Origin of the sequence: Bacillus cereus group sp. BfR-BA-01309 (assembly GCF_022664315.1) — a bacterium.
Taxonomy (GTDB): Bacteria; Bacillota; Bacilli; order Bacillales; family Bacillaceae_G; genus Bacillus_A; species Bacillus_A mobilis.
Map to the genome: position 1 here is coordinate 230687 of NZ_JAKUHE010000007.1, position 57671 is coordinate 288357.

Genomic DNA, 57671 nt, shown 5'->3' on the forward strand with positions numbered 1-57671 from the left:
TTTCAAGACACTTTTTCTATTTTAGATGATATTAAAGTGCCAGCAAAAGAAAGATTAAAAATATTTTTACTTGATTATGTAATAGTAATTCGGCAATACCCCGAGTTAGTTAGGAAAATTATTGCAATGGGAACTACGGTATTTACATCTCAATACGAATATGGAGATTTTTTGAAGAGGCTCGGTTTTGGTAAAGTGAAGAATATTTTGAGTGAAATAACAAATGAAAGGGATCAGGAAATTTTAATGATGATGACGGTGCAAATATTCGGATCCATTTTTCTTCCAGCATTAATGATGCCAATTCTTGAATCAGGGGCAGATATAAGAATACAGCCTGTAGAAAAGCAAATTGATTTCCTATTTGAACGCTATTTTTATAAAAATTGAGATAGTGGGTGATAGTGATGATTAGTTTCTTTAGAAAGCACTGGTGTGATGTAGGGTTAGTTATGGCTATTGTTGCCTTAGGTTATTTAGTCGCGAATTTTGGAAAAATGAGTGAAATAAAGGTACTGTTAGCGTTAAGCTTTGTAGCCATTTTAGTGCATCAATTTGAAGAGTATCGTTGGCCAGGTTATTTCGCTGGTCTGTTTAATGTAGTTATATTTAAAAGTGATATACCAGATCGCTACCCATTAAATACGCAATCTGCTATGGTAATAAATATTTTGATTGCGTATGTTTTTTATTTACTTCCGTTTTTCTTTCCAAATATCATATGGCTTGGGTTGGCACCTATTTTAATGGGATTTTTTCAATTCATATGGCATGGTATTTTTGCGAATATAAAAGCTAAAACAATATATAACCCAGGATTAGGTGCGGTTGTATTGCTACATGTTCCGATTGGTTATGCATATATGAGATATGTTCTTTTACACAATTTAGCAACAAATTTGGATTGGATATTAGGGACAATATATTTTCTAGTAGCTACCTATTTTTTAATTATAAAAGGAAATATGTTACTGAAAAGTAAGGAGACAATTCATTACTTTTCTAAAAAGCAATTAGGTCCGTACAATGATTCATTAAAGTGATTCAGAAGGAATTTTGGATGCTGAAGAGAGTACAAGTGAATTAAAAAAGAAAGGTGCATTGGCACCTTTCTTTTTTGAAGGCTATTTTTGTATTTCAGGGTATCACTACATCACCATCAAGTTAAGAAATTCATTGTTACTCGAAACGAGAAAATGACCTGAATTCGCATAAATAATGGTAGTAGTTATATGGTTTTTTTTTGCGACACCTCAAAGTGTTAGCTTAATAAGAATAATCCTTAGCCTCCTTTAGATAAAAAAGGGGCTTTTTTACATATGAAATCACATGGGTCTTTAAAGATAGCTTTGAGCGTAGAGAGAAACTGTAGTAAAGGCTAGTATTGAAAAATATAAAATACGGAAGTAGCGTAGAGGATTTATGCATAAAGTAATATTGATGGTGAAATTAACAAAATTTTCATTTGAGTCAGATAAAAACATGGTGTTTTTAACTTATAATAATGTTACTACAATGGAATTACGGCAACAAATTAGTTATTTAAAAAATCAATTTTAGATAGGAAGAGGATAATGAAGACCAGAGATAGTTATAAAATTATTGTAATTGGTGCTGGGACTGCAGGAATATCTTCTACTGCACATTTGTTACGAAATGTACCCCTATTGAAAGAAAGTATAGCAATTATTGATCCATCAAAAAAACATTATTTCCAACCACTATGGAGTTTAGTGGGGGGAGGAATTGTTTCAAAGGAAAGTACGATGCGTGATCAAAAATTGCTTATTCCAAAAGGGGCAACGTGGATCCCTAAAAGTGTTGTTAAGTTGTTTCCAGATGAAAATAAGCTACTTTTAGATGATGGACTGCTGCTTAAGTATGAAATTCTTATTGTAGCAGCCGGTATACAAATAAATTGGGACGGCATTAAAGGCTTGAAGGAGTCTATTGGGACTAATGGGGTTTGTAGCAATTACTCTTATAAATATGTTGATTCTACTTGGAGGGAAATTGAAAAATTTAAAGGAGGAAATGCGGTTTTTACCCACCCAAATACTCCTATTAAATGCGGCGGTGCTCCACAAAAGATTATGTATTTAGCAGAAGAGTATTTTTCTAATAGCGGTGTAAGAAACAAAAGTGAAGTAATGTTTTATACTGCGAACACTAACATATTTCAGGTTCCACGTTATGCTAATACATTAGAACAAGTACTAGAAAGAAAGCAAATAATAACAAATTATAATAAAAACTTAGTAGAAATTATCGCTGAGAAGAAAGAGGCAATTTTTGAAGATACGCAAACACTGAAAAGAGAAACAGTACCGTATAGTATGATCCATGTTGTTCCACCTATGGGGCCACCTAATTTTCTTAAAGAGAGCGAGATAAGTGATCATCAGGGTTGGGTAGATATAAGCCCTTATACTTTGCAGCATGTACAGTATAAGAATATTTTCGGACTTGGAGATTGTACCAATTTACCCACTTCTAAAACTGGAGCGGCAATTCGAAAACAAATACCGGTCTTAAAACAAAATGTTATGGACGTGCTTAACGGAAGAGACTTGCATGCTAAATATGATGGATATACATCCTGTCCAATTGTTACAGGTTATAAAAGTCTTATACTTGCTGAATTTAACTATGAACATGAGCCTCAAGAAACGTTTCCGTTTAATCAAGCGAAAGAACGGTATAGTATGTTTTTACTTAAAAGATATATGTTGCCCTATATGTATTGGAACTTCATGTTGAAAGGGATCCTATAAGAGAAGAGAGAAAGTGGCTAAAAAAATTGAAAAGTAATTTGAAATAACTATTTGGAGGGAATAGCTATGCTTTTAAAATATTTTTATGATGAAAAATTAGCACATGCTTCTTATTTAGTTGGTTGTCAGAAGGAAGGCGTAGCAATTGTAATTGATCCAGGTCGCTATATAGAACAATATATCGAATTTGCTAAGAAAGAGGGGATGGATGTAATTGCTGCGGCTGAAACTCATATTCATGCAGATTTTCTTTCTGGATCTAGAGAACTCTCTAATCTTTATCATGCAAAGTTATATGTATCTGATGAAGGAGATTGTGATTGGAAATATCAATATCTTAACGAAGGTCGATACAAATTGGTTAGAGAGGGAACAGAGTTTAAAATAGGTCATATAAAATTTAATGTAATTCACACTCCAGGGCATACGCCTGAAAGTATTTCTTTTTTAGTAACTGATACAAGTCAAAATAATTATACGAATGATAAGCCGATGGGAATATTCACAGGCGATTTTATATTTGTAGGAGATATAGGAAGACCGGATTTATTAGAAACTGCTGTAGGTATGAAAGATACTGCAAAAATAGGAGCGAAACAATTATTTGATTCTATACAAAAAATAAAAATACTTCCTGATTATTTGCAAATATGGCCATCACATGGTGCAGGAAGCGCATGTGGAAAAGCATTAGGAGCAATTCCAACTTCTACCTTAGGTTATGAAAAGATGTTTAATTGGGCATTTCAGTGTAATGAAGAAGGTGATTTTGTATCGACTTTATTGACTGGACAGCCAGAGCCTCCAAAGTATTTTTCATTAATGAAGAATTTAAATAAGTATGGTCCTCCAATTCGAAAGAAGAGGGAAGTTTTTGCTATTAAAACAGTAGAAGAACTTCAAGAAGTTATGAGGAGCGTTCAGCAAATAGTTGATATAAGGGATGTAGAGAGTTTTGCTTCTGGTCACATTGAGAAATCAATTAACATACCTTATAACAATTCTTTTACAACTTGGTGTGGATGGTTACTAGATTATAAAACAGAAACTTTAATCATACTAGATGAGGAAAAGGTTAGAGTGGAGGAGGTTATTAGAGACTTTGAATCTATTGGACTAGATAATATTATTGCTTTTACACCTTTAAAGGTAATACAAAGACTTGATAGATTAGAAAGTTACAAAGAAGACACATCGATTGAATTATATCCGCATATAAAAGGTGGAAGTGTTAAGGTAATCGACGTGCGTAGTAAAAAAGAGTGGGAGGAAGGACATCTTCATGATGCAATAAATATTCCTTTAGGAAATCTATTTAATCAGCTAGATTGTATACCAATAGATTGCCCAATCGCTTTACAATGTCGAACCGGATTACGTTCCGCTATAGCAGCTAGTATTTTACAAAAAGCTGATATAAAAGAAGTAATTAATTTAAAGGGAGGATTTCTTGCATGGAAAAAAGAGGGGCTCCCTTATAAAGCATGCAATCTCAATATGTAGAAAAATATTATTACGAAATTAGTAAAGAAGGTCGCCATTCACGGTGACCTTCTTTACTATGTGTTATACCCGAATAATTTTAAATCTTCACCTGAGTCTGAAATTATCTTTTCGAACTGCAATCCTACTTTTTCTAAAAGCTTTCCTGAATTGATGTTATCAATAGTAGTAATTGCTACAATTCGTTTCATACCTAGGTTCTGTACACCGTAGTCTATTACAGCAGAAGCGGATTCAAAGCCATACCCCTTTGAACGAAATCTCTCTAAAAAGGCAAAGCCGATATCAACATCTTCTAATGAATCTCTTTTAATAAGACCGCACATACCAAGTGGAGTGAGATCTTCTTTTCGCTCTACTAAATAAAGACCAAAGCCCATTTTATTATACATATCAACTGGTCCGTTTAAGATGTATTTTTTTGCATCGTCTAAGTTTTTAATCCTTTTATCACCAATAAACTGGATCCATGCAGGATCGTTTACTAATTCTAGAATAAATGGAGCGTCTTTTATATCGAACCAGCGAAGAATGAGTCGTTCAGTTTCAAGAACTATCAATCCATTGCACCACCTTTAATAGTTATAACAATTAGTATGGGTTGCGAAATACAAAAGTGCAACATATTTTAATTATGCTTTACTTGTTCACATAAAGTTCGTTTGTTTTGTATAAAGGGATATTTTATAATTAGGGTTGATTGTAAAGAGTGAGATACTTATACAATGACTCCTAGGTAACTAGGAGTTTTTACTATATAACTATCATTATTACTAAATATGACACACTACACATTCTACTCAAGGAGGTACATAATGAAAAAATTATATAATGCATCGTTTACGTATTTGATTATCGGCTTATTATCAGGGATTTTCGCTAGGGAGTATGGAAAGTATAAGGGGATTGTAGGATCTACTTTGTTAAATCTTTTGCATACACATACACTTGTACTCGGCTTTTTCTTCTTTTTAATTGCTTTAGGATTAGCAAAAGTATTCGCATTTCATGAAGCGAAAAGTTTTAATAAGTGGTTTGTTTTACATAATATTGCATTGACTTTAATGTTAGGTTCGCTAGCGGCGAGAGGGCTTCTTCAGCTAAATGGAGCGGACTTTAAAGGGTTAACTTATATAGTAGGGTTTTCCCATTCGTTAATGGCAGTTACTTTAGTTTGGTTTATGTTGTTAATAAAGAAGTCATTTAAAATGTAGTTTTATCCCGCATTAACGGGCAGTAAGACCCTCACCTCAAAATTGAACGAAAGCAAAGAAGTTAGGTAGAGGATCAACTGCCCGTAAAAGCCCGATTGGTTCAACTAATAATCAGTGGGGGATGAATCCCCCCACTGATTAAAGTTTCACTTTATAGAAAAGAACTTGCAGCAATTGTTGCAAGTTCTTTTTGTTTATTCGACAGTAGGAATCGAATTTTATATGTATAAAACTTGAATTATTTAATTTTTCGGATTATTATGTATAAAATAAGTTAACATATTTTGTAATTCAAATTTATAGGAAGTAGGCGAGTATACGATGGAAATAACGATAGAGCGTTTAGTAAATGAATTAAAGGGTGTACTTCCCGAAGATCGAGTAGTCGTAAATACGACGGTAAGAGAGTTACATAGTAAAGATGAATCTTATCATGCTAGTAGTTTACCTGATGTAGTAGTTTTTCCGAAAACGACTGAAGAGGTTAGTAGATTAATGAAAGTAGCGAGTGAGCATAAAAAACCTGTCGTTCCTTTCGGGGTAGGTTCTAGTTTAGAAGGACATGTCATTCCATATGAAAAAGGAATTACAATGGACTTTTCGCTCATGAATAAAATACTCGAAATAAGAGAGAAAGATTTTCTTGTAAGAGTACAACCGGGAGTGACTCGCTCTCAGCTTAATAAAGAATTGAAAAAGTATGGATTGTTTTTTAGTGTAGACCCGGGAGCAGATGCAACGTTAGGTGGAATGGCTGCCACAAATGCGAGCGGAACGACAGCAGTTAAATACGGGGTAATGCGTGATCAAGTTCGTGATTTAGAAGTCGTTCTTGCTGATGGGGAAGTAATACATACTGGAAATTTAGCAGCGAAGTCATCATCAGGTTACCATTTAAATGGTGTTTTCGTAGGATCAGAAGGGACACTCGGATGCTTTACAGAGCTAACTTTAAAAGTATACGGCATACCAGAACATGTTATGGCTGCAAGAGCATCGTTTCTAACTATAAATGATGCAGTAGAAGCTGTGATTAATATACTACAAGCGGGTATTCCAATTGCGAGAATTGAACTTGTAGATGAATTATCTATGAAACAAGTAAATCATTATAATGAAACAAGTTACAGAGAAGAGCCTACACTGTTTTTAGAGTTTCACGGTAATGAAGCTGGGCTAAAGCAAGATATTGAATTCACGAAGGAAATTGTGTTTGATCATAAATGTAAAGAAGTTGCTTTTGAAACGGAAACTGCGGCGAGAAATAAATTATGGGATGCACGGCATAATCTAGCATACTCTTACGTTCATAGCTATCCTGGTAAAAAGCTTATGAGTACAGACGTATGTGTACCAATTTCAGAATTAGCTGGCGCAATCCAACATGCGAAAGAGACGTTGGATAAAGTAGGTCTTGTTGGTGGTATTCTTGGTCATGTAGGAGACGGGAATTTCCACGTGCTCTTAATGGTTGATCCGAACGATAAAGAAGAAGTGGAAAAGGCGGACGAAATAAATGAAAGTATCGTTTTATATGCTCTTAAACGAGGTGGGACGTGTACGGGAGAACATGGCGTTGGAATCGGAAAACGGAAGTATCAAGAAGAAGAACATGGGGCGGCATTATTCGTAATGGAAAAAATAAAGAAAGCTCTTGATCCGCAAAATATTTTGAATCCGAATAAAGTTTTTCAATTGAAGGATAGGGGATGATGGGGTGAAAGTACTAGAAGCGATAAGTAAGATAGCTGGAAAGTATTTTGCATTTTGGGTTATTTGTATTGCAGCTATTGCCTATTTCATTCCTGGACCATTTCTAGGGTTAACTAGTTACATAACGATTTTACTTGGAGTTGTTATGTTTGGGATGGGGTTAACATTAAAGGCTGTTGATTTTAAAATCATTGCTACAAAACCATTGCCAGTTATTATCGGTGTATGTGCTCAGTTTATTATTATGCCACTTGTCGCATACGTACTAGCCTACGTTATGAATCTGCCAGCTGAATTAGCAGCTGGATTAGTGTTACTCGGTTCAGTACCGGGTGGCACTGCATCAAATGTTATGGTTTATTTAGCAAAAGGGAACTTAGCGTTGTCTATTGCAATGACGTCATTATCAACGTTACTAGCACCTATTGCTACACCTCTTATTTTATTATTACTTGCAGGACAATGGATGCCAGTAAATGCTATGTCTATGTTTCTTTCTATCGTACAAGTCATTATCCTACCTATAATTTTAGGATTAGTAGTAAAGAAGTTTTTTCCTACAACTGTTACGAAAGGAATGACCGTTGTCCCTTTAATATCAGTTGTAGCAATTATCATTATAGTTTCAGCGGTGGTTTCAGCGAATGTAGGTAGCATTACTTCTTCAGGCCTGCTTATCTTTATTGCAGTTATGCTCCATAATGCATTTGGTTTTTTACTCGGATATATAACAGCGTTCGTACTTGGACTAGACGAAGGGACAAGAAGAGCTATTTCAATAGAAGTAGGAATGCAAAATTCAGGATTAGGTGTCGCGCTGGCAACAGCACATTTTGGACCAGCAGCTGCACTTCCAAGTGTATTAGCGGCAGTATGGCATAATATTGCAGGGCCGATTTTAGCAACCATCTGGTCAAAAAATGCAAAGAATACTTTCAGTGATGAAACTTTATCGGTAAATATAGAAAAATAGGGATGATGAATAATACAAAAACGTATTGTACATTTTGAAGGGGTAGTTGTTTTTGTAGCTACGATTTATGCGTATTCGATATATGAATTTAGTTGGATTATATTTTTGGTGTTCCTTTTGGTACCAGATTTATCCATGTTAGCGTATGGGATAAATAATCATGTAGGTGCTAAAGTTTATAATATATGTCACACATATATTATATCTATATTAATAGCTGTCATGGGTGTCTATTTTAAGGTAGATACCGTTATAATGACTGGCTTAATATGGACAGCGCATATTGGAATGGATCGAATGTTTGGATATGGATTGAAATATGAGGCGGATTTTAAAGATACTCATATTCAAAGGTTATAAATTGTTTTGGGAGAGGGATACATTGAAACAGAGAATTACTATCGAAGAATATAACATCAAATGGGAAAATGAATTTAATACATTACAATTGCTCATTAATAATGTTATAAAAGAATTTGTTTTGTCCATTGAGCATGTGGGGAGTACATCTGTTAAAGGGCTTGCCTCAAAACCAATATTAGATATCGATATTGTAATAGAAGATTATAAAATCTTTCCTGAAGTAGTAAAAATGCTTGAAACGTTAGGGTACTATCATCAAACGAAGTGGAGCTTCAAAGGGAGAGAGGCGTTTGGTAGAAAGGATGCTTTCGTTCCGTGGAGTGAAGAAAATACAGTTTGGATGGAACATCATTTATATGTGTGTGATAAGAATAGTGAAGAGTTAAGAAGACATATAGCGTTTCGGGATTATCTTCGTGAACATGAAGACGTTGCTGTTGAATATGGACGTTTAAAGGAAGCGTTAGCAAGAGAATCGAAACATCGATCCAGTTATAGTATAGTGAAGGTAAGACGGCATTTATTACAAATATATTAGGGGAAATAAACTAAGGTCGCATTGAGTATATGCGGCCTATTCTTTTTAAATTGAAAGCTGCCATTATAAAACAAATATAAACTGGCCCTGTTGAATGCTACGAGACTTAAATATAATTAGAAATAAAAGATTGGAAAAGAGGGAGCTTATGTACGTACCAAAATATTTCTCAATACAAGATGAAGAGATGAAGTATGAAATAATTGAACAAAATAGCTTTGCGACATTATTTTCTCAACATAACGGGGAACCAAATGCAACGCATTTACCGTTGTTATTAAATAGGGAAACTCTAACTTTACATGGCCATTTCGCACGTCCGAATGAACAGTGGAAAGATATTGAGAATCAACACGTACTTGCTATATTCCAAGGACCCCACAGTTATATATCGCCGTCGTGGTATGAAACAAACAATGCAGTACCAACATGGAATTACGTTGCAGTGCATGTATATGGTGAATTAGAAATTGTTGAAGATGAACAGGAATTAAGAGATTCTCTTCAAGAGTTAGTACATAAATATGAAAATCCACAGAGTACGTATTCACTTAATGATGTAGACCCGAATTATATGGCAGGATTAAGTAAAGGGATAGTTGGTTTTAAAATTAAGATTAGTAAAATAGAAGGAAAAGCGAAGTTAAGTCAAAATCATTCTGTGGAAAGAAGAAAATTAGTTGTAGAGAAACTTGAGAAAGTTGGTAGTGAGGGGAGTAGGGGGATTGCTAGAATGATGATATGGAATTCGTTGTAATAGAAAAGATAAGTTATATATTATTGATTTTGGTAATGGAAATGAAATAAGAGAGCTAAGAAAAAGAAGCGAAAGTTTCAACGAATAAAAATGAAGTCATACAATAATGCATGACTTCATTTTTTGTGTGAAAAAATGTATAGATCAACCGCCTCCATCACCTACAGAAAGGCTTTGTATCTTAGTATTAGAATGATCTAACTTTGTTGGACTTGTTATACCAGTACTAAATGCTAGAATTGTAACGATTCCCATAAAACTTAAGAGTAACTTTTTCATTTTAATCCTCCTTTAGCATTTGCTTGTTTTTTTGCTTGTAATGCCATATAAAAATATTTACTTGCTTCAGAATGTTCGTTTTCATCATAGAATTTAATTGCCAATGTTTCATATTGTTCCTGAACATCTTCATATAATTCTTCTCGCTCGAAATATTTAATTCCTGCTAATGCTATTTTTTCAAATGTTTTAGCAGATGAACTGTTATTTAATTCTTGTAAAATCATAAAGCGATGCTGAAACTCCTCTTGTTTTAGTTCGTTACTAATATTTAATCCCCTTTTTATTAGCTCGTCTGCAACGCTAATTTCCTTTAATTTATAGTATTCTAAAGCGCTAGCAAAGATAGCTTTATAATGATTTGGGGATTTCTCGACAACTTCGGAGAGATAACGAATAGCTAATGCATTAAGGTTTTGATTTGAATACATCCATCCTAAGTTATGTCGAACCATTAAAATGAATTTTTCTACTCCTGTTTTTTGGAATTTATTCATTGCTGCTGTAAAGTGTTCTTCAGCAAGTTCCCATTCTTTTAAATTTATACATGCTAAACCTAAAATATTATCACAAAAAGCTACATTCACTTCATATCCTAGATGATTAGAAAACATATCTTTAGCTTTTGTTACTTCTTTGATGGCTTGAAGTGCTTGTTGATTATCATAGTAGGAATATCCTAGTTTATAGTAGAATTCTGCTTTCTCAATTTCATCTGGAATGTATTGAAGCAAAGCTTCAGCTGTATCATAATGTTCTCTCGCAAGTATATAGTTTCCAATTGCATCTGAGTGAATAGCTTTAAAGAAATGATAGTAATATGATAAGAAATTATTTGTTGGAATTTCAAACGACTCAATTTTATTAAAGCTGTCTTTAGAGACGCCTAAGTTATCAATTAAATAATTGTATCGGAAATTTAGTAGAGAATAATAGAGTAATAAGTTTTGATCAGGTATACCTTTTGGATATTCGTTTTTAAAAATGTTGATTTTATTATCTATTTGTTCTTTAAAACAGTTTGCACTATCAATGCGTCTTAAACGGATTTCTATGTACCATTCGTTTAATAGTTGTGTGATTTGTTCACTTTTAGTGGGTGTAAACATGAAGATTCCTCCTTTTTAGAATATTCTTATAAATAATAATAACAAAAATAATAATACTAAAAAGAAAAACTTATATTTCTCAACATTTTTCACGAAGATAATCAATTAATAGGATTGGAATAGTGATATATGTACGATTTATGCTTATGTTAAAAAATGTGCCTTCAAAAATTGAAAGCACATTAAAAGATATTAAACAATCAAGTCCCACAAAAAGTACGATAAGGACGATTCGTCGGTACAGGTGGAACGCAGTATTCTTCATGATCTGTAGTATAAGCATAAGGATTGGATAGCGCTTCAAGAAGTTTCTCCATTACGCTATAGTCGCCATTTGTGACAGCTGCTTCTAGTGCTTCTTCTACACGGTGGTTCCTTGGGATGATGGATGGGTTATTATTTTTCATCATTTCGTAGGCGTTTTCTCTCGATTCTTCTTGTCTTTCTAATCGAGATTGCCACAGTTTGTACCATTCTTTAAATTCAGGACTCTCAAATAGAGCTGTATTTTCGATCGGATCAAGAGTTAATGAACGGAATGTATTTGTGTAATCTGCTTTATGTTTCTCCATCATTTTTAAAAGTTGCTCAATAAGGGAGTGATCGTGTTCCTCGTTGCTAAATAGTCCTAATTTCTTTTTCATTCCAAGGAACCACTGGTTTTCATACTGTACGCTAAATTTAGAAATTTCGTCTTGAGCAATTTTTAATGCTTCTTCTTCATCTTCGTGCAGAATCGGTATTAAAGATTCTGCTAATCGTGCCAGATCCCATGCGGCCATATATGGCTGATTTCCATATGCGTAGCGACCTTGTGTATCGATAGAGCTAAATACAGTTCCTTGGTCGTAATTGTCCATAAAAGCACAAGGGCCGTAATCAATCGTTTCCCCACTGATTGTTATATTGTCAGTGTTCATGACGCCGTGAATAAATCCAACAAGTTGCCATTTAGCGATGAGACTTGCTTGTTTCTTTATAACTTCTTGTAGTAATGCAGTATATCGGTTTTCATGAGCCTCAATTTCTGGATAATGCCTGTTTATTGTATAGTCAGCTAGTGATTGAAGATCCTCGATAGAACCACGAGCTGCAGCATATTGAAATGTGCCGACACGTATATGACTGCTAGCGACTCTAGTTAAAATTGCTCCAGGTAACTTTGTTTCACGATATGTTGGCTCGCCAGTTGTGACAACTGCTAAACTGCGAGTAGTCGGAATATCGAGTGCATACATTGCTTCACTAATAATATACTCACGTAGCATCGGACCGAGTGCAGCACGACCATCACCGCGGCGTGAATACGGAGTAGGGCCAGAACCTTTTAGCTGAATATCAAAACGTTTACCTGAAGGAGTAATTTGTTCGCCAATTAAAAGAGCACGACCGTCGCCTAACATATTAAAATGTCCGAATTGATGACCGGCATACGCTTGTGCTAATGGGTGAGCTCCTTCTGGGAGTGCATTACCAGCGAAAACTGCAATCTCAACTTCTTTTTTCAATTCTTCAGGATTAAAGCCAAGAGATATTGCTAGTGAATGGTTTAGTTTAACTAGCTCCGGTGAACTTACGGGAGTAGGGGGGATTTCTGTATAAAATGATTGCGGCAGAGTCGTATAACTATTATCTAAATTCCAACCAGCTTCATTATTTTTAGTCATTTTATCTCCTCCTTGTTTATTTTTTTATTATGTATTTGTACGTATGTATTCTTTGTAAAGTTAGCTAAAAGTATAATATGATATTTCCCCTTGCAATCTATTGTAAGGACTTCATTGCACTATGTCTATTTAACAGCAAATATAAAAACTCCATTTTAAAAAAATGGAGTTTTTATATTTATTTTATTTTTACGATTATTTTTCCTTTTGCTCTTCCAGCCTCTGAATATTCCATTGCTTTTTGAGCATCTTCAAAAGGGAAAACTCGATCGATTATCGGTTTGATTTCACCAGCTTCAATATAGTTTGCGATAGTACGTAATTGATCTCCGCTTGGTTTCATAAATAAAAATGAATATTGCGCATTATGCTTTTTTTCAAGTGCAGTAAGTTTTCTACTTGCTAATGAAAATAAGAGCGTTTTGAAAAATCCGGAACCAAATTCTTTACCGAAACGAGCATTTGGCATTCCTGAAACGGAAACGATGTTGCCGCCGTTTTTTATAATATTGAATGATTTTTCAAGTGTTGTCCCGCCGATTGTATCAAATACTGCATCATAATCTTTTAGCATTTCTTCAAATTTTTCTGTTTTGTAATTAATAATTTCATCTGCGCCAAGAGACTTTACTAAATCAGAACCAGCTTCACTAGCAGTTGTTGTAACGGTAGCTCCCATTATTTTTGCTAACTGAATTGCAAAAGTACCAACACCACCGGAACCAGCGTGGATTAATATCTTTTGTCCTTTTTGTAAGTGCATGATGTCATGTAATGCTTGATAGGATGTTAAGCCAACAAGAGGGATTGATGCTGCTTCTTCAAAACTTAAATTTTTAGGTTTTAAGGCTACGTCATCCTCATGAATGGCTATATATTCCGCGAAAGTACCGATCTTATTTTTTCTTGGGCGTGCATATATTTCATCACCGACTTTAAAGTGAGTTACTTTTGATCCAACCTTTACGATGACACCGGAAAAGTCATTCCCAAGGATTAGGGGCATTTCATATTTAAGTAACATCTTTACCTTTCCATCGCGTATTTTAAAGTCAATTGGGTTAATACTAGCTGCATGAATTTCTGCGAGCACTTCATACTCATTTATTTCAGGAGTAGGTACCTCTGCCATACGCATTGGAACTTTCCCGTATTTATCAATTATCATTGCTTTCATTTCTTATACCTCCAAACTTCAATAAAAGTTGTGCAATAGCTTTTCAATATCTAATACAAGATTTTTTAATACACCTAATTTTGTACGTATATCAATATAATAAAAGTTTTTTGTACCTTCTTTTCGCATTAAAATAATACCGGCTTCTCGTAAAATTCTAAGATGATGTGATACCGCTGGTCGAGAAAGGTGTGTTTTTTTCGTAATTTCGCCTACACGTAATCCGGTTTGACATTCCGTTTCCATGAGAACGAACAAAATAGTTTGACGTGTTTCATCGCCAATTGCCAATAATACTTTTTGAGAATCAATAAAATCTTTTTTTATAACATTTAATTGTTCTTGTTTATTCATTTCAATTACTTTACCTCCTGGTAATTAGTCGAAAGGTTTAAGATGATGAACCATTATGTCAATAAGGTAATGCTACATGATTGTTGAATGAGCTGCAATATTGGGAAAGAAAATCGAGACGAATGAAATTTTATGTGTTGAAAATGGTAGAGGATAGAAAAGGATTTAATAATACGTTGTTTACAGATGAGTAAGGTTAAGCCATTGACGAAAAAATTAAGCGGTTGTAACCCTTTATAATTTATAGGGTTACAACCGCTTATCATGTTTTTATTATGTTGGTGTTTACTAAAGTGAGTTGTTTCGTTTTACTCTTTCATATATGCATAATTCAAATAGATTATAGATGTATGAAAAAGTAAAAGTAATTTGGGGCGTAATCTATCTATATGATAATTTAAAATGAAATATAAGTCTATATCTTTGTTGTTTTTTTGATTATATTTATGTCACTGAGCTCAGAACAATGATGTGGAGGGTAAATATATGAAATCGAATGATGTACCAGTTTTAATTGTTGGAGGAGGATTAACAGGATTAGCATCTGCGCTATTCCTTGCAAAACATAGCGTTGATTATTTACTGATTGAAAGGCACCCGTCTACTGCAATTCATCCAAAAGCAGGTGGAATCACTTTTCGTACGATGGAGTTATTTCGAGAATTAGGTTTAGAACAAAGAATTAGATCGGCGGGGAAAGCGTTAGAAAATTGTCGGGGAAGAATAGCAGTTCAAACAATAGCTGAGGCGAATAAGGAAGAATTGGCACAAATGAGGGCGACTCAGTATGGAAACGATGAAAAGTTACTTCAAAAAATAGAAGAGATTAGTCCATCAAAACAAACGGCGTGTTATCAAATTACTTTAGAAGAGATGATGTTACAAAAAGCGAGATCATTAGGCGGAGAATTATCTTTTTATCATGAATTAGTTTCTTATGAACAAAATGAGCATGGAGTAATAGCGACGATTCGGAATCGTGAAAAGGAAGAAGAAAGTATTATTCATTGTGACTATGTAATTGCAACAGATGGGGTAAAAAGTAAAATACGTGAGCATCTAGGGATAAGTACTGAGGGACGAGGTACAATCGGCGGCTATTATATGAATATTTATTTTGAAGCGGATTTAAGTGAGTTTATACAGGGAGATGCATTTGGTTTTACTATGGTACTTCATCCGGAAGTTCTTGGTGCGCTTATTCCAGTTGATAACGAAAGAAGATGGATTTACCATGTATCCTACGATCCATTAAAAGGAGAGCGACCAGATGACTTCACTATAGAACGTTGTAAACAAATCATTCAAACAGCAATTGGAAGTACAAAAATCGAGTCAGAAATAGTAAGTGTTTTACCGTGGGAAGCGACCGAAAGTACAGCCGTGAAATTTCAAGATAATCGAATCTTTTTAGTTGGTGATTCAGCACATATTATGCCACCAACTGGAGGATTTGGTTCAAATACAGGCATACAAGATGCGCATAACTTAGCTTGGAAATTAGCGGCTGTTATAAAAGGGAAAGCAAATCCAAAATTGTTAGAAACATATCATCAAGAGAGATATCCTGTTGCAAAATTAACGACGGAGTATGCGAGTAGTTTATTGTTCCGTGCTGCGAATAGAGAGGAAGGCAGTTTGAATAATATGGATGGGTTAGCTGTAACTGTTGGGTATCAGTATTGTTCTGAAGCGATAGTAGATGACTCAGCTACTCCACATAGAATGGATATCGTAGAGTTGAATGGAAGACCTGGAACGCGAGCACCACACTTTTGTGGAACGTATGATGGAAAAGAAATTTCTATACTTGATTTATTAGGAAATGATTTTGTGTTACTTATTGGAGCAGAAAATCGCGCTTGGGCCGATTGTGCACAAGATGTTTCAGCTGAATTAGGAATAAATATAAAAGTGTATCGAGTAGGTTTAACCGGAGACTTTATTGCTCAAGAAAATGTTTTTCGTGAATTATATGGTTTAGAGAATGAAGGAGCTGTAGTGATTAGACCAGATGGCTTTATTGGATGGCGTTCGGAAACAGCAGTGGTAAATCCAGATGTAATGCTGGGGGAGGTAATGAGTAATTTATTATGTGATTTTTAGGTAACTATGGAAGCATTGTCTTATATACTTCATTTTACTGAAAAAATAATATTCACAAATATTAATAGGTTTGGTATGATTAATTTCGACAAGTTAATCGAGGCCGGAGATATTTGAGATAAGCCATAAATTTATTTAGGGATACAGAAGTGTCCTCTAAATAAATTATGGCTTTTTTTTATTGATGAACTGTAATCAATAAGGAGTTACATGTGAATAGGAGGGATATGGAAAATAAATAGTATAGTAATAACATAGGGGAATTGTATTTGTAAGATTGGAATTTTAATATAAGCTTATAAAAATAATGAAAGTATATCTTCTATTTCGTGTAAATCTCATTAACTTGTTGAAATTTGCAACGTAGGAAGGGTTAGAAGGATGAGAAAAATTATTAGCGTGTTAGTTATTTTCTTTATGATGGGAAGTATCTATGCTGGGGGAGCTGTTCATGCAAAAGCAGAAGGGAAGCATGGATGGAATACGAATAAGTTTTTAAACATTGCACATCGCGGAGCAAGTGGACATGCACCTGAGCATACTTTTGCTTCTTATGATCTTGTGAAAAAAATGAAAGCGGATTATTTGGAGTTAGATATTCAGTTAACTAAGGACGGCCAATTAATTGCAATGCATGATACAGCAGTTGATCGCACTACAAATAGTACAGGTGAAGTACGAGATAAAACATTAAGTGAAATAAAGAGCTTAGATGCAGGATCTTGGTTCAATAAAGCTTATCCAGAAAAGGCTAAGCAAGAGTATGTTGGGCAAAAAGTTCCGACTCTTGAAGAAATCTTCCAAAAGTACGGAAGAAGCATGAAGTATTACATTGAAACAAAATCACCAGATGTGTATCCAGGAATGGAAGAAAAATTGTTAGCGTTGTTAAATAAATATAATTTAGTAGGTCAAAACACGTCTTCTAGTCGTGTTATGATTCAATCATTTAGTAAAGATAGTTTAACAAAGATTCATAGTATGAATAAAAATATTCCGTTAGTTCAATTGCTTTGGTATTATCCAAATGAAAACAATGAGATTGTTGAATGGTCTGGAATTACACATGAACCGAAAAGTGTAACGAATGATGATTTTCAAGAAATTAAAAAGTATGCAGTTGGTATTGGGCCAAACTTACGTAATGATAACGGAGAACTAATTATTGATGAGTCATATATGAAAATGGCTAGGAAAAATGGACTGTTAATTCACCCGTATACAATTAATGAGAAACCAGATATGAGATTGTTAATTAAATGGGGTGCTACAGGAATGTTTACAAATTATCCTGATCGATTACATAGTGTGTTAAAGGAAAAATAAAGTGAAACTTTAATCAGTGTGGGTCTTACTGCCCATTAAAGCGGGATAAATAGGAGAAAAGGTATACCATTGTTTTAGGTATACCTTTTCTATTATGCTAGATTATAGTAGTAGGATACATATTCCTCTAAACCTTGAACTTCTTTTTCAGGTGGTTCAATACCGCCTTTTTTACCGTAGCAAACATTTCTCAAGTATTCTCCAAAAATCATGGAGCGACTCTTTTCATTTTCCATCCAGTTATATCTATTAATTATAAACTCACCATCGAAACTTGTATCAAATGTAAATGGAATACAAGTAACAGTATTAGGTAGATGTTTTTTTAATACTCTATATTGTCGACCAGCTCCTAAACTTTTACATACAAAGAGTAACCGATTAATTTTTGTGAAATCAAAAATCCTTTTCGCTTCAATTACATTAGCAATAGAATGGAGGGAGCTTGTCTCGAATAGGATAGCGTCTTTTGGTACGCCATGTTCAATTAATTTATTTACAATTACTTCTGCTTCTGATAAATCCCCGTAATTCCAGCTCGGATGTTTCATGCCATGCAAACTAGTACCACCTGTAACGATAATTTGGTTTCCTAAACCTTGTTGATAAGCTTTTAGAGGAGCTTGCCAATTGCCAGGATGAGAACCACCGAAAACGAAAATGGCATCACATTTTTGTGGTGTAATTTCTTTTAGAAAAGTGATTTCTGTAATTTGATTGATTTGTTTTTTCGTAAGAGTAGGGACATCAGGATATTTAGGGATTACCATTTGAAAACCTCCTATATAGTAAAATGACAAATTCATTATATAGCGATTTTGTTAAGTGAAAAAAGGGAAGCTTCTAATTAGAAAGTTCCCCTTTTAAGATAACTCTCCAATAAACCAAATTTCTTTTTCATCGATTGTATCCTCATCATAAATGATCTCTTGGAAGTGCAAGGTTTGGAAGGGGGGGCAAATTGACATTCCCCATGTCTTCCAAAAATCAGACTCATTTGAAAGTGGGATCCATTTTTGAAATTCACTATTTCTATTAAAGAAATTATGAAAGTACCCCGCATTTTTAAATATAATAATCTGCGAATCCCACAAACTTTCTATAGAAATTAAAACAACAACTCGATATGTATGTGTATCGCTCGGTTTTTTTTTTATTAAATGCTGTGCTTGATTTAATAAGGTTTGTATACACAATCGTTTTACTTTTCTAGGTGTTTTACACGAATCGATAAAAGCTTGGGAAACTGGTAAAGGCATATACCAATATTCATCGTTATAGAAAGCAGAAGGGAACGTTTTTGTATGTTCTTCAATTCGCTGTATCATCGTGTTTGTTTTACGATTCATCCCACGTATTTTCTTTTCACGCATTGTTAAACCATCTCCATAAATTTTTGTAATGCAGCGGAGCGAAATATATCGTTCCTAGTAATAAAAGAAGTAGGAATTTTTTTGAATTTATTTGGTAAAGGATTGAATGATAAGTTATGTTCATGCCCCTTTAAAATTGATTTCATCATAATCGCTACGCCCATATTTGATTTTACACAGGCGAGTATTGCTTCAATTGTTCCAAATTCTAAAACTCGTTTAGGTGAGATGCCTTCTTCTTGAAGCAAGTCTTCTAATAAATTTCTATAATAGCAACCTTGACTAAAAGCGAGTAAATTCATATCTCCTATGTCTTTAATAGAGGATAAAGGTTTTTTACTAATGAGGACTAATTCTTCTTCACGAAATATATTTGTATGAAGTTCAGTATGTTGAGTAAATCCTGCTATAAATGCTCCGTCTAGTTTTCGTTCTAGCACTAGCCTAATTAGTTGTTCGGACGTATTTGTTTCTAAAATCAATTCGACTTCTGGGTATTTTTCATAATAGGCCGTTAATATAGATGGCAGCCTTACCGCGGTTGTAGATTCTGTACACCCAATTTTCAAAGTACCTTTAGGATCAGTTCCATTACTTTGAACCGCTTTTATAGATTGATCCATTAAGTGGATAATTTGTTTGGCATATGTTAATAAAATCTCACCGTTAGAAGTTAAAGTTACACCTTTTCCGTTACGATAAAATAAAGGTACACCTAATTCATTTTCTAGTTGTTTCATACGCATTGTTACGCCTGATTGTACATAGTTCAAATTTTTCGCTGCATGAGAAATATTACTTTTCTTTGCAACTTCGTAAAATACAGTTAAATCTTTTATGTCCACGCATCATCCCTCCGAAAAGGTATCATTTTTTTTGATGGATTATATGATGAATCTTTATTTTATATGATATCAAAACTTTCATACAATGGAAGAGGGGAGGGGTTATTTTGTTAATCGAAGAGAGGATGAATAGTGCTTATAAGTGGATGATGTTAATTGTTGCGACGATTGCTCAAACAACCGCGACGCTTATAACATATGGTGTCGGAGCTTTCGCTTTATTTTGGAAAGAAGAATATGCGCTTACGAATACGGAGAGTGGATTGTTAGTAAGTGTTGTAAATATTGGACCGTTATTTTGCATGCTTTTTGTCGGTCGGTTACTGGATCAATATAATGAAAAATTATTAATTTCTATCAGTTCATTTTTGCTAGGGAGTTCGTTTTTACTAACTAATATAGTAAACGGGTTTAATGGTCTGCTATTTGTACTTTTATTAGTAGGAGTGTTTTATAGTGTGTCCCAGCCGGGAGGAAGTAAAGTGATTTTAAAATGGTTCCCAAAAGAAAATCGTGGATTAGCAATGGGAATAAGGCAAGCGGGTATACCGATTGGTGGCGCATTAGCGGGAGTGCTAATCCCGTTTCTAACAATACAATATAATGTGACTTACGCGATAAATAGTATGGCATGCATTTGTATAATTGGAGGAATAATATTTTTTATGTTTTATAAAGAGCCACATGTTCAAGAGGATGCAAGGAAAGAATATATTAAAGTTTCTTTTTGGACGGAGCTAAGAGTAGTGATATGTAAAAAAGAGTTGTATCCAATATATATAACAGGTATTTGCATGATTTCATTGCAAATGGTATTAGTTGGGCACTTCATGAAATTTTTAGTAAGGGAAGAATCCATTACATCTATTGTAGCCGGAACAGTATTTTCAGTGATGTTCTTTTCTGGAATGATTGGCCGTGTTGTATTAGCAGCTAGTAGTGATTTGTTTTATAAGGGGGATCGGCATAAGCCTTTATTTATAGCTGTCTGTGCTTCTATTGGTTTGATTCTATTGTTAGTAATGAGCATACATACAGTAACGAGCGGAGTATTGTATGGTGTAAGCGCATTGTTAGGCTTCTTTTCAATTGGTTGGTTTAGTCTTTTTATCGTCGAAGTTGCTGAATTGGCAAGTGAAGAATCTGTTGGAATAACAGTTAGTTGGGCACTTACATTCAATCAAATAGCGATTATTGTTGCACCTGCTTTATTTGGTTATATTGTCGATGAGAAAGGGTATACGTATGCGTGGTTGTGTATAGTAATATTATTAAGTATCTCGGCAGTGAGTTTATATCGTAAAAACAAAAAAATAAAAGAAAGTTAGCAATGTAAATTTTATATGAAGAAAATCTAAAGAAATGCCGAATGAGCGACATTTCTTTTTTTATATGTTGTATAATCAAAATATAAATGAGATTCGTTTTCATTGACGTTCGTTACCTCTTTTGAAATTGCCTGTCACTTTAGCCATAATGAGTTGTCTTTCTGTATCGTTATGTGTAAGATTTATTTTGTTTAAAAATTTTTCAGCAGCATTTCCCTTTAATATCATAATTTGTTTCCCATAATATTCAATTAAAACTATGTTATTTTTTGTTACCCTGTAATGAAACATCATATCATCTAAACGATTGCGTTTATCAGTATTTTTCATGTTTATAACTCCTTTTTGATAATGTGTAACAAATGTTACATAAGATATTGAAATTATAGTAGGGTGTATCCGATTGTAAGGTGGAAATTTTGCAAGAAAGAAATACAATAGAGAGTAGTCAAAAACTGAATATGAGAAAAAGGAATCTAGTTTAATAAGGTGAATAATAGATAGATAATAATATAAAGTATCTGAAAATTAATAGATATAGAATAGAATGGATGCGCGTTAAGTGAAACTAGATAAAAGAGGGTTCCTATTATGCTAAAGAAATGGTTAATTGTTTTCTTTATTTTTGCTATTTTTTGTGGGAGTGTCGTTGCACTAATACATGCAAATAAAGGTAAGAAATATGATATAAAAGCATTTTCTAATGTAAATAGTAAGCAAAAGGGCAATATGCAGGAAGTTGATGCAAATGAGAAAAAGCGTTATGAAGTTGCAGCTGGAAAGCTAGATCAATATTTAAAAGATAAAGGATTTAATGGGAGTGTTCTTGTAGCTAGTAAAGATCATGTGATTTTACGAAAAGGTTATGGGTATGCGAATGTGGAAGATAAAGTAGTAACAACGCCAAGAACGAAATATCGCATTGGTTCTATTACGAAAACAGTCGTTGCAATATCTATTATGCAGCTAAAAGAAAAAGGGAAGTTAAATATTGAAGACAATGTAAATAAGTATATTCCATCGTTTCCGGCAGATAAAAACATTACGTTGCGAAATTTGTTAACACATACGTCAGGGTTACCAGATCAGGGACAAGGTAGGGTTGATGCGGCGTCACGACTAAAGTTAGTAACGTGGATTGGGGCGCAAAAATTACAATTCCCTGCAGGGACAGGATGGCGATATACAGATTATAATTATATGGTACTTGCGTATATTGTAGAAAAAATAGCAAATAAACCACTTGCTGAATATGTGAAAGAAAATATTTTTACCCCTGTTGAAATGCATGAATCCGGAATGGGTGCAACTCTCCCAGAAGATATTTTTTTAGCAGAAGGTTATACGAGAAAAGATAATGAGTTAATAGCTGCACCCCGCTTAAAAATGAGCTGGTTGTATGGGTGTGGTGAAATGTATACGACTGTTGAAGATATGAAAAGATTAGATGAGGCTATTATGGATGGAAAACTGCTATCTAAACAAAGTGTATTAGATATGTTTACTGCATCACCTGCAAGAAAATATGGATTTAGTTTCTATACGTATCCAGATTATTATCATAACCACGGCGTATTATCAGGATGGAATACTTTTAATAATTTTAACTGGGATAAAAGAACGTTTGTCATATTATTCTCTAACGTTCAAAATGGTATGAGTGATGCATTTAACCAAGAGTTTAGGAAAATGGCGAATGATTTAATAGAAGGAAAAGAATAATTTTAAAATCGGTATTGATATGTAATTATCAATACCGATTTTTTTATTTCGTAAAGTTCAGCGTGCTAAACAAATAGGTAAGGAAGATAGTTGAATAAAGACATATAGGTAGTTAAATGATAGGAATGTAAAGAGTGATTGGGAATTTTTACATTGAAGAAAAAGCTTGAGCTTCACACTATGTGAAGCTTTATATTATTGGAGATAAGAACAGGAGGTTGAAAAAATGAAGAAAATAGTAAAGTTTTGCTTAATAGCTACATTATCCACGGCGATTATTAGTGGTTGTTCTTTTGAAGGTGGTAATGAAAATGCAAAAGGGAAAGAGAATGAAAAAATAGAGGTACAGAAAAAAGTTGGGAAATATACGATGCCAGATGAAAAAGATAAGCATGAAGGTACATGGTTGCAATGGCCTCATGAATACACATATGGTCAAGAATATAAGCGGGAAATTGAACCGATTTGGGTTAAGATGGCAAGTGCTTTAACCGAGGGTGAAAAAGTCCATATTGTTGCATACGATGAGGAAGAGAAAGAGCGCATCAATAATCTTTTAATAGATAAAGGATTGAATATGGATAAAATTGATTTCTTTATCGCTCCTACTGATGATGTATGGGCAAGAGATAGTGGACCGATTTTTGTTTATGACAATAATAAAAATCTCAAAATATTAGATCCGGCATTTAATGGTTGGGGAAAGAAAACTCCTTATAAAAATGATGCTCGTATACGTGAAAATGTTAGTAAACAATTAGAGATTGAAAGGATTGATTGGGGGAAATTTGTCCTGGAAGGCGGAGCGATTGAATTAGACAGTAATGGGACTGCTTTATTAACTCGAAGTGCAGTAACAAATAAAAATAGAAATCCGGATTTATCAGAAAAGGAAATTGAAAAATATATAAGTGACCTTGGAGTAACAAACTTTATTTGGTTAGACGGAGTACCTAATTTAGATATTACTGATTTCCATATCGATGGATTTGCTAAATTTCATGGTAAATCTACCATTGTAACGATGAAAGAAGATGACTTAGCCGAATGGGGGTTATCAAACAAAGATATGGACACATTGTTAGATGCAAAAAATGCGTCAGGACAGAAATATAAGTATGAATATTTACCTCTTAGTAAAGAGAAAGTTATTTTAGAAAATGGAAAAGCTCTCGATTATAAGGGATCGTATATTAATTATTATATTGGGAATACAGTGGTATTGGTGCCTAATTATAATGATCCGAATGATAAAATCGCAAACGATACGATTCAGAAGTTATATCCAGATCGTAAAGTAGTTGGTATTGATGTGAGAGAGCTTTATAAAAATGGCGGTATGATTCATTGTGTGACACAGCAACAACCGATTCAATTGAAGTAATCGATTGAAATGTAGCAACATACGGACAAAATAAGTGAATTGTTACTTTTTACCTATTTTGTCATGTTTTATTTTTTGTGAAAAGGGAGTAAGGGTATTGAAAGGAATAATCTTAACTAGCTTCATAATGATAGGATTTATGATGCTATTATTCAATTTCATATTTTCATATAAATTTCTATTATTGTATTTTAAAATCCTGTCAAGAGTCAATTTACGGCTTAATGACAGCTTTATATTTTTTATATAAATATATAATATTTCTCCGTGCTATAATCCATTCATGAAATGTGCACGTTTCGAAAATTGTTATGAAAAGAGAAGTAGTTGGCATAGTGAAATTAGTTATTCAACCATTATTAAAAAGCGAGGTAAATAATATGGAACAAAAACAAAATGGAATTATTTTCACTGCAATTCCAGATAAATCAAATGAATATTATCGTCCATTTTATGAGGATTTGATTTATTTTAATGAATACTTAAATGAAAATAAATCATTTACTGATCAACTTGTTTCTTTATCTGTTGAAGAGCAAGATTTTCATACAAGCTTTTTTGAGTATGATGATATTTGGCTAAGAGATGTTGCACCAGTCGTCACAAATCATTTAGTTAAATTTAAATATCAACCCAATTACTTACCGAAAGATCAATGGCGATATTTAGATCAACAATTTAATAAATGGTTGAAAAAGAACGACTTTGAATATGTGAAATCTCCATTGATATTAGACGGTGGAAATCTTATTTGGAATAAAAAAGATACTGTTATATTAACGGAACGCATATTTGATGATAATTATGATTGGACGGAAGAAGAAATTATAGAGCAACTGGAATGGGATTTGGATGTGAGCCGCGTTATTATTATTCCTGCTGAAGAAGGGGACGTACTTGCACATGCAGACGGAATGGTTAAATTTATTGATGAACACAAGATGTTTATTAGTGATTTTTTAGGGGATCATGAATTTAGATATAATGTTCAAGAGATTATTCAAGAGCAAATGCCAGAAGCTGAATTTATAGTTGTGCCATCGTCATATACAGAGAAAGGGCAATATGATCAAGAAATAGCGTCGGCAAAAGGTTTGTATATAAATATGTTAGAAACATGTGATACGATTTACGTTCCGAAGTTTGGGTTAGCTAAAGATTGGGAAGTGTTACGATATATTCAACAGCATACGGAGAAACAAGCTATTCAAATTCATGTAGGAGAAATATCGACAATGGGAGGCGCAATTAATTGTTTAACGTGGTATTGTCCTTCGCATTTGTTACCTTCAAAAATGAAAAAATTGAAGAATCAGAATGAAGAATTTTCAGTTAGGAAGATTTTTGATTGGTTTTAAAATAAGCGTATAAGAAAATGTATTCAAGGGGTAAGTATATGTATACAATTACTGAGTTTTCGCGGATTTGTAAAATGAGTACACGGATGCTAAGGCATTATGACAAAGAAGATATATTAAAACCCGCATATGTGAACCCGGAAAATGGGTATAGATATTATGAGCAAGGGCAGTTAGAAATAGCGTTGAAAATAAAAAAGTTAAGGGAGTATAAGTTCCCTCTACCGAAAATTAAAATCATTCTTCAGTCGTCAGATCAAGATTCATTTATTAAACATATGCAAGCACAAATTATAGAGCTATCTCATGAAGTAAAACAAAATTTACAGGTTATTTCAGAAATGAATGAAATGGTAAATATGAATTCTGCTTTAAATACTGCTTGCCATAGAAATTACGATATATTAATTGGGAAGAGAAATGAAATAACAGTAATTTCTCAAAGGTTACAAATAAATATAGATGATATGGATGATTATTTTTATGACTTATATGAAAAAGTACACAAGAATAACTTCCAAATAGTCGGCTCGCCTTCTACAGTTTTTTATGATGAAGAGTATATCCCAAATGAAAGCGATATTGAATTAAGAATTCCAGTTATGCATGAGAACGATAAAGACGTAGTACAAGAATATGAAATAAAAAAATTAAATCCGCATCAAATCGTTACTACTATGCATTATGGAAGTTACGACTATATAGGTTACGCTTATATAGCGTTAGAAAAATGGATTGAAAGAAATGGTTATGTAATAGAGGATTCACCATATGAGGTTTACATCAAGGGATCTGAATGTGATTGTTTAGTAGAGGAGTATGTGACACAAATTTGCTTTTTAGTGATGAAAATAGACTGAAGATAAGGATTGACATTAACATTATGTCAATCCTTATTCTATTTATGTAAGTAATTCATCATAATAAAAAGGAGAAAGAATATGAAAAAAACAATCATGATTATTTGCCTGATTCTAAGTATGACATGGGTTTCAGCATGTACTCCTGGAGGAGAAGGTGAGAATGGTAGCTTTGTTCTACCTAAGGAATTGCCCAAAAATGTAGTGTTTAAAAATGGTACAATCTATACTTCAAATGGCAAGCAAGACATTGTAGAGGCTGTAGCCGTTAAAGAAGGGAAAATTACATTTGTTGGTTCAAACAAAGATGTAGAAAAATTTATAAATGAAGATACGAAAGTGGTGGATTTACAAGGACGTTTTATTCTTCCTGGTTTTGTGGACAATCATAATCATATATTTGAGGCGAAATCACCAGCAGCAGGGAATTGTAGTGTCTCACCAGATGCTTCGTTGCAACAACAACGCTCGTATTTAAAGGCTTGTAAAAAAGATGTGAAAGATGGCGAATGGGTAAGTGGAACAGGATTTAGTCTGGAAGAGTTGTTAAAAGATATGGACGAAAAATCAGAACAACAAACGCCATTACAAGTTCTTGATGAGTTATTTCCTAATAACCCGGTATTAATTATGGAAAGAACTTCTCATTCTGTATGGGTTAACTCAAAAGCATTGGAAGTAGCGGGAATAAATAAAGAGACGAAAGATCCGCAAGGCGGAAGAATCATCCGGGATCCAGAAACAGGAGAACCTTTCGGGCTTCTGTATGATACAGCAGGGGATATCGTAATGGAAAAAGCATGGAATTCTCAGCCTAAACTCTTTGAAAAAAATTATGAAGGTTTGTTAGACGGTTTAGATGAGGTTGCGAAGAATGGTATTACTACAGTCGGCGATGGACGTCTCTACTGGAAACGAGGCTGGTTAGATGTTTGGAATAAAGTTAACGATGAGAAAAAGTTAACGTCACGAGTAGTACTGCGTCCGTGGGTATATCCGAACTTAAATGAAACAGAACAAATTGAGTATTTCAAAAAAAATAAGCGTGATGATGTATCATCTCGAATGCTTATTAATCAAGTGAAGATGTATAGTGATGGAATTAGCATTAACAGTACTGCTAAAATACTAGAAAAATATAAATTTGAGTGGTTTAAAGGAACACCGTACGGTTTGAATTATATTCCAGAAGAGAAAATGAAGTGGTGGTTGACGGAACTGAATAAACTTGGTTACGGTGCACTCATTCATACGATTGGAGATGGCGGGGTAAGAGAGAGTTTAAATGCAATTGAAGCAGCGAAAAAAGAAGGGGCGAATCAGCCTTATACGCTGACGCATGTTGAAATGGTAGAAGATAGTGATATAAAACGTTTTGCTAAGTTAGGTGTTAGCGCTGATTTCCAAGTAGGTCATGATTTTGCAGAAGATCCTAAACAAAGCTGGGCAAGTACGTATTTTTCAGATCAACAGATGAAACGAATTATGCCGTTAGGACGCATTTGGAAAACAGGAGCAAATGTATCACTTAGTAGTGATTGGGATGTAAATGAACTAAATCCACTTGTGACAATTTCGAATGCGCTAAGTATTGAAGAGAAAGGCTTATCTGATATATATGCAGCTATTGATGCTTATACGATTAAGCCCGCCAAAGCATTAGGCCTTGATAATATTACAGGTTCAATTGAAGTAGGTAAATCAGCCGATATGGTATTACTAAATGAAGATATTACTAAAATGAGTGTCGATAAGATTCCAGATGCGAAAGTTTTAGTGACGGTTTTACAAGGAGAAGTAGTGTATCACAAGGAGAAATAAAGAGACACCTTATAATGTAGTTACAAGTACATGAATATATTTCTGTTGACCTTAACACGATGTCAAAGTTTAGACTAAACTTACATTCGAAGAAGGGGTGAACACGTATGAGAAATATAGAAAATAGTTTGTTTTATATGCCAGCTGAGTGGGAAAAGCATGAGGGGACATGGCTCCAATGGCCTCATGATAAAGCTCATAGAGGTGAAGGTTACAGAGCTAAGCTAGATGATATTTGGGTAACGATGGCAAAGGAGCTTCATTACGGAGAAAATGTGCATATTGTTGTATATGATGAGGAAGAAAAAGTACATGTCCAAACGAAGTTAATGGAAGCGAAAGTGGATATGAATAAAATTGATTTTTTAATTGAAGAAACGGATGATATTTGGATAAGAGATAATGGACCGATTTTTGTAAAAGATAAGGAAGGAAATCTCTGCTTAACACACTGGATTTTTAATGGCTGGGGTGAGAAATATCCGTATGAAAATGATGCTGTTATTCCGGCGAAAATAAGTGAAACGTATAGCGTTCCAAAAGTTAATGCTAGTGTCTGTCTAGAGGGCGGGGGAATAGAGATAAACGGAAATGGAACCTTAATGGCGGCAAAAACTTCTATTATAAATGAAAATCGAAATTCTACACTAAGTCAGGAAGAGATTGAAATAGAGTTAACGAAGCATTTAGGGGTAACGAATTTTATATGGATAACGGGCATTCGTGGTGAGGATAATTATGATGAAGATACGGATTACCATATTGATGGGGCAGCACGTTTTGTAAATGAAAATACAATTCTTTATGAATATGATCCTTTCGGGGAAGGCGAATCCTACCTTTTGGAGGCGTACGAAAAGCATTATCAAGAATTACGACAAGCAAGAAATATAGATGGAAAACCATTTCAACTCATACCAGTACCGGTGACGAGAAGAATGATAAAAGAAGCAGACTGTAAGGGCTCATATTTGAACTTTTATATTGGAAATGAAGTTGTATTAGTTCCTATATATGGAGATGAGCATGACAAGTTAGGGCTTCAAATCATTGAAGGGCAGTTTCCAGGAAGAAGAATTGTCGGTATTTATGTAAATGAACTGTTTGCGTATGGTGGCATGATTCACTGTGTGACGCAGCAACATTTGGCATAAAGTAACCGAAATGAAAAAAGCATGCAGAGTATATACTCTGCATGCTTTTTATAATGCTGAAAACTCTTCAACAAGTGAGCTGAAACGATTTAGTGCACTTTCAATCGGTTCTGGCGTAGTTAAATCAACACCAGCTTTTTTCAGTAGGTTTAATGGATAGTCAGAACTTCCGCCTTTAAGGAATTCAATATAATGTTTTTGAGCATTTGGATCACCGCTTAATAACTTATCGGCAATTTGGATTGCAGAAGCGAATCCAGTTGCATATTTGTACACGTAAAATGGACGATAGAAATGCGGTATTCTAGCCCATCCGTATTTTACTTCTTCATCAAATACGAGAGAGTCGCCATTATACTCTCTAAACAAGTTTTCATAAACTTCGCTAAAGACTTGGGCATTTAATGGTTTACCTTGCTCAGCCATTGTATGTGTGATTTTTTCAAACTCAGCGAACATGATTTGTGTAAAGAAAGTGCCTTTAAATTTATCGATGAAATGGTTTACTAAATGATTACGTACAGCAGCATCTTTTGCTTCTTTTAATAAATGATGAATTAATAGCACTTCATTTACTGTAGAAGCGACTTCTGCGACAAAAATAGTATAGTGTGCAGAAATTCTTGGTTGGTATCCATGTGAGTAATGTGTATGCATGCCGTGTCCACATTCATGAGTAAGAGTGAAAAGGCTATTTAAATCATCGTGATGATTTAAAAGAATGAAAGGATGAACACCGTATACACCAAAGTTATAAGCACCGGAACGTTTTCCTGGTGTTTCTCTTACGTCGATATAGCGTTTATCTTTAAAGCTTTTTAATGTTTCAATATATTCTTCACCTAATGGAGCTAGTGATTCGATCATCATGTCAAATGCTTTGTCATATGGAATGTCTTGTTTTACACCAGCTACTAAATCAACGCCCAAGTCGTATTGACGTAGTTCATCTACATTTAATTTTTCTTTTCGAAGTTCATTATAAGTATGTAGTGATTGAATATTTTTTTTCGTCGTCTCAATTAAATTTTCATAAACTTCTTTCGGAACCATGTCGCCAAATAATGACTTTTCTAAAGCTGATGGATATTTTCTTAGCTTTGAAACAGTAACATTATTTTTAATAGCAGCAGATAAAGTAGAAGCGATAGAATTCTTTAATTGAACGTATGGTTTGTAATAAGCTTTATAGGCTTCTTTACGTTTCTCGCGATTTTCATCTTCTATTAACTTTGCATACATTCCGCGTGTTAGAGTGACTTTTTCTCCTTCATCAGTAGTCACTTCACCAAATAGTATATCTGCATTATTTAACATGCCGTATGTATGCTGAGGAGAGGAAAGTGCTTCGCCCATTTGTGATAAAATCTCTTCTTGGTCCTTATTCAAGACGTGTTTTTTATAACGGTACAATTCAAATAAGTCTTCTTTATAATATTGTAAACCTTCTGCTTCTTCTATGTAAGAATGTAATGTGTTTTCATCTACGCTCAGTAAGAATGGGGAAAAGAAAGATTTAGCCGCACTTACTTTCACATGTAATTGTGATACTTTATCGACAAGAGATTGAGCGTCAGTATCGCGCGTATCAAGGTCAGATTGTAATCGTGCATAAGCGAACATTAAAGATATTATGCTAGAAATTTCTTCACTCTTTGTTAAATAGGCTAATAAGCTATTGCCATCATGAATGTTTCCATTAAACTCGTGTAATTCTTTCGTTAATACTTCAATTTTATGAAAATCGCTTTCCCAATCTTCAATTGTATGATAAATATCCGTTAAATCCCATTTCTCTTTATCATCTACTTGTAGTCGATCTTTAAGTTCAGTCATAATCATTTCCTTTCTAAATATGTAGTTATATTCTTATATAACTATGAAATACAACAAATTGCAAAAAATCCCTGCTGGAAAATGAAAAGCCTTGCTAAAATGGCAAGGCTTAAAAAATTATAATGTAATTCCGAATTTTGAATGTAAAAGATTTTTATATTGTACATCTGTAACATTTTCTTTCGTTTTTTTACCGTTTTTCGCTATTGTCAGACTATCCTTTGTTAAAGATGTATGCCCGTCTTCAGTTAGTTTTACAATAAGAGGTACTTTGTTAAATGGAGAGCCCTCATGTTCAATGATAATTTTTTGTGCTGTATTTGCTTTTTCTTCATCCACTTCTTCTATATAAAATGCATAGCCTAACGTCCAATCATCAGCAGAAGATTGATCCAAAAACTCATTGTTTTTACGCATCTCTAAAATATAGTTTCCCTTTTCGGTCATTTCTTTACGAATACGATAATCTCCTGTGACGGAGTGAGTGACTTCACCTGAGAAAGAGACAGGTGCAAGAGGTAAGTATGATCCGAATCCTACTTCAATTAAATAAAGTTCATTATGGTGTGTTAAAACGGTTGCGATATGACCAGAATCAACAGCCCATATAGAATTTGCAGCATTGTACACTGTTCCTGAAACGAGATGAACATCAAATCCAGCGTCTTTAAGGAAGTAATACATAGTAGGATTGAGTTCATAACAAAGACCGCCACGGTTGTTTACTAAAATTTTTTCTTTTAGATTTTCTTTTGATATTTCTGTAAAGTTGTTTTCGAGAATGTTTAAGTTTTCAAAAGGGACGGTTTGTGCCATCGCGTACATAATGTTAGGTAAATCTTCAAATGAAACTTTGTGTATTTCTTCTATATGTAATCTTGCAAAAAATTGTTTCTGAAAGTCCGTCATATAAATCCCTCCGTTATGCTTTTATAGATAAATTGTAAACAATCTTGAATAAGATGTGAAATAAAAACTATGGTGTAGTATTTGGTGAATATGTGAAGTTAGACTAAAAAATAATGTGGGAGAGTGAGAGATTGCTACTTTACTAATTGTAGAACGAATATTATAATAATTTCGATAAACTATGCAAACGTTTTCTCGGAAGGGGATGTTGTAAATATGTTAAAAAAAATAACAGTAGTCGGCTTATCGGTTGTTTTGTTTTTACCTAGTATACATGGGGGAAGTAAAGTGTATGCAGATACAGTTAACAATGGAACGTTAATGCAATATTTTGAGTGGTATGCTCCGAATGATGGGAATCATTGGAACCGCTTGCATTCGGATGCTGGAAATTTAGCTCAGAAAGGAATTACATCTGTTTGGATACCGCCTGCATATAAAGGAACTACGCAAAATGACGTAGGATATGGAGCATATGATTTATATGACTTAGGGGAATTCAATCAAAAAGAAACGGTACGAACAAAATATGGGACGAAAGCACAATTGAAATCTGCAATCGAAGCTTTACATAAGCAAAACATCGATGTATACGGCGATGTAGTTATGAATCATAAAGGTGGAGCAGATTATACTGAAAATGTAACGGCTGTTGAGGTAGACCGTAACAATCGAAATGTTGAGGTATCAGGTGATTATGAAATTAATGCATGGACGGGGTTTAACTTTCCCGGGCGCGGAGATACTTATTCTAATTTCAAATGGAAATGGTATCATTTTGACGGAACGGATTGGGATGAAGGAAGGAAATTAAATCGAATTTATAAATTTAGGGGTATAGGTAAAGCGTGGGACTGGGAAGTGTCTAGCGAGAATGGAAATTATGATTATTTAATGTATGCAGATCTTGATTTTGATCATCCAGATGTTGCGAATGAGATGAAAAATTGGGGGACGTGGTATGCGAATGAATTAAATTTAGATGGCTTTCGTTTAGATGCTGTTAAACATATTGATCATGAATATTTACGGGATTGGGTAAATCATGTCAGACAGCAAACAGGGAAAGAAATGTTTACGGTGGCTGAATATTGGCAAAATGATATTCAAACCTTAAATAATTATTTAGCGAAGGTCAATTATAATCAATCTGTATTTGATGCACCACTGCATTACAATTTTCATTATGCTTCAAAAGGAAATGGGAATTATGATATGAGAACGATTTTAAATGGAACAGTCATGCAAAATCACCCTGCACTTGCAGTTACTCTCGTTGAGAATCATGATTCTCAGCCTGGACAGTCATTGGAATCTGTAGTAAGTCCGTGGTTTAAACCGTTGGCATATGCATTTATTTTAACTCGTGCAGAGGGTTATCCTTCAGTTTTCTATGGTGATTACTATGGGACAAACGGAAATAGTAGTTATGAAATTCCAGCGTTAAAAGATAAAATTGATTCAATTTTGACGGCACGAAAAAACTTTGCATATGGTACGCAGCATGATTATTTAGACCATCCAGATGTAATTGGATGGACAAGAGAAGGTGATGGTGTACATGTGGATTCCGGTCTAGCAACATTAATCTCAGATGGACCAGGAGGATCAAAGTGGATGGAAGTTGGAAAGAATAACGCAGGGGAAGTATGGTACGATATGACGGGTAATCAAACAAATACTGTAACAATTAATAAGGACGGATGGGGGCAGTTCCATGTAAGTGGAGAATCAGTTTCCATATATGTTCAGCAGTGAATTGGTGATAAAAAAGAAGAGGAAGACTGAAATATAAGTCTTCCTCTTCTTTTTATATTGTTATCATTCCTAAATCTTTTTTTCATAAATGAACTAGTCGACTTTTAAAACAACGAGAGATGCGTTGGAATAAATAATGTCACCCGTGGCTTCTCTTATTCGTACCCGAAGAACATCTCCTTAGTTTAAAAGTAATAGATCAGTTCTGGCGGATGTAGCTCTTACCCTAGAACTACCAACTCGTGTAATTCTTTTGTTAATACTTAAATTGTATGATAAATATCCGTTAAATCCCATTTCTCTTTATCATCTACTTATAGTCAATCTTTAAGTCCAGTCATAATAATTTCCTTTCCAAATATGTAGTTATATTCCTATATAACTATGAAATACAACAAATTACAAAAAACCGGATGAAAATTAAAAAGCCCTGCCTGAAATAGCAAGGTTTTAAAAATTATAATGTACTACCGAGCGTTAAATATAAAAGATTTATATATTGTTTTTCATAATAATAAAAATCGTACTGTGGGTGCTATAGAACTAAATATTAGTATACTTTTAACGTGATTTTTATAGATATTATATTTGCTTTACGATAAAATGATTATGGTGTAAAATTACACAATAAGTGTAAATTGATAATAAATGGGTGTTTTTACACTTTTGGTTATTAGAAGAAGTTCTTTATATAAATCGTAATTTAAAAACGATAAGGACATTTCTGTATAGGCAGTAGTAGCAAAAGGAGAGGCAATATGAAAAGAACAATAATGAAATATAGCATAATGTTTAGTTTATTATTATTAACATCATGTGATATATCGGATGAAGAAATTGAACAAAAAGCACAAAGTTATACAAAATCGGAGCATGGTATTTCTGTAAAACTAGATCGAATTGAAATACCTAGTCAAGGTAAGGATTTTTTAGGACCAGATACACGAATCGCTTATGTACAGCAAGTAGCTGAACCATATTTGCAATTTCAAATGTATTTCGATGGACGAACCTCTCCAAAGGTAAATAATGATAACTATAAAATAAAAAAAGAAGCGAATGATTTACGAGAAAGATTCAATACATATTATGAAGAAAAAGGGACTAATACTATACTTACTTTCGAGAAAATGCAAACAGGGGATACTGTTTTCGGTAAGGATGCAGAGAAAAAAATAGCGAAGAAGCATCCGAAGTATTATGTTACGGCGGTTTTCAGCAGTAATATCTTTTTAGATGTAAACAACCGTGCACATATGGAAACGTTAGCTGGGGTTGCAAGAAGTATTCAGGAATTTAATAAAACGATTGAAGATAGTAAGAGTAGTGTGGATGATATAACGATTCAGTTGCCAAATGCTAATAAGGATGTATTATTACATATTGCGGTAGATTATATAGTAACGGCTGAAGATGCGAAAAAGACCCTTGAGAAAAAGGTAGATTATATGGGAGCTTTACAATCTGCAAGGGAATAGTCTGACACCTTTACTTCTCACAAAACATATAGTATGATGATTTCAGTAAATTAGATTTCAATGACTATAATATAAATTAATGAGAGGTGCTTTTTTGTGAGTGCGGTAGGTACTAAATAGGAAAAATTTAATGAAATAAATCGGATAAGACCAGGGGATTTTTATGTATAGCATACCCCTAATTTTGTCATGGATTTATTTCGATACCTATGAAGATACCTACAGTACTTTATAAAGCGTGTAATAGGAGGATTGCCATCCGTTTTTTATGGCTTATTTCCTCATATGTTATTACACATGCCTTGTAAATGTAAAAGCTGCGGTATCCCCGCAGCTTTTTTGTATATATTTTTAATGTATAAAAATGGTAATTGGATAATGTAGAACTCATTGGAATCTAATGAGTAGGTATCTTCATTGATGATAGAAATCAATCATAGTGAGGAGAAACAAAATGAATACGATGACTTTTGAAAAGTTACAATATAACGAATTAAAGGAAATAGTGAAATCATATTGTGTCAGTGGATTAGGTAAGGAATTATTAAATAAATTAGAGCCGAGTACGAGTATAAAAGTAGTGAGAAATCGCTTGAATGAAACGACGGAAGCGCGAGCGATAGTAGATGCAGAAGGGCATGTTCCTTTCTTCGGTATTTCAAATATCGCAAGTACAATTCAAAAATTAGAAAAAGGGATGATTTTAGACCCTGAAGAGTTAGTAAGTGTTTCAGACTTTTTACGCGGCTGTAGAAAGATTAAAAAGTTTATGTTAGATAAAGAATTTTTTGCGCCAGTATTAGCTTCTTATGCAAATTCAATGACTGAATATAAAAGTATTGAAGAGGAAATTAACTTTTCCATTAAAGGCAATAGTATTGATGCAGCCGCGAGTAAAGAGTTAAAGCGAATTCGAAATAACATTGATTCGGTAGATGGAAAAATAAAAGAACGTTTAACGAAGTTTTTAAATAGTAGTACAAATAAGAAGTATATTCAAGAATTCTTTATTAGTAAGAAGGATGATAGGTATACAATTCCAATTAAATCTTCTTATAAAAATCAAGTTGCGGGAAGTGTAGTTGAAGCGTCCGCTAAAGGTTCTACTGTATTTATAGAACCGCATACGGTTACAAAGTTAAATGCGGAACTTGCAAGTTTGAAAGCAGAAGAAGCGATGGAAGAGTATCAAATTTTAGCAACTTTATCAGGGACGGTGGTAGAAAATATTTATCATATAAAAATTAATATGGAATTAATTAGTCAATATGATATGGTATTTGCGAAAGCGAAGTTTAGTAAATCAATCGATGGAATAGAGCCGAAATTAAATGATCATGGCTACATTCATTTAGTAAATTGTAAGCATCCGCTTTTAAGTGGAAAAGTAGTACCGTTACACTTTGAAATCGGTCAAAACTACCGTAGTTTAATTATTACCGGACCAAATGCGGGCGGTAAAACAATTGTACTAAAAACAATTGGGTTGTTAACTTTAGCGACAATGTCAGGCTTGCATATTGCTGGAGATAAAGAAACAGAAATTGCTATTTTTGAAAATGTGTTCGTAGATATTGGTGATAATCAAAGTATCGAAAATGCACTAAGTACATTTTCATCTCATATGAAAAATTTATCTGAGATTATGAGGATGTCAAATAATAATACGTTGCTACTATTTGATGAAATAGGAAGTGGGACTGAACCGAATGAAGGGGCAGCACTTGCAATTTCTATTTTAGAGGAGTTTTATCTGGCAGGATGTATTACAGTTGCGAGTACGCATTACGGTGAAATTAAACGATTTTCAGAAATGCACGATGATTTTATGAATGCAGCAATGCAATTTAATAGTGAGACACTAGAACCACTTTATAAATTAGTAATCGGTAAATCAGGTGAAAGTAATGCGCTTTGGATTGCGAATAAAATGAACGTAAGAGAGCGTGTACTGCAAAGAGCGAAAGAGTATATGGAAAATAAAGAATATGCTTTAGAAAAACTGAATGAAAGTAAAATTAGAAAACCAAAATTTGTGCAGGAAAAAAGAGAAAACCATTACGAGTACAAAATCGGCGATCGTGTAAATTTATTAGATTATGATGATTTTGGTATCATTTATAAGGAAATAGATAATTTCTATAATGTCGTTGTATATTATAACGGTGAATTCGTTGAAGTAAACGTAAAACGTATTACTTTAGAGGTAGCAGCAAAGGAATTATACCCAGAGGGATACGATTTAAATACACTATTTGTCGATTATAAAGAAAGAAAAATGCAACATGATATAGAGCGCGGATCGAAAAAAGCGCTTCGTAAAATCCAAAAAGAAATAAGAAAGAATAGAGGATAATATAGAATGGTAACGATTAGACAAGAGCAAAAAAACGATTATAGAAAAACAGAAGAAGTGGTACAACAAGCATTTTTACATGAAGAATTTAGTGATAAAACAGAACATAAACTTGTAAAACGTATTAGAGAATGTGACGCGTTTATTCCTGAACTATCAATCGTTGCAGTAGATGAGGAAATCGTTGGTCACATTCTGTTATCCAAAATTACGATAGAACAGGATGGAACTTCTGTAGAATCATTAGCACTTGCACCGGTTTCAGTTGCTAGGGGCCATCAGAAAAAAGGAATTGGCGGAAAACTTATTGGAGCTGCGTTAGAAAAAGCGAAAGAACTTGGATACGGATCGGTTGTAGTGTTAGGACATCCAGAGTATTATCCGAAATTTGGTTTTAAGAAAGCAAGTGAGAGGAATATAAAAGCACCATTTGAAGTGCCTGAAGAGGTATTTATGGTATTGGAATTAAGAGAGAATGCTCTTGAAGGTGTAGAAGGAATTGTTCAGTATTCGAGTGCGTTTGCTGAGTAGGAATATCAGCTAAGGAATGTAATCATAAAAGATGCTATCTTTTTGTAGAGATATACAGAAAGATAGCTTTTTTTATTAAGAGGACTTACTTACATATACTTTGCTTAATGAATAATTAAGATGGTAAAATTGATATAGAAATGTAAAGGGAGAGAAGAGAATGAAGAATCGAGAAACAGATAACAATGAGAATGTAGTTACGTTATATGTTACAAGACACGGTAAAACAATATTAAATACGAATCATCGCGCGCAAGGTTGGGCAGACTCTCCATTAGTAGAAAAAGGTGTGGAAGTTGCCACTAATTTAGGAACAGGATTAAAAGATGTTCATTTTGCGAATGCGTATAGTAGTGATAGCGGCCGAGCGATTGAAACTGCTAATTTAGTATTAAAATATAGTGAGCAATCAAAATTGAAACTAGAGCAAAAGAAAAATTTACGAGAATTAAATTTTGGTATTTTTGAAGGTGAAAAGCTTGAAAATATGTGGGATGTGGTTGGAAAAGCTGCGGGTGTTACATCACCAGAGGAACTCATGAAGTTTTCTATTCAAGAAGTGATTAATCTGATTAGAGCAGCAGATCCAACGAAAGAGGCGGAAGATTGGGAATTATTTTCTACTCGTATAAAAGCAGAGATTGATAAAATTAGTGAAGAAGCTGCTGCAAATGGAGGCGGCAACGTTTTAGTTGTAGTTCATGGGCTTTTGATTACTGCATTAATTGAAATGCTAGACAGTAGTAAAACAAAACTTGGAGTAGAGAATGCAAGTGTAACGAAAATTTTATATAAAGACGGGGAATATATCGTCGAGTCTGTTGGAGATATGAGTTATGTTGCAAAAGGGAAAGAAAGTGTGGGAATATAATTAAATCTCAAATAGAAATAAGAAAAGGAGGCTAGAAAATCTAGCTTCCTTTTCTTATTTCTATTTATAAAATTAGGTTGGGGTATTTTAGTGAAAATATCCATTATGTAGAGTATTTCTTTGTTCAACAGTTGGATCATTTAATTGAATAAGGGTGTAGCTTTTTGAATAAGGCCATTTTGCTGAAAAGGATATCTCCAATTTTTAACGAATACAGGGTTATAAATAAGAAAAAGTGGTGAGATAAATAGGGAGAGAATTTAATTTCTTTTTGGAAAATAAAACGGAAAAATGTATCATTAACAGGCTTCGGAGCGCGGGGTGTGTTTTCGCAGAAGATGAGACCCGGTTACTTATGTCAGAGGCACAAACCCTAGAGGACTTAAGGAAAATGGTGGAAATGCGAGCCGATGGTTTACCACTTGAATATGTTGTGGGATACGCGGCATTCTGTGGATTGCGGATAGAAGTGGACCGAGGTGTTTTCGTGCCTCGTCAACGTACAGAGTTTCTTGTTCACCAGGCAAAAGCTCTGTCATGTTTTGATGATATCGTCGTTGATCTATGTTGCGGGTCAGGGGCTGTGGGTGTAGCTCTGGTGGAAGCTTTAGGACGAGTTGAATTGTATTCTGTTGATATTGACCCTGTCGCAGTACGATGTGCAAGCCGCAACGTAACAAATTTCGGTGGACATGTTTTTGAAGGTGACTTGTATAATGCTTTGCCTCATTCACTTAAAGGTCGTGTGAATACCTTAGTTGCAAACGCACCATATGTTCCTACCAAGGCAATAAAGCTGCTCCCACAGGAAGCTCGCCTACATGAACCAAAGATAGCGCTTGACGGGGGAGAGGATGGACTTCACATTCAGCGAAGAGTAGCAAAAGAAGCATTTCTCTGGCTAGCACCGGGAGGTCATCTTTTAATAGAGACGAGTGAAATGCAGGCAACTCAGACCTTTGCAATTTTTGCTGATGCTGGGCTTACTCCGAAATTGGTTAGAGATGAGGAACTAGACGCTACTGTCGTTATAGGAGTGAATTCTCGTTTTTAGCATAAATTAGTACGTAGTTTTATTTACAAATGAGCACAAAATTTATTCCAAATTTACACGGACCCGTTATTTGAAGAAGAAAGGACATAACATATGTTATGTCCTTTCATTTATTAACTGTTTTCAATTCAGGTCTTGATAAAATTGAATTTAACTTCCTTTTTAAGTGGTAACGATTAAGGGATTAATAAAATCTTCCCTGTACTTTTTCTGCTCTCTAATAATTCATGGGCACGGGCACCGTCTTCTAAAGAGAATGTAGTAGGATTTGCAATTTTTACTTTCTCGGCCATAATCCATTCGAATAATTGAGAGGAGCGTTCTTTTCTCTCTTCATAAGATGTAAGCACGTTCCAAAGGTCTCCGCCGGTTAAAGTTTTCGAAGTATCCATAAGCATACGCGGATCAACGGGCGCAGGATTACCGCCGGCCATTCCGTAAAATACGACAGTACCACCAGTTTTAGTTGTGCTAAAACTTTCCTCTAATGTAGAACCTACTGATTCATATACAACATTTACTCCATCACCGTTTGTTATTTCAAGTACTTTCGCAGGCCATAATTCCGTATATAAAAATACATGATCAGCACCAGCTAATGTAGCTATTTGTGCTTTTTCTTTTGATGATGTCAGGCCGATTACTTTTCCGCCTAGGAGTTTAATTATTTGAATAAGAAGTTGCCCAACACCACCAGCTGCAGCATGTACTAAAGCTATATCACCTTGTTGTATTTGATAGCTATCGTTCGTTAAATAATGTGCTGTTAGACCTTGCAATAAGACAGAAGCGGCTGTTTCAAAAGAGATAGCATCTGGAAGCTTAATTGCTTTCTCAGATGGAACAGCAACTAGCTCTGCATTTGCAAATGGGACATCAGCAAATGCAATGCAATCTCCGGGACTGATCGTAGTAACGTCAGCTCCTACTTTTTCAACAATGCCAGCCCCTTCATAACCTAATACATACGGCGGATTGCCAGCGAGATGATAATCGCCGCGGCGTCTATAAATATCAGCGAAATTTAAACCGATTGCTTTCGTACGGATAAGAATTTCATTTTGATTTATGATTGGATCATGTATTTCTTTATATTGTAGTACATCTGGACTTCCAAATTGTTCGAAACAAAGTGCTTTCATATGGAATACCTCCATTTTTATTGTTTGTCGATGCTCTTTATCATACAATACAAATATCAATAGACAAAGAGGGTTATTTCGATGAAATCAATCGGAAATATCGATTGAAAAGAGGGACGATAGATGGAGATAAAACAATTAATTACATTTAAAGTAGCGGCAGATACTTTGAATTTTACGCAAACTGCGAAGAAATTAAATTTTGCTCAATCGAGCGTAACGGCGCAAATTAAAACGTTAGAAGCTGAGTTAGGTACGCCGTTATTTGAAAGATTAGGAAAACGTCTTTTTTTAACTGAAGCAGGCAAAAAGTTTCAACTATATGCCGACAAGATGATTGCACTCAGTAACGAAGCGAAAATGGCTGTGAAAGATGATGAGGAAATAGCAGGTACGTTAATAATCGGTGCGCAAGAGAGTCAATGTACATATAGGCTGCCATCTATATTAAAGAGGTTTAAAGCACAATTTCCTCAAATAAAGCTTATATTTAAACCAGCACATTCCAATAAAGATGCGAAGGAACAATTGATGGAGGGAAAAGTCGATCTTGCCTTTATTTTGGACGAATGTAAAACAGAAGCTGCTTTACATGTGGAGCCGCTTATGAAAGAAGAGTTAAAAGTAGTAGCTGCTTCAGGGCATTATTTACTCGGGAAAACTTCCGTTTCTATAAAAGATTTAGAAATGGAAACACTTTTGTTAACAGAACTCGGTTGCTCGTATCGAACTTTATTTGAAGAGCTATTTCGCATAGAAGATGTGTATCCAGCAAATAAAATTGAGTTCGTTAGTGTCGAGGCAATTAAACAATGTGTTATTGCAGATTTAGGAATAGCCGTGTTACCAGCAATAGTAGTAGAAAAAGATATACGAGAGGGGACGATAAAAGAGTTACATGTAGAAAATGCAATTTCACCGATTTATACACAAATTGCTTGGCATAAAGATAAATGGATGACAGCTCCGCTACAGCAATTTATTGATGTGACGAGGGAGTTTTTTACGACGGATTAAGTGGAGAAATATTTATTTTATATAAAAGAAAAAATGGCAACTTTGTATAAAGAACCGATGCTTGCATGTAACAAGTATCGGTTCTTTTATGTTTTAAATAAAGGATGCAATAAAATGTGTATTTCTCAACTTTTTTTCTTAGACGGATACGTAAATTTCTTCGTATATTCCAATAATTATAAGGAAATTTACAACGTTTATTCGTTTCTGTAAGATGCCTCTAGGAAGCATGAAAGGAGGGGCGTACATAGGGGATAAGTTGTCTTTATTATACGTACTTATTTTGAGGGAGGAGATTGAAAATGTTTAAAAAGTTAATGAAAGTATGTGTGTTAAGTGTAGCGAGTGTAGGGATATTATTTAGTTTTCAAGGAAGCACATTTGCAGCTACTGATTTAAGTAGTTACTATGACGGGAAAAATCCAGCAACAACAAAGGTATACGGGGGAAGTACAACGTGTGATGCTGATGGATTTAATGCAAAGTCTACAGCGGTATACGAAGGTAGTAAAAAAGTAGGGACAGTGTATTTACGTTACAGTAATAAATGTCATGCAGCTTGGTCTAAGCTTGTTTTAGATCAACCAGCACCTTCCGTTTCTGGAGGAGTATATGCTTACGCTGTTATTAATAAATATAAAAACGGTGTATTTCAAAAATCAGTAGATTCTAATAGTGGTAATGGAGCAATAAAAACAGGTCAAACGAGCACATATACAGGAATGGTATTTGATTTAACTGCTGATTTTGGTTATACGGCTGATGCCGAAGCGGTGACGATTAATAATGGTTACGGGAAAACTGGACGTTATTAATAAGGGAGTGGAGTGCTATGAAACTTTTAAAAAAGCTGAGCACATGTTTTTTTCTATCTTTTCTCGTTTTAACTAGTATGTTTAGTACGACCGATAATGATAAAGCATATGCAGAAGACCATTCGTATGATGGGAAAAGTCCTTACTATAATAGTTGTGATCAATCTGCTGTAACGAAAGAAAAGAAATGGATTGATTCCAATTCTTATGTGGAATTAAAATTTAGCACAACGTGTAAGACAGCGTGGGCAAAAGTTACAGTAACTCGTCCAGCAGTTTATAATAATGAAGCTGATGCAAGAATTGTAAGAAAAACAGATGGAAAGGCATATACTTGCGGGAGTGCTGGAGGAAATGGTGTTGTGAATAAAGGGCAAACATCATGTTATACGCCAATGGTATATGATTTAGATCCAAGAAAGGCACAGGCGCAAGGGAAACATGCTATTCCGAATAGTGATGCATATAATTATGCGGAGACAATTTGGTATTAATATAATACATGAGTTAAGAGTTGTTATTTGATATGAAAATGAAAGAGCCTTACTGTATTTTATTGTGGTAAGGTTCTTTCAAGTTGTTAATAGTTTAAGAACAGTTATTTACAATGACATATTTTTATAATCACTTTTTAGTATCGCCATAATAATTTCATCTGAGAATGTATTGTTATAAAATAAAGATTGACGTAAGGTTCCTTCTTTTACAAACCCAACCTTTTCATAAGCTCTAATTCCGCGTAAATTATGGTTAAATACTTCTAACTGTAACCGATTTAAATATAGTTGTTCAAAAACAAATTTTAAAACAATTGTAATAGCTTCAGTTCCATATCCTTGTCCTGTGAGTGCTATGGAAAGCATTGATATTCTGAATCCTGCTCTTTTGTTCTCCTCATCGATATCTAAAATCGACAACTCTCCAATCATTTCGTCAGTGCTTTTTAAACAAATAGCGAAATCATAGCGACTTGAATCATTATTGATATGATCTATATGTGCTTTAATTTGCTCCAATGAAAAAGTAGACTTGGTTCCAGTCATATATCTTATTTCATCATCCGTTGTACTTTCTAATATAATAGGCGCATCTAGCTGACAAAGAGGTCTTAAATAAATTCTTTCACTCTCTAATCTCATTATAAATTTCTCCTTAAGGTTGGTGATACAGTATCTAAATATTTTTGATAAAAGTTGTATTGTTTGAAAAGCATGAGTCTTACTTTAATGTTACGTGAATTTTATAATGATATGGTATACCTAAAACGAATGATAAAAGTTTTATACACAACGAAATATATCAACAAGTTTTTTAATAACCGAATTAACTAAGGTCCGTATCAGGAGGATTGTACCCAAGGTGACGAGCCATTGATACAATTTGTCCTTTATGATGAAATTCATGTGTCTCAGTATGAGTTAAAAGCCATAGTGGTGTTGTACTCCAAGGTTCTTTTTGCCATTTCACTTCATTTGCTATATTTTCGAGCCAGCGGTCATTGTATTCATCTAAAAAACGTTGTACAGACTCATCTACTAACTTAAATCTAGCACGGACTTTCGTGATATCTGCATGCTCAATTTCATAATCACTAGCAAATGAAAAATCTGCTCGTTTTTGTTTGAATGCGAATGATCCAAGCCAGTATCGATAGCAATCGGCTACATGAATATGTGTCTTTATAATGCTACCGCCCCCGAAATTCGGAACAGTGCTATGTAATTTTTCTAATGGGATTTCTTCCAAAAACGAAAATAGGGTTTCTCTTGTAGAGCTAATAAGATGATATTGTTGTTTTAAAATATGTAACATGTAATTACACTCCTCTTTTATTTACTAAACTATTTGTGTAGTAAGTAATTCTATATTTATTAGGGGTGAACCTTTTAAATGTTTTTACAAAGCATATTAGATGTATTTCTTCATTGTTTCTGATAGATTAAACAAGGTGAAACTTTAATAAGTTGAACATTCTTAGTTCATAATAAATGGTACATGGAGAAGGGGAACGATAAAATGAATAGAATAATTGGTTTAAAACAATTTGAAATAACGCGTGGGGCATTACTTAAATTTATGGAAACGTTAGATGATAAAACTGTGGATACACAGCCAGAGGGATTTAATAATACAATTCGTTGGCATATTGGTCATGTGTTAACGGCAGCAGAAGTTTTCATGTTTGGAAAAGAATTCAAACAATTACCAACTGAATATCCAGGTATGTTTGGGTATGGATCAAGACCATCTAGATGGAAAACAGAGGGGCCGTCATTGGAAGTGTTAGCGGCTCAATTAAAAGAACAAGCAAAACGTATTAACGAAATTCCAGCAGAAGCGTTTGAAAATAAACTGCCAGAGCCATTTTTAGGATTGGAAACAGTAGGGGAGCTTTACGGCATGATGCTTTATCATGAAGCTGATCATATTGGACAAATGAAGGCGATGGAGCGTATTGTAAAAGTTTTATAGATTTGAGAGTGATAAAAAACGAAATCCTAGATGTGTTATTGAAGGATAGAAAAGTTTGAGGCGCGATGTAACGGCTATAAAAAGATGAAAAAGGAGTAGGAAAGCTACTCCTTTTATTACGACAACTTATCGCTCATACGTCTCAAATAATTTTTTCAAACACTTCTGATCGCTAGGAAGCTGTATTGTAAAGGTTGCAAGTGCTATGGATTGGTATCGATTTATAATAAAAATCGATAAAAAGAGCCATTTTTAGAGTGGTTCTTTGTTCAACAATCGGGTCATTTCATGGAGTTAGGAGACTAACATGCAAGGGAATTGTTGAATTAAATCTCGTGTGATGAAAAATTATATAAATAAACACATATTTTGACGGAGATTCACTGTTGACTATTTTCATAAAATACCTCATTTTAATAATGAGTGAGTCATTCACTCATTATTAAAAGAAGAAAGAGGGCATGTTCAAATGAGCCAAACAAATATCCTACGGGAAATTATTTTGCGGAAGCGTAATCAGAGCCATAATGCCGAAGAACTTCAAATTAGCACAGAGGACAGCATAGTAGAAGGTTGTTACGCTAAAATTGGCGGTATCGATCAGTGGATTACGATTCGTGGTGAAAATCGGAATAACCCAGTTTTGTTATTAATTCACGGGGGGCCGGCATCGGTCTATTCCGTCTTCAGTCCACTATTGCGATCGTGGGAGAAGCACTTTATAATCGTTCAATGGGATCAGCGTGGAGCAGGAAAGACTTTCGGAAAGAATGGTAAAGGGGGAAGTGGAACCATCACTTTTGACCGTCTTACGCAGGATGGGATAGAGGTAACTGAATATTTGTGTAATAAACTCGGGCATCGAAAAATAATTCTCATCGGAAGCTCTGTTGGTAGTCTGATTGGTATCATGATGGCAAAGCTTCGACCAGATCTTTTTTATGCTTATATTGGCACAGATCAGAATGCCTCAGATCCACAAAAACAAGATTTTTTATACAAGTTAACAGTCAATGCTCTTCGAACAGCAGGTAATACGAAAGGTGTTCAGTTACTTGAAAAAATGGGTTCAAATATGTCCCAGTGGAGTCGTAAAGACTATGACAGGATAAATCGATTGAGAGTTAAAGCTATAAAGGATGTTCCCAATATGATTACAGATTTATTTTTGCCCTCAATGCTTTCATCTCCGGAACATACCTTTAAAGATATGATAGATATCGTAAAGGGTATGAATTTTTCCCAGGACCAGTTATTTGATGAATTAATGGTCTTTAATTTAAAAAAACTTGGGCTGAGGTTTGAAGTACCAATCTTTATCTTTCAAGGCGATAAAGACATTTTAACACCTACTGAGCTGGCTAAAGCATACTACGACGAAATTAAAGCGCCGTACAAGGAATTTGTTTTAATCAAGAATGCTGGTCATCTCGCTTGTTTTGCCCGTGCCGATCAGTTTCTTGAGGAGTTGATAGGGAGAGTACGTCCTCTGGCGCCCGCATCTATTTCCGCATTGTAAAAATAATAATTCTACCAGTTTGATGGTACAATGAATATAACATTTTTCAAAGATTAGGGGGTGGAACAATTGTCTCCATTAAACAGACAGCGGCTTGATCAAATCCGTGACGAACGCAGGGAGGAGATAAAGCAAGCAGCACTTAAAGTATTTGCTCGTCGAGGATACACTGGAACAAAAATGAGCTTGATTGCTAAGGAAGCTAGTATTAGTGAAGGACTAATTTATCGCTATTTCCATTCTAAAAAAGAATTGTTCATCACACTTATACAAGAATTGATGGGGGAAGCGAGAAGGGAAATCGAGCATGTTCAACACTTGCCTGGAACACCCTTTGAACAAATCAGAAACTTAACTGAAAATATGCTTGATGAAAATAGTAAATATGCCTTTATGCTCATTGAACGGGCTCGTAAGGATGACGATATCCCAGAAAAGGTCACCCAGATTTTTGAACATCTTCCTACGCATGGCTTTATTGATCTACTGGTTCCGTTCTTCATTGAAGGACAAAAATCTGGTGAGTTTTCCTCAGGAGAACCACGAAAGCTACTTACCTGGTATTTTAATATCGTCATCAGTCTTCTCACTCAGGAACAGGAGGATGAAGAATATGGATTGCCGGATGTGGAAGTGCTAATGCGTATTTTGGTAAAATAATTTCTAAATAAGCTTTTGATATTTAATCTAATACCTTCGTTGTTCCAAAATGAAGTGTGATTGTGGAACAACGAAGGTATTATTAATTTTCAGTGTATCCTCATATCAAGGTTAACTAATTATATTTTTACCCCCGTTCTATATTAAGGAGGGGGTATATTTATTCTAATATGTTTTTACACGAGCAATATTATCTTTTCGACGCCTTCAAATGTTTAAGTTGTGTAACAATCATAATGCTAATAACAACGAGTAAAAACCATGAGCTAATTTTGCTTAAGTGAACGAGATTCCATGCTTCTCGTTGATTTGGATATTGCCATGCTCCGAAAAATGTTGCGATATTTTCCGCGATCCAAATGAAGAACCCGATAAGGAAAAATGAAAGAACGAGTGGCATTTTATATGTAACGCCTCGTAATGAAAATTCCACAAATGTCCGAAAGAAAACGACGAATAATAGTAAAGTTAATACCCATCTAAAGTCATATAGAAAATGATGTGTGAAAAAATTAAAGTAAATCATTGCTCCTAGAGGTATTGCAAAAATAGACCTTGGCCAATGATGCATTTGTAAATTCAATCTTCTCCACGCTTGGCATATGTAACTGGCAACACTTGCATACATAAAACCACTGTAAAGCGGAACTCCAAAAACTTTTGAATATGCTTCTTCCGGATAACTCCATGAACCGAAATGTACTTTATATGTTTCTAGTAGAAGGCCGATGAGATGGAAGACAGTAATTACTTTTAATTCGTCTTTCGTTTCAAGTCCAGTTTTGTACATAATCCACTGCATAAGAAGACATACGATGAGTATGAAATCGTAGCGGTATAATCCTGGGATAGAAATGATTCTTGATAGGGCTAGTGTTAAGAAAATAACAACTGGGAATAAGCAAGAGAATGCTTGCTCGTAAGTGAAGTGTAGTAGTTGTTTTATATAGAACATTGTGTCACCTTCGATATTTTTGTTAGAAAACTCAAAATAATGATTAAGTATACTACAATTTTAAAAATAATCCAGTAGTCTATTTTGCATGTATTTGTAAGCTTTGGATAGAAATCGTAATAAGTATTTTAATATTTAACGAAGTAAAAAAATAGTTTGCTATTTAAAAAAAGTGGGGATATAATATCTAAATGAAAATGATAATTATTATCAGTAATTATTATAAATTAAAAATAATTATAAAAAACAACTGAATATAAAGGATGAAATGAAACATGTTACATAAGTCTGCTGTACATGCTGGCAATAATCGCTGGATACATATTAAGTTCATATGTTTCATGAGCTTAACAATTTTATGTTTAATAGGATCTATATTTTTAGCTATTGCATTCGGTGCAAAGGATATCCATTTGCAAACTGTATGGGCAGCGGTTTTTGATTATAATCCGAAAGTAACGCAGCATCAAATTATTTATGAATTAAGGCTCCCAAGGGTAATTGGCGCAGCGGTGGTAGGAGCAGCTTTTGCAGTCGCAGGGGCAGTTATGCAAGGAGTAACACGAAACCCTTTAGCTGATGCAGGTGTGCTTGGGATAAATGCAGGTGCGATGTTTGTAGTTGCACTTAGTTTTGCCTTTTTCCCGCATATGCCATATTCCTATTTAATGATTGTTTCTTTTATTGGAGCGGTTTTAAGTACAGTACTCATTTTTATTATTGGGTCAGCAACATCAGGCGGATTAACACCGATGAGGTTAACGATTGCAGGGGCAGTTATGGCCGCACTTTTGCATTCGTTAAGTTCAGGTGTCGCGATTTATTATGACTTAAGTCAAGATTTAGCGTTTTGGTACGCTGGCGGTGTTGCAGGGGTTAAGTGGGAACACTTGGAGTTTTTAGTTCCTATTATTCTCATAACAATTCTTTTTGCGACAGTGATAGGGCGGTCTATTTCACTCATATCAATGGGGGATGACGTCGCTACGAATTTAGGAGTAAAAACGAACCGAACGAGAATACTAGGGATGATTATAGTAGTCATTCTTGCAGGTGTATCTGTTTCGGCTGTTGGTTCTATCGGATTTGTAGGACTTGTTATTCCACATATTGCTAGAAAATTAGTTGGTGTGAATTATCGACTCATTATTCCTATGTCAGCGTTATTAGGAGCTATGTTATTAGTTTTAGCTGACTTAGGGGCAAGAACAGTAAACCCTCCTAAAGAACTTGCGATAGGAATTATGGTAGCTCTTGTTGGAGTTCCGTTCTTCCTCTATATAGCACGTAAAGTTGGGAGGGAGCTATAAGTGAAGGATCTTTTGAACACAGATAAAAAGAGAGCTATTACTGTAACTACAATTTTTGGTTGTATTAGTATCGCTGTCATTTTAATTAGTTTAAATACAGGGACACTAAGCATAGCGCCAATTAAAGTAATTCAAACACTTTTCGGTTATGGGGATTTTGAGAGTGCAACAGTGCTATACGATTATCGTATGCCAAGAATTATAATTACAATGTTAGCTGGTATTGGCCTTGGGATTTCCGGTGCGATTTTACAAGGGCTATCACGTAATGCACTTGCAGACCCTGGTATTTTAGGATTACATGCAGGTGCATCTTTCGGGCTAATTATATTCGTTACTTTCTTTCATTCTATTAATGAGAATGCATCGATTTTAATACCGTTATTTACATTTGGCGGGGGAGTACTAGCTGCATTTTTAATTATTATACTTGCGAGTGATCGGTCAAAAGGTTTACTTCCTATTAGACTTATTCTCGTTGGTATTGCTGTTTCAGCTGGCTTTAGTGCGATTTCGTTATTTTTCTCCCTCAAGTTAAATGATGAGACATATACATTCGCTTCTAGATGGTTAGTTGGTAACGTGTGGGGAAGAGATTGGATTCATGTCCTAGCATTATTACCTTGGATTTTCATACTAACCCCGTATGCATGGCTAAAATCTAAAACGTTAAATGCATTGTCACTAGGTGATAGTGTGGCAGCAGGACTTGGTGTTTCTGTTCAAAAAGAACGGTTACTTCTTTTAGCTACAGCGGTTGGATTATCTTGCGCGAGTGTATCGATGGCAGGGGGGATTGGGTTTATCGGTTTAGTTGCTCCGCATATTGCAAGAAAGTTAGTAGGTACTACCTATCAACATTTTCTTCCGCTAGCTGGCATTATCGGAATGATTATTTTAGTACTAGCAGATACGATAGGTCGTTCTATATTCGAGCCAAATTCTATTCCAGCTGGTGTAGTAGTGGCAGCTTTAGGAGCACCTTATTTTCTTTATTTACTTACAAAAACAAAATAAATACTTCAAAGAGGAGAACATATGAAAAAGAAACTTACTATTTTATTTAGCATGATGTGTATTTTAGTATTAGCAGCATGTGGTCAAACGAAATCTAATGAAGAGGCAACGAAAAAAACTGAAAAAAGTAATGATCCAAAAATCGCTTCTATGTCCATTCACTTAACGAATAATTTATTGGCATTAGGAATTACACCTGTAGGCTCTGTTATTGGTGGAGATTTAAAAGATTTCTTACCGCATGCAAAAGAGCAGTTGAAAGATACGAAGAAACTTGGTGTTGTAACGGATCCGAATATGGAAGCATTACTTCAATTGAAGCCAACTGACATTTATGTGGATGAAAAATACGCGGGCAAAGATTTAGCGAAATACGAAAAAATTGCAAAAACACATTCTTTCAATTTAGATGAAGGTACGTGGAGAGAGCAGTTAAAACAAGTTGGTAAACTTGTAAACCGTGAGAAAGAAGCGGATACATATATTCAAGATTACGAAGAGCAATCAAAACGAGTAAAAAGTTTAATAGATAAAGAATTAGGTAATAACGAAAAAGTAATGGCAATTCGTGTCACTGCAAAAGAATTACGTGTGTTTAGTACGAAAAGACCGATGGGACCAATTTTATTCCAAGATTTAGGATTACAACCTGCAAACGGTGTAGAGAAAATTGATGGAAACCGTCCTTTCGAAGTCATTTCACAAGAAGTATTACCTGACTTTGATGCAGATGCTATTTTCGTTGTTGTAAATAGAGACGATAAGGCAAAAGCTGCATTTAAACAACTTCAAGAAACACCAATTTGGAAAGACTTAAAAGCAGTTAAAGGTAAGCACGTATACATTATTAATGACCAACCATGGCTTGACTATTCTGCTTTAGGTAACAAAATGGCAATGGATGAAGCGGAGAAAATGTTTACGAAATAATATCGATTTGTCGTTAGGAAGATCCTCTAAGTTTTGAGGGTCTTTTTTAATTGTTAGAATAAATGAAAAAATGTACAATTAATGTAATTTAATGCAGAGGAGATGTGCCAATGTCAGCGCTTATTGTAAGTATTCCGAGTATAAGGAAGTTTATGGAATAAGGGGATAAATAGGCTGAAATAAGTATCCCCGTTATTAAAAAAGGGGGAGCCTGAAATGACAATGAATCTTTTTCAAAATAAATCGATTAAATTATCAGTTATGAGAGAAGCAGATGCTGAAGTAATGGCCATGTGGCAAGAAGATAGTGAGTATGTGAGAAATCTCGATACAGATATAGCATTCCATCTTTACAGGAAATAGCGAGTGATGGGTTATTAAAGGGACGAAGATCGAATAGTGTTGCTTTCATGGTAAGGACAGTTCAAGATGATCGCTTAATTGGTTTTGTTGCAATTCATGGCATGGAGTGGAATAACAGAATGGGTTTATTAGCAATTGGTATAGGAGATGCAAATGATATAGGGGAGGGATATGGAAGAGAAGCGATCCATCTTATCTTAAAATATGCTTTCTATGAATTGAATTTACACCGCGTCGGCCTGGATGTTATTTCTTATAACAAAGCTGCTATTGAGTTGTATAAAAAGATGGGTTTTCAGATAGAAGGCTGTATGAGAGAAGCAGTTCAAAGGGATGGGAAGTATTTTGATCGTATCATTATGGGGATACTGCGGAGGGAATGAATGGAGCTGCAAAAATAAAAGTGATGATAACATATCAATTATTCATACTATGAATAATTGACTAAAAAGGAAAACTAGATAGGTACTAGTTTTCCTTTTTATTTTTGTTACTAATTATATGTTCTTATAAATAGTTTGTATCCTGCGAATAAAAGGGTGCAGCTTAAAGCGAATGTTAACATTACCCCAGTTGAAAGATTAATAGAAGGATTAAAAACTAAAGTCGCTGTTTCGCCAGTTAGAACACTGTGAATATTCACGTAAGTAAATGGGTTGTAAGGGGAAGAAAAACTCTTCATTCCAATAAAAGCTATAATACCTACAAAAGACGTTGTAATACTTAGGCTTTTTAGTAAAAGTGATGAAATATAGTAAAAAGAATATAGAAAAAATGTTAGTACAACAGTTAGTACTAATACTTGTCCAAAGTAATTTTTCAAAGTGATAAAGTGAAATTGATCTTTAATGGGATTTAAACTATTATATTCACTGCCAAATGGATTAGGCTCTGATCCTTCGTATACAAGGACTGGGTAATTGAAGCTTCCGACTCCTTTCGTAAAATAGCTACAAAACAAAGGAATAAGTAGCATTAGTAAAACAAAAACAATTGTAGAAAGGAATCCACTAAAATACTTTGTTATAAATAATGATTTTCGTTTAATAGGCAAAGTATAGTAAAAGTGCAAACCACGCTTCTTATTATTCATTTCAGAAGAGATATTGTTTCCAAAAATGAAGCATCCCAATAAAATGAGTACTGGTATATAGTAGTACTGGATTATTTGATATAAAAATAAAGAGCCCGTTGTGCCATAACGTATAGTGCTCTTTTTCCAATCTTCTAAGGCACTACCTGTAAATTGATCGTAAATTGTAAATAGATAGGGGGTATAAATGGTGTTTTGAATAAATGGTTCAGCTTTATTTTTTTTCAGTAATACTAATTCTTCCAACGTTGCCCGTGCTGTAAATAAGGAAATATTTTGTTTCTCAATTGCGTGAGGGAAAGAGTTAGAGCCTTTTGAGCTCTTAAACATAAATTGTAAATGATTTATATTCTCTTCATATATTTCTTGCCAGTTACCTTGAGAATAGTTCGCGATCCATTTGTTCTTCTTGTTGTGCGTGTTTTAAATTTGAAAATAAGAAGTGATAATGAATTTTTTCGTACTTTGTCATATCCTCTTCTATTAATTTGCCGCCTTTTAAAAAAAGAATCTTCTTTGTAACACGGTCAATTTCTGATAAATTATGAGAAGAAATAATGATTGTTGTACCTTCTTCTACTAAGCGTAATAAAATGTTTCTCATCAGTATCGCACTAGTTGGATCCAAGCCATTCAGAGGTTCATCAAGGAACATAAGCTTTGGTTTGTTTAAGATTGCCATCGCTAAGAGAAGGTGTTGTTTCATACCTAAGGAGTAATCTTTAATTTTCCTCTTCGCATAATTTTCCATTCCTACATATTTTGCAACTTCATTCATGCGTTCTTTTGAAATTTTTTGCACATCACAAATGAATGCAAGATGGTCGTAGCCGTTTAAATAGTCATATAGTACAGAATTGTCCTGTAAAAAAGAAACGTCTGTAAACACAGAAACATCTTTGTTAGATTTCCCGATCAATTCAATATTTCCAGATGTAGCTGGCAAAAGGTTGGTAACTACATTTAAAAAAGTAGTTTTACCAACACCGTTAGGACCAACTAAAGCCCAAATTCCTGGGGAGTTGATGGTGAGGTTAATGCCATCTAATATTTTTTTATGTTTGTAACTTTTTGATAAATTATTGATAGATAGAATAGTCAATTAGAATTCCTCCTTTTTAATAAATTGGTATAAAATGTAATTGTGCAATTAATTATAACTGAAAATTCAGATTTATAAAGAGGTATAGATATAAATTTAAGCTTTTTCTAAATCGCATTCTGAAATCTATTATATGAATAATTTAGAAATGAGACTGTGAAGAAAGGAAAAAGAGCACTTGTTGGAGAATTTTTACAATGTGTTGATTAGAGAAAAAGGAGTTATGCAAAATGAATTTAGAAAAAGCAAAACCAGTAAATGAAGAAGTCGCTGAATTAAAGGAACTAATTAAAGAATTACACGGAAGTGTACATCAACTGCAAAGTGAAGTGCAGCAACTAAGGCACGAAAGACCAGTTGTTGAAGTGCGAAAAGGTGTTCAATTATCACCAGCAATCGTTGGACAAATTGGCGGTATGATATTAGGTGGATTAGCAATTATCGGTATATTTTGGTGAACGAAAAAAGGTATGCAATGTAGAGCTGCATACCTTTTTCGTTGTCGTTATTTGTCGGTAAGTCGATATTCTCTGTCGAATCGTCGATATACTTAGAAAATCGTTGATATATTCGAAGAAACGATCGATATATTTTAAAAATCGTCTATATAATTTCACGTACTACAACTTTTACATTAAATAACGTAAATAAATATAAGCGTGTGATAATAGTAATGCAATAATTGTTAACGGTAAACCAATTTTTAAGAAGTCCATATAAGAGAAAACATGTCCTTCACGTTTTGCAATACCAGCAACGACTACGTTTGCGGATGCTCCGATTAATGTTCCGTTTCCGCCTAAGCAAGCTCCAAGTGAAAGCGCCCACCATAGTACTTCGATTTGCGGAGAGTCGACAGATAATCCGAGTCCTGTAGCTAAATCTTGAATAAGCGGGATCATCGTTGCGACAAAGGGTATATTGTCAATTGTCGCAGATGCGATGCCTGATACCCACAAGATAAGTATCGCAGCGAAACCGATATCGCCATTTGTTACGTCGAGTACTTCTTTTGCGAGTGAAGAAATAAGTCCGATATCAATTAACCCGCCAACGAGAACGAATAGTCCGGCGAAGAAGAAAATGGTCACCCATTCAACGTGGGCAAATACATCTTCAATATCATGTTCCTTTACTCCAATTAGCATAAGAAGTGTAGCGCCTGTCATCGCGACAACGGCAGCGTCTACATGAATAACAGAATGAAGGATAAAGCCTAAAATAGTTAGTCCCAAAATCGTGATCGATTTTAAAAGGAGGCTTTGATCTTTAATATAATCTTTTTCGTTTAATACCATAAGTTTTTCGATTTGCTCAGGTGTTGTTTTTAGTTTGTTGCGATACATAAAGTAAATGATGCCAAGTGTAACGATAGAAATAATAATTACGATTGGAGCTAAGTTCAGTAAAAAGGCATTAAAATCTAAATGCTTATTTGCTGATCCAATCATAATGTTCGGTGGGTCACCAATTAATGTTGCTGTTCCGCCTATATTTGAAAATAGCACTTCTGAAATCAAATAAGGAACAGGGTTTACTTTTAAAATACGTGTAATGGACAGTGTAACAGGTACGATTAGTAAGACGGTTGTTACGTTGTCCAAAAAGGCAGAACCGACAGCAGTTAATAGGGATAGTAATAATAAAATGCGGATTGGTTTTCCGCCAGCTGCTTTTGCCGCTTTAATGGCCACAAATTCAAATACGCCTGATTGACTCGTAATATGTACGAGAATCATCATCCCAATTAAAAGGGTGATTGTTTCCCATTGAATATGTGATGTGAAAGCGGTATGTAAATCTACAATTCCAAAAATAATCATAATAGCAGCGCCGAATAGTGCGATTACAGCACGATTCAATTTCTCAGAAATAATAAATCCGTACGTGATTAAAAATACGGCAATTGCAAAATAATATTGCCAATTTGCTACTTCATGTGCTGATTGTTCCAATCATGTCACCTTCTTTAAAGTATGTATTCAATTGTTGAAATGTATCTCGCTACATAAATACGGGATAAAATATATTGTAGCAAATTCAAAAAAGAAAGAAAACTATTTAACAAAGTGAAGGAAAAAATATGATTTTTACATATCATATAAAAAATATAAAAAACACAGTGCAAATTATTAGGAAAAGTGGGCGTTGTCCTCTAATATAGAGATAGCAATTTACATTATTTTTGCGTAAAATGGTTTAAAGAGGTGAATTCCGATGGAAATAGTAAAAGATAGTTCTCTTATTCAAAATGAAATTGAACGTTTTGTAAATAAAGATGTATATATTCATTTAGAAACGACGAACGGAGCGTATGCATCCCACATAAATGAAAAGATGATGACAGTTGGTGCTTTCATTCGAAATGCAATTATTCGTTTTGAACGCGGGAAGATAACTGGAACAAACCCATACCGAGTTGGTTTGAAAATGGATCATGGCTGGGTATATGCAGAAGGTATTACGCACTGGGAAGTAGACGATAAAGAGCGTTTATTACTAGCTGGACATGATAATTTAGGTCGCCTAGCAGTTGCGCTTGAATTAAGCTTAACACCATTTAAGTAAGAAGGAGGGAAACTTATGGAGAGACATGTACTTGTTGTATTTCCGCATCCAGATGATGAAGCATATGCTGCGGGAGGGACAATTCGCTTATTAACAGATCAAGGAGTACCTGTAACGTATGCATGTGGTACCCTAGGACAAATGGGACGTAACATGGGGAAAAACGTATTCGCTAACCGTGAAACGATTCCAAATATCCGTGAAAAAGAATTAAAAG

55 protein-coding genes and 3 pseudogenes (2 of these 58 running past the window's edge) are annotated in these 57671 nt (G+C 34.4%); 38 read left to right on the top strand and 20 right to left on the bottom strand.

Going from position 1 to position 57671, the window contains the following annotated elements; translation table 11 throughout:
- From MR115_RS15600 to MR115_RS15615, 4 genes are all read left to right on the top strand, one after another.
- Positions 1-390, top strand: partial view of a TetR/AcrR family transcriptional regulator gene (locus MR115_RS15600; RefSeq protein WP_242241888.1) — the 3' portion only. Its footprint begins 198 nt before the window's first position; only the last 390 of its 588 coding nucleotides appear in the window; its start codon lies off the left edge, out of view; it ends in the stop codon at positions 388-390.
- A gap of 17 nt (positions 391-407) precedes the next feature.
- Positions 408-1043 (top strand): HXXEE domain-containing protein, encoded by a 636-nt coding sequence (locus MR115_RS15605; RefSeq protein ID WP_242241889.1) that lies wholly within the window; start codon positions 408-410, stop codon positions 1041-1043.
- A gap of 531 nt (positions 1044-1574) precedes the next feature.
- Positions 1575-2774: an FAD/NAD(P)-binding oxidoreductase gene (locus tag MR115_RS15610; protein ID WP_242241890.1), complete on the top strand. Its 1200-nt coding sequence runs from the start codon at positions 1575-1577 to the stop codon at positions 2772-2774.
- A 66-nt stretch (positions 2775-2840) separates the two neighbouring features.
- Positions 2841-4277: an MBL fold metallo-hydrolase gene (locus tag MR115_RS15615; protein WP_242241891.1), complete on the top strand. Its 1437-nt coding sequence runs from the start codon at positions 2841-2843 to the stop codon at positions 4275-4277.
- Between the two features lie 56 nt (positions 4278-4333).
- Here the strand turns inward: MR115_RS15615 and MR115_RS15620 are convergent, their stop codons facing one another.
- A complete protein-coding gene (locus MR115_RS15620) occupies positions 4334-4837 on the bottom strand; it encodes a GNAT family N-acetyltransferase (RefSeq protein ID WP_242241892.1) in 504 nt (167 codons plus the stop codon).
- 255 nt (positions 4838-5092) lie between these two features.
- Between MR115_RS15620 and MR115_RS15625 the strand changes: the two genes are divergently transcribed.
- The 6 genes and pseudogenes from MR115_RS15625 to MR115_RS15650 all read left to right on the top strand — a co-directional run bounded on the left by MR115_RS15625 (position 5093) and on the right by MR115_RS15650 (position 9835).
- Complete coding sequence (locus MR115_RS15625) at positions 5093-5491, top strand: DUF2871 family protein (RefSeq protein WP_061677712.1); 399 nt, start codon at positions 5093-5095, stop codon at positions 5489-5491.
- A gap of 321 nt (positions 5492-5812) precedes the next feature.
- Positions 5813-7204, top strand: a complete 1392-nt coding sequence (locus MR115_RS15630; protein WP_242241893.1) for an FAD-binding oxidoreductase — start codon at positions 5813-5815, stop codon at positions 7202-7204.
- A 4-nt stretch (positions 7205-7208) separates the two neighbouring features.
- Positions 7209-8177 carry a bile acid:sodium symporter family protein gene (locus MR115_RS15635; protein WP_242241894.1) on the top strand — a complete coding sequence of 323 codons (969 nt, stop codon included), beginning with the start codon at positions 7209-7211 and terminating at the stop codon, positions 8175-8177.
- Between the two features lie 12 nt (positions 8178-8189).
- On the top strand, positions 8190-8537 hold the full coding sequence (locus MR115_RS15640; protein ID WP_242241951.1) for a DUF4260 domain-containing protein: 348 nt from the start codon (positions 8190-8192) through the stop codon (positions 8535-8537).
- A 22-nt stretch (positions 8538-8559) separates the two neighbouring features.
- Positions 8560-9092, top strand: a pseudogene (locus MR115_RS15645) (GrpB family protein).
- Between the two features lie 134 nt (positions 9093-9226).
- Positions 9227-9835, top strand: coding sequence for an FMN-binding negative transcriptional regulator (locus MR115_RS15650; protein WP_242241895.1), 609 nt, complete (start codon positions 9227-9229; stop codon positions 9833-9835).
- Positions 9836-9979: 144 nt separating this feature from the next.
- Here the strand turns inward: MR115_RS15650 and MR115_RS15655 are convergent, their stop codons facing one another.
- The 5 genes from MR115_RS15655 to MR115_RS15675 form a co-directional block, all read right to left on the bottom strand.
- Positions 9980-10114, bottom strand: coding sequence for a Phr family secreted Rap phosphatase inhibitor (locus MR115_RS15655; protein WP_000735069.1), 135 nt, complete (start codon positions 10112-10114; stop codon positions 9980-9982).
- Entirely contained in the window at positions 10111-11223 is a 1113-nt protein-coding gene (locus MR115_RS15660; RefSeq protein ID WP_242241896.1) for a response regulator aspartate phosphatase, read from the bottom strand. The genes MR115_RS15655 and MR115_RS15660 overlap by 4 nt, the downstream gene beginning before the upstream one ends.
- A 200-nt stretch (positions 11224-11423) precedes the next feature.
- Positions 11424-12890 (bottom strand): protein adenylyltransferase SelO, encoded by a 1467-nt coding sequence (locus tag MR115_RS15665; RefSeq protein WP_242241897.1) that lies wholly within the window; start codon positions 12888-12890, stop codon positions 11424-11426.
- Between the two features lie 178 nt (positions 12891-13068).
- Positions 13069-14067, bottom strand: a complete 999-nt coding sequence (locus MR115_RS15670; protein ID WP_242241898.1) for an NADP-dependent oxidoreductase — start codon at positions 14065-14067, stop codon at positions 13069-13071.
- Positions 14068-14085: 18 nt separating this feature from the next.
- A complete protein-coding gene (locus MR115_RS15675; RefSeq protein ID WP_098375137.1) occupies positions 14086-14421 on the bottom strand; it encodes an ArsR/SmtB family transcription factor in 336 nt (111 codons plus the stop codon).
- Positions 14422-14907: 486 nt separating this feature from the next.
- On the opposite strand from MR115_RS15675, the gene MR115_RS15680 reads away from it, so the two are divergent.
- Positions 14908-16527 carry an FAD-dependent oxidoreductase gene (locus MR115_RS15680; RefSeq protein WP_242241899.1) on the top strand — a complete coding sequence of 540 codons (1620 nt, stop codon included), beginning with the start codon at positions 14908-14910 and terminating at the stop codon, positions 16525-16527.
- Positions 16528-16908: 381 nt separating this feature from the next.
- Positions 16909-17853, top strand: coding sequence for a glycerophosphodiester phosphodiesterase (locus tag MR115_RS15685; protein WP_242241900.1), 945 nt, complete (start codon positions 16909-16911; stop codon positions 17851-17853).
- A 92-nt stretch (positions 17854-17945) separates the two neighbouring features.
- Here MR115_RS15685 and MR115_RS15690 read toward each other — a convergent pair whose 3' ends face one another.
- The 3 genes from MR115_RS15690 to MR115_RS15700 all read right to left on the bottom strand — a co-directional run bounded on the left by MR115_RS15690 (position 17946) and on the right by MR115_RS15700 (position 20071).
- Complete coding sequence (locus tag MR115_RS15690; protein ID WP_242241901.1) at positions 17946-18623, bottom strand: YdcF family protein; 678 nt, start codon at positions 18621-18623, stop codon at positions 17946-17948.
- Between the two features lie 93 nt (positions 18624-18716).
- A complete protein-coding gene (locus tag MR115_RS15695; RefSeq protein WP_242241902.1) occupies positions 18717-19226 on the bottom strand; it encodes a DUF3916 domain-containing protein in 510 nt (169 codons plus the stop codon).
- Between the two features lie 2 nt (positions 19227-19228).
- Positions 19229-20071 carry a LysR family transcriptional regulator gene (locus tag MR115_RS15700; protein ID WP_242241903.1) on the bottom strand — a complete coding sequence of 281 codons (843 nt, stop codon included), beginning with the start codon at positions 20069-20071 and terminating at the stop codon, positions 19229-19231.
- Positions 20072-20178: 107 nt separating this feature from the next.
- Between MR115_RS15700 and MR115_RS15705 the strand changes: the two genes are divergently transcribed.
- The gene (locus MR115_RS15705; RefSeq protein ID WP_242241904.1) at positions 20179-21399 is read left to right on the top strand and encodes an MFS transporter; all 1221 of its coding nucleotides are present in this window, start codon (positions 20179-20181) and stop codon (positions 21397-21399) included.
- A gap of 99 nt (positions 21400-21498) precedes the next feature.
- On the opposite strand, the gene MR115_RS15710 is transcribed toward MR115_RS15705, so the two are convergent.
- Positions 21499-21729 carry a hypothetical protein gene (locus MR115_RS15710; RefSeq protein WP_242241905.1) on the bottom strand — a complete coding sequence of 77 codons (231 nt, stop codon included), beginning with the start codon at positions 21727-21729 and terminating at the stop codon, positions 21499-21501.
- Positions 21730-21990: 261 nt separating this feature from the next.
- On the opposite strand from MR115_RS15710, the gene MR115_RS15715 reads away from it, so the two are divergent.
- The 6 genes from MR115_RS15715 (at position 21991) to MR115_RS15740 (ending at position 29698) form a co-directional block, all read left to right on the top strand.
- On the top strand, positions 21991-23121 hold the full coding sequence (locus tag MR115_RS15715; RefSeq protein ID WP_063262544.1) for a serine hydrolase domain-containing protein: 1131 nt from the start codon (positions 21991-21993) through the stop codon (positions 23119-23121).
- Between the two features lie 226 nt (positions 23122-23347).
- Positions 23348-24505 carry an agmatine deiminase family protein gene (locus tag MR115_RS15720; RefSeq protein ID WP_242241906.1) on the top strand — a complete coding sequence of 386 codons (1158 nt, stop codon included), beginning with the start codon at positions 23348-23350 and terminating at the stop codon, positions 24503-24505.
- A 380-nt stretch (positions 24506-24885) separates the two neighbouring features.
- Positions 24886-25863, top strand: coding sequence for an agmatine deiminase family protein (locus MR115_RS15725; RefSeq protein ID WP_242241907.1), 978 nt, complete (start codon positions 24886-24888; stop codon positions 25861-25863).
- A 38-nt stretch (positions 25864-25901) separates the two neighbouring features.
- The gene (locus MR115_RS15730) at positions 25902-26723 is read left to right on the top strand and encodes a MerR family transcriptional regulator (RefSeq protein ID WP_098586485.1); all 822 of its coding nucleotides are present in this window, start codon (positions 25902-25904) and stop codon (positions 26721-26723) included.
- Positions 26724-26804: 81 nt separating this feature from the next.
- Positions 26805-28544, top strand: a complete 1740-nt coding sequence (locus tag MR115_RS15735; RefSeq protein WP_242241908.1) for an amidohydrolase — start codon at positions 26805-26807, stop codon at positions 28542-28544.
- Between the two features lie 107 nt (positions 28545-28651).
- Positions 28652-29698: an agmatine deiminase family protein gene (locus MR115_RS15740; RefSeq protein WP_242241909.1), complete on the top strand. Its 1047-nt coding sequence runs from the start codon at positions 28652-28654 to the stop codon at positions 29696-29698.
- A 48-nt stretch (positions 29699-29746) separates the two neighbouring features.
- Here MR115_RS15740 and pepF read toward each other — a convergent pair whose 3' ends face one another.
- Both pepF and MR115_RS15750 read right to left on the bottom strand, forming a co-directional pair.
- Positions 29747-31534: an oligoendopeptidase F gene (gene pepF, locus MR115_RS15745; RefSeq protein ID WP_242241910.1), complete on the bottom strand. Its 1788-nt coding sequence runs from the start codon at positions 31532-31534 to the stop codon at positions 29747-29749.
- Between the two features lie 117 nt (positions 31535-31651).
- Complete coding sequence (locus MR115_RS15750; RefSeq protein WP_242241911.1) at positions 31652-32443, bottom strand: arylamine N-acetyltransferase family protein; 792 nt, start codon at positions 32441-32443, stop codon at positions 31652-31654.
- A 216-nt stretch (positions 32444-32659) separates the two neighbouring features.
- Here MR115_RS15750 and amyS point away from each other — a divergent pair, with 216 nt between their 5' ends.
- Entirely contained in the window at positions 32660-34201 is a 1542-nt protein-coding gene (gene amyS / locus MR115_RS15755; protein WP_242241912.1) for an alpha-amylase, read from the top strand.
- A 93-nt stretch (positions 34202-34294) separates the two neighbouring features.
- Here the strand turns inward: amyS and MR115_RS15760 are convergent.
- Positions 34295-34429, bottom strand: a pseudogene (locus MR115_RS15760) (exosporium leader peptide); the annotation flags it as partial.
- Positions 34430-34959: 530 nt separating this feature from the next.
- Between MR115_RS15760 and MR115_RS15765 the strand changes: the two are divergent.
- The 5 genes from MR115_RS15765 to MR115_RS15785 all read left to right on the top strand — a co-directional run bounded on the left by MR115_RS15765 (position 34960) and on the right by MR115_RS15785 (position 40491).
- A complete protein-coding gene (locus tag MR115_RS15765; protein ID WP_242241913.1) occupies positions 34960-35679 on the top strand; it encodes a hypothetical protein in 720 nt (239 codons plus the stop codon).
- A 454-nt stretch (positions 35680-36133) separates the two neighbouring features.
- On the top strand, positions 36134-38035 hold the full coding sequence (locus tag MR115_RS15770; RefSeq protein ID WP_242241914.1) for an endonuclease MutS2: 1902 nt from the start codon (positions 36134-36136) through the stop codon (positions 38033-38035).
- 6 nt (positions 38036-38041) lie between these two features.
- Positions 38042-38566 (top strand): GNAT family N-acetyltransferase, encoded by a 525-nt coding sequence (locus MR115_RS15775; RefSeq protein WP_242241915.1) that lies wholly within the window; start codon positions 38042-38044, stop codon positions 38564-38566.
- A gap of 160 nt (positions 38567-38726) precedes the next feature.
- Positions 38727-39437 (top strand): histidine phosphatase family protein, encoded by a 711-nt coding sequence (locus MR115_RS15780; protein ID WP_242241916.1) that lies wholly within the window; start codon positions 38727-38729, stop codon positions 39435-39437.
- A gap of 271 nt (positions 39438-39708) precedes the next feature.
- Positions 39709-40491 carry a putative protein N(5)-glutamine methyltransferase gene (locus MR115_RS15785; protein WP_242241917.1) on the top strand — a complete coding sequence of 261 codons (783 nt, stop codon included), beginning with the start codon at positions 39709-39711 and terminating at the stop codon, positions 40489-40491.
- 176 nt (positions 40492-40667) lie between these two features.
- Here MR115_RS15785 and MR115_RS15790 read toward each other — a convergent pair whose 3' ends face one another.
- Entirely contained in the window at positions 40668-41633 is a 966-nt protein-coding gene (locus MR115_RS15790; RefSeq protein WP_242241918.1) for a quinone oxidoreductase family protein, read from the bottom strand.
- 123 nt (positions 41634-41756) lie between these two features.
- Here MR115_RS15790 and MR115_RS15795 point away from each other — a divergent pair, with 123 nt between their 5' ends.
- The 3 genes from MR115_RS15795 (at position 41757) to MR115_RS15805 (ending at position 43959) form a co-directional block, all read left to right on the top strand.
- Positions 41757-42650: a LysR family transcriptional regulator gene (locus tag MR115_RS15795; protein ID WP_097864903.1), complete on the top strand. Its 894-nt coding sequence runs from the start codon at positions 41757-41759 to the stop codon at positions 42648-42650.
- A 302-nt stretch (positions 42651-42952) separates the two neighbouring features.
- Positions 42953-43465: a DUF2690 domain-containing protein gene (locus MR115_RS15800; protein WP_242241919.1), complete on the top strand. Its 513-nt coding sequence runs from the start codon at positions 42953-42955 to the stop codon at positions 43463-43465.
- Between the two features lie 17 nt (positions 43466-43482).
- Positions 43483-43959 (top strand): DUF2690 domain-containing protein, encoded by a 477-nt coding sequence (locus tag MR115_RS15805; RefSeq protein WP_242241920.1) that lies wholly within the window; start codon positions 43483-43485, stop codon positions 43957-43959.
- A gap of 108 nt (positions 43960-44067) precedes the next feature.
- On the opposite strand, the gene MR115_RS15810 is transcribed toward MR115_RS15805, so the two are convergent.
- Both MR115_RS15810 and MR115_RS15815 read right to left on the bottom strand, forming a co-directional pair.
- Positions 44068-44604 (bottom strand): GNAT family N-acetyltransferase, encoded by a 537-nt coding sequence (locus MR115_RS15810; RefSeq protein ID WP_242241921.1) that lies wholly within the window; start codon positions 44602-44604, stop codon positions 44068-44070.
- Positions 44605-44788: 184 nt separating this feature from the next.
- Entirely contained in the window at positions 44789-45277 is a 489-nt protein-coding gene (locus MR115_RS15815; RefSeq protein WP_242241922.1) for a DinB family protein, read from the bottom strand.
- Positions 45278-45460: 183 nt separating this feature from the next.
- Here MR115_RS15815 and MR115_RS15820 point away from each other — a divergent pair, with 183 nt between their 5' ends.
- From MR115_RS15820 to MR115_RS15830, 3 genes are all read left to right on the top strand, one after another.
- Positions 45461-45937 carry a DinB family protein gene (locus MR115_RS15820; RefSeq protein WP_242241923.1) on the top strand — a complete coding sequence of 159 codons (477 nt, stop codon included), beginning with the start codon at positions 45461-45463 and terminating at the stop codon, positions 45935-45937.
- Between the two features lie 469 nt (positions 45938-46406).
- Positions 46407-47456 carry an alpha/beta fold hydrolase gene (locus MR115_RS15825; RefSeq protein ID WP_242241924.1) on the top strand — a complete coding sequence of 350 codons (1050 nt, stop codon included), beginning with the start codon at positions 46407-46409 and terminating at the stop codon, positions 47454-47456.
- A gap of 60 nt (positions 47457-47516) precedes the next feature.
- On the top strand, positions 47517-48116 hold the full coding sequence (locus MR115_RS15830) for a TetR/AcrR family transcriptional regulator (RefSeq protein WP_242241925.1): 600 nt from the start codon (positions 47517-47519) through the stop codon (positions 48114-48116).
- A gap of 190 nt (positions 48117-48306) precedes the next feature.
- Here MR115_RS15830 and MR115_RS15835 read toward each other — a convergent pair whose 3' ends face one another.
- Entirely contained in the window at positions 48307-49071 is a 765-nt protein-coding gene (locus tag MR115_RS15835) for a DUF817 domain-containing protein (RefSeq protein WP_242241926.1), read from the bottom strand.
- Positions 49072-49346: 275 nt separating this feature from the next.
- On the opposite strand from MR115_RS15835, the gene MR115_RS15840 reads away from it, so the two are divergent.
- The 4 genes and pseudogenes from MR115_RS15840 to MR115_RS15855 all read left to right on the top strand — a co-directional run bounded on the left by MR115_RS15840 (position 49347) and on the right by MR115_RS15855 (position 53074).
- Positions 49347-50381, top strand: coding sequence for a FecCD family ABC transporter permease (locus MR115_RS15840; protein ID WP_242241927.1), 1035 nt, complete (start codon positions 49347-49349; stop codon positions 50379-50381).
- Positions 50382-51398 (top strand): FecCD family ABC transporter permease, encoded by a 1017-nt coding sequence (locus MR115_RS15845; protein ID WP_242241928.1) that lies wholly within the window; start codon positions 50382-50384, stop codon positions 51396-51398. It begins immediately after the preceding gene.
- A 21-nt stretch (positions 51399-51419) separates the two neighbouring features.
- Positions 51420-52328: an iron-hydroxamate ABC transporter substrate-binding protein gene (locus tag MR115_RS15850; RefSeq protein WP_242241929.1), complete on the top strand. Its 909-nt coding sequence runs from the start codon at positions 51420-51422 to the stop codon at positions 52326-52328.
- A gap of 216 nt (positions 52329-52544) precedes the next feature.
- Positions 52545-53074 (top strand): annotated as a pseudogene (locus tag MR115_RS15855) (GNAT family N-acetyltransferase).
- A gap of 110 nt (positions 53075-53184) precedes the next feature.
- Here the strand turns inward: MR115_RS15855 and MR115_RS15860 are convergent.
- Together MR115_RS15860 and MR115_RS15865 are read right to left on the bottom strand one after the other, a co-directional pair.
- Complete coding sequence (locus MR115_RS15860) at positions 53185-54030, bottom strand: hypothetical protein (protein ID WP_242241930.1); 846 nt, start codon at positions 54028-54030, stop codon at positions 53185-53187.
- Positions 54031-54157: 127 nt separating this feature from the next.
- A complete protein-coding gene (locus MR115_RS15865) occupies positions 54158-54886 on the bottom strand; it encodes an ABC transporter ATP-binding protein (protein ID WP_242241931.1) in 729 nt (242 codons plus the stop codon).
- Between the two features lie 230 nt (positions 54887-55116).
- Between MR115_RS15865 and MR115_RS15870 the strand changes: the two genes are divergently transcribed.
- The gene (locus tag MR115_RS15870; RefSeq protein WP_001047302.1) at positions 55117-55344 is read left to right on the top strand and encodes a coiled-coil domain-containing protein; all 228 of its coding nucleotides are present in this window, start codon (positions 55117-55119) and stop codon (positions 55342-55344) included.
- A 171-nt stretch (positions 55345-55515) separates the two neighbouring features.
- Here MR115_RS15870 and MR115_RS15875 read toward each other — a convergent pair whose 3' ends face one another.
- The gene (locus tag MR115_RS15875) at positions 55516-56841 is read right to left on the bottom strand and encodes an ArsB/NhaD family transporter (protein WP_242241932.1); all 1326 of its coding nucleotides are present in this window, start codon (positions 56839-56841) and stop codon (positions 55516-55518) included.
- 262 nt (positions 56842-57103) lie between these two features.
- Here MR115_RS15875 and MR115_RS15880 point away from each other — a divergent pair, with 262 nt between their 5' ends.
- Entirely contained in the window at positions 57104-57454 is a 351-nt protein-coding gene (locus tag MR115_RS15880; RefSeq protein ID WP_000407044.1) for a YojF family protein, read from the top strand.
- 15 nt (positions 57455-57469) lie between these two features.
- Positions 57470-57671 carry the 5' portion of a bacillithiol biosynthesis deacetylase BshB2 gene (gene bshB2, locus MR115_RS15885; RefSeq protein WP_000439488.1) on the top strand. It continues 461 nt past the right edge of the window, so 202 of the gene's 663 nt are visible here — the first part of the coding sequence; its start codon is at positions 57470-57472; its stop codon lies beyond the right edge, outside the window.

Coding starts and splice junctions, on each gene's coding strand:
- MR115_RS15605 (WP_242241889.1), top strand. CDS start 408: ATGATTAGTTTCTTTAGAAAGCACTGGTGTGATGTAGGGTTAGTTATG.
- MR115_RS15610 (WP_242241890.1), top strand. CDS start 1,575: ATGAAGACCAGAGATAGTTATAAAATTATTGTAATTGGTGCTGGGACT.
- MR115_RS15615 (WP_242241891.1), top strand. CDS start 2,841: ATGCTTTTAAAATATTTTTATGATGAAAAATTAGCACATGCTTCTTAT.
- MR115_RS15625 (WP_061677712.1), top strand. CDS start 5,093: ATGAAAAAATTATATAATGCATCGTTTACGTATTTGATTATCGGCTTA.
- MR115_RS15630 (WP_242241893.1), top strand. CDS start 5,813: ATGGAAATAACGATAGAGCGTTTAGTAAATGAATTAAAGGGTGTACTT.
- MR115_RS15650 (WP_242241895.1), top strand. CDS start 9,227: ATGTACGTACCAAAATATTTCTCAATACAAGATGAAGAGATGAAGTAT.
- MR115_RS15655 (WP_000735069.1), bottom strand. CDS start 10,114: ATGAAAAAGTTACTCTTAAGTTTTATGGGAATCGTTACAATTCTAGCA.
- MR115_RS15660 (WP_242241896.1), bottom strand. CDS start 11,223: ATGTTTACACCCACTAAAAGTGAACAAATCACACAACTATTAAACGAA.
- MR115_RS15665 (WP_242241897.1), bottom strand. CDS start 12,890: ATGACTAAAAATAATGAAGCTGGTTGGAATTTAGATAATAGTTATACG.
- MR115_RS15670 (WP_242241898.1), bottom strand. CDS start 14,067: ATGAAAGCAATGATAATTGATAAATACGGGAAAGTTCCAATGCGTATG.
- MR115_RS15675 (WP_098375137.1), bottom strand. CDS start 14,421: ATGAATAAACAAGAACAATTAAATGTTATAAAAAAAGATTTTATTGAT.
- MR115_RS15680 (WP_242241899.1), top strand. CDS start 14,908: ATGAAATCGAATGATGTACCAGTTTTAATTGTTGGAGGAGGATTAACA.
- MR115_RS15685 (WP_242241900.1), top strand. CDS start 16,909: ATGAGAAAAATTATTAGCGTGTTAGTTATTTTCTTTATGATGGGAAGT.
- MR115_RS15690 (WP_242241901.1), bottom strand. CDS start 18,623: ATGGTAATCCCTAAATATCCTGATGTCCCTACTCTTACGAAAAAACAA.
- MR115_RS15695 (WP_242241902.1), bottom strand. CDS start 19,226: ATGCGTGAAAAGAAAATACGTGGGATGAATCGTAAAACAAACACGATG.
- MR115_RS15710 (WP_242241905.1), bottom strand. CDS start 21,729: ATGAAAAATACTGATAAACGCAATCGTTTAGATGATATGATGTTTCAT.
- MR115_RS15715 (WP_063262544.1), top strand. CDS start 21,991: ATGCTAAAGAAATGGTTAATTGTTTTCTTTATTTTTGCTATTTTTTGT.
- MR115_RS15720 (WP_242241906.1), top strand. CDS start 23,348: ATGAAGAAAATAGTAAAGTTTTGCTTAATAGCTACATTATCCACGGCG.
- MR115_RS15725 (WP_242241907.1), top strand. CDS start 24,886: ATGGAACAAAAACAAAATGGAATTATTTTCACTGCAATTCCAGATAAA.
- MR115_RS15730 (WP_098586485.1), top strand. CDS start 25,902: ATGTATACAATTACTGAGTTTTCGCGGATTTGTAAAATGAGTACACGG.
- MR115_RS15735 (WP_242241908.1), top strand. CDS start 26,805: ATGAAAAAAACAATCATGATTATTTGCCTGATTCTAAGTATGACATGG.
- MR115_RS15740 (WP_242241909.1), top strand. CDS start 28,652: ATGAGAAATATAGAAAATAGTTTGTTTTATATGCCAGCTGAGTGGGAA.
- pepF (WP_242241910.1), bottom strand. CDS start 31,534: ATGACTGAACTTAAAGATCGACTACAAGTAGATGATAAAGAGAAATGG.
- MR115_RS15750 (WP_242241911.1), bottom strand. CDS start 32,443: ATGACGGACTTTCAGAAACAATTTTTTGCAAGATTACATATAGAAGAA.
- amyS (WP_242241912.1), top strand. CDS start 32,660: ATGTTAAAAAAAATAACAGTAGTCGGCTTATCGGTTGTTTTGTTTTTA.
- MR115_RS15765 (WP_242241913.1), top strand. CDS start 34,960: ATGAAAAGAACAATAATGAAATATAGCATAATGTTTAGTTTATTATTA.
- MR115_RS15770 (WP_242241914.1), top strand. CDS start 36,134: ATGAATACGATGACTTTTGAAAAGTTACAATATAACGAATTAAAGGAA.
- MR115_RS15775 (WP_242241915.1), top strand. CDS start 38,042: ATGGTAACGATTAGACAAGAGCAAAAAAACGATTATAGAAAAACAGAA.
- MR115_RS15780 (WP_242241916.1), top strand. CDS start 38,727: ATGAAGAATCGAGAAACAGATAACAATGAGAATGTAGTTACGTTATAT.
- MR115_RS15790 (WP_242241918.1), bottom strand. CDS start 41,633: ATGAAAGCACTTTGTTTCGAACAATTTGGAAGTCCAGATGTACTACAA.
- MR115_RS15795 (WP_097864903.1), top strand. CDS start 41,757: ATGGAGATAAAACAATTAATTACATTTAAAGTAGCGGCAGATACTTTG.
- MR115_RS15800 (WP_242241919.1), top strand. CDS start 42,953: ATGTTTAAAAAGTTAATGAAAGTATGTGTGTTAAGTGTAGCGAGTGTA.
- MR115_RS15805 (WP_242241920.1), top strand. CDS start 43,483: ATGAAACTTTTAAAAAAGCTGAGCACATGTTTTTTTCTATCTTTTCTC.
- MR115_RS15810 (WP_242241921.1), bottom strand. CDS start 44,604: ATGAGATTAGAGAGTGAAAGAATTTATTTAAGACCTCTTTGTCAGCTA.
- MR115_RS15815 (WP_242241922.1), bottom strand. CDS start 45,277: ATGTTACATATTTTAAAACAACAATATCATCTTATTAGCTCTACAAGA.
- MR115_RS15820 (WP_242241923.1), top strand. CDS start 45,461: ATGGAGAAGGGGAACGATAAAATGAATAGAATAATTGGTTTAAAACAA.
- MR115_RS15825 (WP_242241924.1), top strand. CDS start 46,407: ATGAGCCAAACAAATATCCTACGGGAAATTATTTTGCGGAAGCGTAAT.
- MR115_RS15835 (WP_242241926.1), bottom strand. CDS start 49,071: ATGTTCTATATAAAACAACTACTACACTTCACTTACGAGCAAGCATTC.
- MR115_RS15840 (WP_242241927.1), top strand. CDS start 49,347: ATGTTACATAAGTCTGCTGTACATGCTGGCAATAATCGCTGGATACAT.
- MR115_RS15850 (WP_242241929.1), top strand. CDS start 51,420: ATGAAAAAGAAACTTACTATTTTATTTAGCATGATGTGTATTTTAGTA.
- MR115_RS15870 (WP_001047302.1), top strand. CDS start 55,117: ATGAATTTAGAAAAAGCAAAACCAGTAAATGAAGAAGTCGCTGAATTA.
- MR115_RS15880 (WP_000407044.1), top strand. CDS start 57,104: ATGGAAATAGTAAAAGATAGTTCTCTTATTCAAAATGAAATTGAACGT.